General features: G+C 56.8%; 46 protein-coding genes and 1 pseudogene (2 of these 47 only partly in view). 28 read left to right on the forward strand and 19 right to left on the reverse strand.

The genetic code is table 11. The features are described from left to right. Positions 1 to 565 carry the 3' end of a CRTAC1 family protein gene (locus AC0V61_RS02135; RefSeq protein ID WP_486155620.1) on the forward strand. It extends 1130 nt beyond the left edge of the window, so only the last 565 of its 1695 coding nucleotides appear in the window; the start codon falls outside the window, past its left edge; it ends in the stop codon at positions 563 to 565. Here AC0V61_RS02135 and AC0V61_RS02140 read toward each other — a convergent pair. Then, the gene (locus AC0V61_RS02140; RefSeq protein WP_486155621.1) at positions 552 to 1925 is read right to left on the reverse strand and encodes an alpha-amylase family glycosyl hydrolase; all 1374 of its coding nucleotides are present in this window, start codon (positions 1923 to 1925) and stop codon (positions 552 to 554) included. The genes AC0V61_RS02135 and AC0V61_RS02140 overlap by 14 nt on opposite strands. Next, entirely contained in the window at positions 1922 to 3541 is a 1620-nt protein-coding gene (locus tag AC0V61_RS02145; protein WP_486155622.1) for an MFS transporter, read from the reverse strand. Before AC0V61_RS02145 ends, AC0V61_RS02140 begins: the two co-directional genes overlap by 4 nt. Positions 3542 to 3947: 406 nt before the next feature. On the opposite strand from AC0V61_RS02145, the gene AC0V61_RS02150 reads away from it, so the two are divergent. Genes AC0V61_RS02150 through AC0V61_RS02165 form a run of 4 tightly spaced genes read left to right on the forward strand, consistent with a single transcriptional unit; the run spans position 3948 to position 9941 of the window. After that, positions 3948 to 5738, forward strand: a complete 1791-nt coding sequence (locus AC0V61_RS02150; protein WP_486159429.1) for an alpha-amylase family glycosyl hydrolase — start codon at positions 3948 to 3950, stop codon at positions 5736 to 5738. Beyond that, positions 5739 to 7400 carry an alpha-glucosidase gene (locus tag AC0V61_RS02155; RefSeq protein WP_486155623.1) on the forward strand — a complete coding sequence of 554 codons (1662 nt, stop codon included), beginning with the start codon at positions 5739 to 5741 and terminating at the stop codon, positions 7398 to 7400. It begins immediately after the preceding gene. 5 nt (positions 7401 to 7405) lie between these two features. Then, the gene (locus tag AC0V61_RS02160) at positions 7406 to 8419 is read left to right on the forward strand and encodes a LacI family DNA-binding transcriptional regulator (protein ID WP_486155624.1); all 1014 of its coding nucleotides are present in this window, start codon (positions 7406 to 7408) and stop codon (positions 8417 to 8419) included. Between the two features lie 4 nt (positions 8420 to 8423). Further along, complete coding sequence (locus AC0V61_RS02165) at positions 8424 to 9941, forward strand: tryptophan halogenase family protein (RefSeq protein ID WP_486155625.1); 1518 nt, start codon at positions 8424 to 8426, stop codon at positions 9939 to 9941. A 114-nt stretch (positions 9942 to 10055) separates the two neighbouring features. Here AC0V61_RS02165 and AC0V61_RS02170 read toward each other — a convergent pair whose 3' ends face one another. Continuing rightward, positions 10056 to 12887 (reverse strand): TonB-dependent receptor, encoded by a 2832-nt coding sequence (locus AC0V61_RS02170; protein ID WP_486155627.1) that lies wholly within the window; start codon positions 12885 to 12887, stop codon positions 10056 to 10058. Between the two features lie 428 nt (positions 12888 to 13315). Here AC0V61_RS02170 and AC0V61_RS02175 point away from each other — a divergent pair, with 428 nt between their 5' ends. Together AC0V61_RS02175 and AC0V61_RS02180 are read left to right on the forward strand one after the other, a co-directional pair. Continuing rightward, the gene (locus tag AC0V61_RS02175; RefSeq protein ID WP_486155628.1) at positions 13316 to 13924 is read left to right on the forward strand and encodes a DUF6445 family protein; all 609 of its coding nucleotides are present in this window, start codon (positions 13316 to 13318) and stop codon (positions 13922 to 13924) included. Positions 13925 to 13940: 16 nt separating this feature from the next. Further along, on the forward strand, positions 13941 to 15455 hold the full coding sequence (locus AC0V61_RS02180; RefSeq protein ID WP_486155629.1) for a tryptophan halogenase family protein: 1515 nt from the start codon (positions 13941 to 13943) through the stop codon (positions 15453 to 15455). Positions 15456 to 15475: 20 nt separating this feature from the next. On the opposite strand, the gene AC0V61_RS02185 is transcribed toward AC0V61_RS02180, so the two are convergent. Genes AC0V61_RS02185 through AC0V61_RS02195 form a run of 3 tightly spaced genes read right to left on the reverse strand, consistent with a single transcriptional unit; the run spans position 15476 to position 19195 of the window. Continuing rightward, complete coding sequence (locus AC0V61_RS02185) at positions 15476 to 16468, reverse strand: HupE/UreJ family protein (RefSeq protein ID WP_486155631.1); 993 nt, start codon at positions 16466 to 16468, stop codon at positions 15476 to 15478. 5 nt (positions 16469 to 16473) lie between these two features. After that, positions 16474 to 17271, reverse strand: coding sequence for a peptidyl-prolyl cis-trans isomerase (locus AC0V61_RS02190; protein WP_486155632.1), 798 nt, complete (start codon positions 17269 to 17271; stop codon positions 16474 to 16476). Between the two features lies 1 nt (position 17272). Then, entirely contained in the window at positions 17273 to 19195 is a 1923-nt protein-coding gene (locus AC0V61_RS02195) for a DUF3604 domain-containing protein (RefSeq protein WP_486155633.1), read from the reverse strand. 295 nt (positions 19196 to 19490) lie between these two features. On the opposite strand from AC0V61_RS02195, the gene AC0V61_RS02200 reads away from it, so the two are divergent. Both AC0V61_RS02200 and AC0V61_RS02205 read left to right on the forward strand, forming a co-directional pair. Further along, positions 19491 to 19703, forward strand: a complete 213-nt coding sequence (locus AC0V61_RS02200) for a hypothetical protein (protein WP_486155634.1) — start codon at positions 19491 to 19493, stop codon at positions 19701 to 19703. Between the two features lie 155 nt (positions 19704 to 19858). Next, positions 19859 to 21919, forward strand: a complete 2061-nt coding sequence (locus tag AC0V61_RS02205; RefSeq protein ID WP_486155635.1) for an alpha/beta hydrolase family protein — start codon at positions 19859 to 19861, stop codon at positions 21917 to 21919. Positions 21920 to 22043: 124 nt separating this feature from the next. Here AC0V61_RS02205 and AC0V61_RS02210 read toward each other — a convergent pair whose 3' ends face one another. Both AC0V61_RS02210 and AC0V61_RS02215 read right to left on the reverse strand, forming a co-directional pair. Further along, positions 22044 to 23558, reverse strand: coding sequence for a S41 family peptidase (locus AC0V61_RS02210; RefSeq protein WP_486155636.1), 1515 nt, complete (start codon positions 23556 to 23558; stop codon positions 22044 to 22046). A 111-nt stretch (positions 23559 to 23669) separates the two neighbouring features. Continuing rightward, a complete protein-coding gene (locus AC0V61_RS02215; protein WP_486155637.1) occupies positions 23670 to 24758 on the reverse strand; it encodes a helix-turn-helix domain-containing protein in 1089 nt (362 codons plus the stop codon). A 533-nt stretch (positions 24759 to 25291) separates the two neighbouring features. Here AC0V61_RS02215 and AC0V61_RS02220 point away from each other — a divergent pair. From AC0V61_RS02220 to AC0V61_RS02230, 3 genes are all read left to right on the forward strand, one after another. Beyond that, a complete protein-coding gene (locus tag AC0V61_RS02220) occupies positions 25292 to 26506 on the forward strand; it encodes a CaiB/BaiF CoA transferase family protein (protein ID WP_486159431.1) in 1215 nt (404 codons plus the stop codon). A gap of 3 nt (positions 26507 to 26509) precedes the next feature. Beyond that, positions 26510 to 27745, forward strand: coding sequence for a methylaspartate ammonia-lyase (locus AC0V61_RS02225; protein ID WP_486155638.1), 1236 nt, complete (start codon positions 26510 to 26512; stop codon positions 27743 to 27745). A gap of 118 nt (positions 27746 to 27863) precedes the next feature. Then, positions 27864 to 28673: an IclR family transcriptional regulator domain-containing protein gene (locus AC0V61_RS02230; protein WP_486155639.1), complete on the forward strand. Its 810-nt coding sequence runs from the start codon at positions 27864 to 27866 to the stop codon at positions 28671 to 28673. Between the two features lie 22 nt (positions 28674 to 28695). On the opposite strand, the gene AC0V61_RS02235 is transcribed toward AC0V61_RS02230, so the two are convergent. Genes AC0V61_RS02235 through AC0V61_RS02245 form a run of 3 tightly spaced genes read right to left on the reverse strand, consistent with a single transcriptional unit; the run spans position 28696 to position 32076 of the window. After that, positions 28696 to 30099: an FAD-dependent oxidoreductase gene (locus AC0V61_RS02235; protein WP_486155640.1), complete on the reverse strand. Its 1404-nt coding sequence runs from the start codon at positions 30097 to 30099 to the stop codon at positions 28696 to 28698. A gap of 7 nt (positions 30100 to 30106) precedes the next feature. Next, the gene (locus tag AC0V61_RS02240; protein WP_486155641.1) at positions 30107 to 31201 is read right to left on the reverse strand and encodes an NAD(P)-dependent alcohol dehydrogenase; all 1095 of its coding nucleotides are present in this window, start codon (positions 31199 to 31201) and stop codon (positions 30107 to 30109) included. Continuing rightward, complete coding sequence (locus AC0V61_RS02245; RefSeq protein ID WP_486155642.1) at positions 31201 to 32076, reverse strand: isocitrate lyase/PEP mutase family protein; 876 nt, start codon at positions 32074 to 32076, stop codon at positions 31201 to 31203. The genes AC0V61_RS02240 and AC0V61_RS02245 overlap by 1 nt, the downstream gene beginning before the upstream one ends. 145 nt (positions 32077 to 32221) lie before the next feature. Between AC0V61_RS02245 and AC0V61_RS02250 the strand changes: the two genes are divergently transcribed. Together AC0V61_RS02250 and AC0V61_RS02255 are read left to right on the forward strand one after the other, a co-directional pair. Further along, positions 32222 to 32608, forward strand: a complete 387-nt coding sequence (locus tag AC0V61_RS02250; RefSeq protein WP_486155643.1) for a hypothetical protein — start codon at positions 32222 to 32224, stop codon at positions 32606 to 32608. A 4-nt stretch (positions 32609 to 32612) separates the two neighbouring features. Beyond that, positions 32613 to 33707: a class I SAM-dependent methyltransferase gene (locus AC0V61_RS02255; RefSeq protein ID WP_486155644.1), complete on the forward strand. Its 1095-nt coding sequence runs from the start codon at positions 32613 to 32615 to the stop codon at positions 33705 to 33707. Here the strand turns inward: AC0V61_RS02255 and AC0V61_RS02260 are convergent. Both AC0V61_RS02260 and AC0V61_RS02265 read right to left on the reverse strand, forming a co-directional pair. Further along, complete coding sequence (locus AC0V61_RS02260) at positions 33704 to 34876, reverse strand: FAD-dependent monooxygenase (protein WP_486155645.1); 1173 nt, start codon at positions 34874 to 34876, stop codon at positions 33704 to 33706. The genes AC0V61_RS02255 and AC0V61_RS02260 overlap by 4 nt on opposite strands. Continuing rightward, positions 34873 to 36540, reverse strand: coding sequence for an FAD-binding oxidoreductase (locus AC0V61_RS02265; protein WP_486155646.1), 1668 nt, complete (start codon positions 36538 to 36540; stop codon positions 34873 to 34875). The genes AC0V61_RS02260 and AC0V61_RS02265 overlap by 4 nt, the downstream gene beginning before the upstream one ends. Before the next feature lie 49 nt (positions 36541 to 36589). On the opposite strand from AC0V61_RS02265, the gene AC0V61_RS02270 reads away from it, so the two are divergent. The 7 genes and pseudogenes from AC0V61_RS02270 to AC0V61_RS02300 all read left to right on the forward strand — a co-directional run bounded on the left by AC0V61_RS02270 (position 36590) and on the right by AC0V61_RS02300 (position 42774). Then, positions 36590 to 37957, forward strand: coding sequence for an MFS transporter (locus AC0V61_RS02270; RefSeq protein WP_486155647.1), 1368 nt, complete (start codon positions 36590 to 36592; stop codon positions 37955 to 37957). A 3-nt stretch (positions 37958 to 37960) separates the two neighbouring features. Beyond that, complete coding sequence (locus AC0V61_RS02275; RefSeq protein ID WP_486155648.1) at positions 37961 to 39439, forward strand: aldehyde dehydrogenase family protein; 1479 nt, start codon at positions 37961 to 37963, stop codon at positions 39437 to 39439. A gap of 12 nt (positions 39440 to 39451) precedes the next feature. Then, entirely contained in the window at positions 39452 to 40279 is an 828-nt protein-coding gene (locus AC0V61_RS02280; protein WP_486155649.1) for an alpha/beta fold hydrolase, read from the forward strand. A gap of 9 nt (positions 40280 to 40288) precedes the next feature. Further along, positions 40289 to 40810 carry a cupin domain-containing protein gene (locus AC0V61_RS02285; RefSeq protein ID WP_486155650.1) on the forward strand — a complete coding sequence of 174 codons (522 nt, stop codon included), beginning with the start codon at positions 40289 to 40291 and terminating at the stop codon, positions 40808 to 40810. A 19-nt stretch (positions 40811 to 40829) separates the two neighbouring features. Further along, entirely contained in the window at positions 40830 to 41828 is a 999-nt protein-coding gene (locus AC0V61_RS02290; RefSeq protein ID WP_486155651.1) for an ornithine cyclodeaminase family protein, read from the forward strand. Next, positions 41825 to 42313, forward strand: a pseudogene (locus tag AC0V61_RS02295) (alpha/beta hydrolase); the annotation flags it as partial. The gene AC0V61_RS02290 and the pseudogene AC0V61_RS02295, both read left to right, overlap by 4 nt. 80 nt (positions 42314 to 42393) lie before the next feature. Continuing rightward, the gene (locus AC0V61_RS02300) at positions 42394 to 42774 is read left to right on the forward strand and encodes a hypothetical protein (protein WP_486159614.1); all 381 of its coding nucleotides are present in this window, start codon (positions 42394 to 42396) and stop codon (positions 42772 to 42774) included. Here AC0V61_RS02300 and AC0V61_RS02305 read toward each other — a convergent pair. Genes AC0V61_RS02305 through AC0V61_RS02315 form a run of 3 tightly spaced genes read right to left on the reverse strand, consistent with a single transcriptional unit; the run spans position 42771 to position 45197 of the window. After that, positions 42771 to 43460 (reverse strand): glutathione S-transferase N-terminal domain-containing protein, encoded by a 690-nt coding sequence (locus AC0V61_RS02305; protein WP_486155652.1) that lies wholly within the window; start codon positions 43458 to 43460, stop codon positions 42771 to 42773. The two genes, AC0V61_RS02300 and AC0V61_RS02305, sit on opposite strands and share 4 nt — an antisense overlap. After that, a complete protein-coding gene (locus AC0V61_RS02310; RefSeq protein WP_486155653.1) occupies positions 43457 to 44191 on the reverse strand; it encodes a glutathione S-transferase family protein in 735 nt (244 codons plus the stop codon). The genes AC0V61_RS02305 and AC0V61_RS02310 overlap by 4 nt, the downstream gene beginning before the upstream one ends. A 25-nt stretch (positions 44192 to 44216) precedes the next feature. Next, positions 44217 to 45197: a phytanoyl-CoA dioxygenase family protein gene (locus tag AC0V61_RS02315; RefSeq protein WP_486155654.1), complete on the reverse strand. Its 981-nt coding sequence runs from the start codon at positions 45195 to 45197 to the stop codon at positions 44217 to 44219. 189 nt (positions 45198 to 45386) lie between these two features. Between AC0V61_RS02315 and AC0V61_RS02320 the strand changes: the two genes are divergently transcribed. From AC0V61_RS02320 to AC0V61_RS02340, 5 genes are read left to right on the forward strand one after another with little or no spacing between them, the layout of a single operon-like run. Next, complete coding sequence (locus tag AC0V61_RS02320) at positions 45387 to 46592, forward strand: FAD-dependent oxidoreductase (protein ID WP_486155655.1); 1206 nt, start codon at positions 45387 to 45389, stop codon at positions 46590 to 46592. Further along, the gene (locus AC0V61_RS02325; RefSeq protein WP_486155656.1) at positions 46592 to 47362 is read left to right on the forward strand and encodes a maleate cis-trans isomerase family protein; all 771 of its coding nucleotides are present in this window, start codon (positions 46592 to 46594) and stop codon (positions 47360 to 47362) included. The genes AC0V61_RS02320 and AC0V61_RS02325 overlap by 1 nt, the downstream gene beginning before the upstream one ends. A gap of 14 nt (positions 47363 to 47376) precedes the next feature. Next, on the forward strand, positions 47377 to 48294 hold the full coding sequence (locus AC0V61_RS02330; RefSeq protein WP_486155657.1) for a polysaccharide deacetylase family protein: 918 nt from the start codon (positions 47377 to 47379) through the stop codon (positions 48292 to 48294). Between the two features lie 11 nt (positions 48295 to 48305). After that, entirely contained in the window at positions 48306 to 49133 is an 828-nt protein-coding gene (locus AC0V61_RS02335) for an alpha/beta fold hydrolase (RefSeq protein WP_486155658.1), read from the forward strand. Next, on the forward strand, positions 49130 to 49876 hold the full coding sequence (locus AC0V61_RS02340) for an SDR family NAD(P)-dependent oxidoreductase (protein ID WP_486155659.1): 747 nt from the start codon (positions 49130 to 49132) through the stop codon (positions 49874 to 49876). The genes AC0V61_RS02335 and AC0V61_RS02340 overlap by 4 nt, the downstream gene beginning before the upstream one ends. 42 nt (positions 49877 to 49918) lie before the next feature. Here the strand turns inward: AC0V61_RS02340 and AC0V61_RS02345 are convergent, their stop codons facing one another. Beyond that, positions 49919 to 51433, reverse strand: coding sequence for an aldehyde dehydrogenase family protein (locus tag AC0V61_RS02345; protein WP_486155660.1), 1515 nt, complete (start codon positions 51431 to 51433; stop codon positions 49919 to 49921). A 146-nt stretch (positions 51434 to 51579) separates the two neighbouring features. Here AC0V61_RS02345 and AC0V61_RS02350 point away from each other — a divergent pair, with 146 nt between their 5' ends. Further along, positions 51580 to 53451, forward strand: coding sequence for an AMP-binding protein (locus tag AC0V61_RS02350; RefSeq protein ID WP_486155661.1), 1872 nt, complete (start codon positions 51580 to 51582; stop codon positions 53449 to 53451). Here the strand turns inward: AC0V61_RS02350 and AC0V61_RS02355 are convergent. Both AC0V61_RS02355 and AC0V61_RS02360 read right to left on the reverse strand, forming a co-directional pair. Continuing rightward, positions 53448 to 54653, reverse strand: a complete 1206-nt coding sequence (locus tag AC0V61_RS02355) for a serine hydrolase domain-containing protein (protein ID WP_486155663.1) — start codon at positions 54651 to 54653, stop codon at positions 53448 to 53450. The genes AC0V61_RS02350 and AC0V61_RS02355 overlap by 4 nt on opposite strands. A gap of 83 nt (positions 54654 to 54736) precedes the next feature. After that, the gene (locus tag AC0V61_RS02360; RefSeq protein WP_486155664.1) at positions 54737 to 57187 is read right to left on the reverse strand and encodes a TonB-dependent receptor; all 2451 of its coding nucleotides are present in this window, start codon (positions 57185 to 57187) and stop codon (positions 54737 to 54739) included. Positions 57188 to 57506: 319 nt separating this feature from the next. Here AC0V61_RS02360 and AC0V61_RS02365 point away from each other — a divergent pair, with 319 nt between their 5' ends. After that, positions 57507 to 57671 carry the 5' end (the start) of an FAD-dependent oxidoreductase gene (locus AC0V61_RS02365; RefSeq protein ID WP_486155665.1) on the forward strand. Its footprint extends 1266 nt past the window's final position, so only the first 165 of its 1431 coding nucleotides appear in the window; it begins with the start codon at positions 57507 to 57509; its stop codon lies beyond the right edge, outside the window.

Consider the following 57671-nt stretch of genomic DNA (forward strand, 5'->3'; position numbering starts at 1 on the left):
CTGGGGATCGTGCTTCGCCGATTTCAATGCCGATGGCTGGCTCGACATTTATCAGACCAATGGCTGGGAAGCGGGCAAGGACCCTTCCGCCTCCAATTACGTCAATGACGTGACGCGGCTTTGGATGAATGCGGGCGATGGCACCTTCACCGAGGAGGCCGAGGCGTCTTCCATCGCTGAAACTGACCAAGGACGCGGCGTGATATGCGATGACTTTGACAATGATGGCGATGTGGATGTGCTTTTGCTCACCGCAGAGCCTAGCGGAGCCGCTTACTATTGGGAAAACCAGCTATCGGGTGCCAACACGGTCAAGGTGCGCCTGCGCGGGAAAGCGCCCAATACCTTCGCGGTGGGCGCGATCATTGAATTGACCGTTCAGGACACGAAGCAAACCCGCATGGTTGCGGTGAACAGCAACTTCACCTCACACAATTCCACCGATCAAATCTTTGGGCTTGGTCCAAATACAAGCGGCGGTATCCGGGTCATCTGGCCCGATGGGTCCGAAACAATTCAGCCCAATGTGAGCGCGGGGGCAGTCTTGGAGATCACTCAGCCGTAAAGATGCGGTAGCCCCACGGCTCGAGCGCAAGTGCGGTGTCGCCCCCCAATTCGCTCGTATCGCCTGACATCGCATCGGTGAAGTTGCCGTGATGGCGGGCTAGCTCGAATCTCACCTCGTGACTGCGCGGTGAGAGGTTGAACACGGCGAACACCCGGTCTGCACCCTCCCCTCGAACAAAGCTCAGAACATCCGTTGAAGCCGAATTGGGCACTTCGACCAAGGGGGCGCCGTGGCGACCATTGTGGAGCGCAGACTCAGCCGTTTTCAACGCGATCAAACGCTCCAAAAGCAGCGCATATTGGCCCTCTTTCCACTCGATCTCGTCCTTCTCAAAGAACGCAAGCTGGCGGTCGAGGTCTGCTTCTTGACCGTTATAGATGAGCGGAATTCCGGGACCGACAAAGCTCAAGGCAATAGCAGCCTCATAGGCCGGGCCATAGATTTCGGACGCCACACCGTCCCACGAATTCTGGTCGTGGTTGTCGGTATAGACCATGCGCAAAGCCGCGTGTGGCCAGGTTGTTTTTTGCGAAAGGTAATAGCCTCGCATCGCCCCTGCACCGCTGCCATCGGCGACAAGCTCTTGCATCGCCTCCTTCCAGCCCCAGCCATAGGTCGCATCAAACGCGCGGATGTGGAGATCGCGCTGCTCCCATTCGGCGAGCATAAACACAGGCTTGATCGCATCGAGCTCGCCGCGCGCCGTCTCCCAAAAGTCGAGCGGGACGAAGCCGGCGACGTCTGCACGGTAGCCGTCAATGTCGAACTCGCGGACCCAATAGGTCAGGCTGCCGGTCATATATTCGCGAAGATCGGCATTGGAGTAGTCGAAGTCGACCACGTCCGACCAATCGGTGCCCTCGGGCGGCATCATCTCGCCCTCTGGGGTTTTGGAGTACCATTCGGGATGCTCGCTCACGAGGGCGTTGTCCCATGCCGAATGGTTCGCCACCCAATCGAGGATGACCTTGAGGCCAAGCGAGTGCGCCTCATCGACAAAGGCGCGAAACTCTTCCTCGGTGCCCAAATCAGGATTGATCGCGCGGTAGTCTTTGACCGCATAGGGGCTGCCCATGGTGCCCTTGCGCTTCTCCTCGCCAATCGGGTGGATCGGCATGAGCCAGACAATATCGACGCCCATTTCGGCAAGGCGCGGCAATTGCGCTTGTGCTGCTTTGAAGGTGCCCTCGCCTGTGAACTGACGGGTGTTCATCTGATAGATGACGGCATCGGCCACCCAATCGGGCGACCGAACCTGCACCACATCGCTTGGCTCGTAGGATGTGGTGACGGCGGTGTCGCAGCTTGCCAGAGCTAACGCTGCAACAGCGCATGGGAGGCCTTTCATCATTCTCATGCCGTCACCGACGCGCCTTTGCGCTCTTCGATCGCGGCGCTTGTGCCATCTGTCACGAAGAAGGTGGCGATGGCTGCAAGAGCAAAGGAAGTCGCCGAAATTGCCATCGCGTAGATGGGCGCTCCGTCGAAGAAAGTGGTGAGCAGGAAGCCCAGCAAAGTCGCTGCGATGAGCTGTGGCACCACGATGAAGATGTTAAAGATGCCCATGTAAATGCCCATCTTCTTAGCTGGCACTGACCCCGCGAGAATAGCGTAAGGCAGCGACACAATCGACGCCCAGGCGATGCCAACTGCGACCATCGGAAGCCACAGTAAAGCGGGGTCGCGGATCATCAGCATACTCGCAAAACCTGCCGCTCCAATCGCGAGGTTGGCTGCGTGCAAATGGGTGCGGTTCATTTTGGCGGCTATGATGATGAAGCCGAGCGCGGCAGCGGCAGCAATGCCGTTGCGTACAGAACCCAAAAGGCTCCACCAATCGGCTGCGTCCTGATAGCCTTGGGTCGCCGGGTCAGGCGCCATAAAGTGGAATTCGGCCACCGCAGGCGTTCCGTAAATCCACATCGAGAACATCGCGAACCAGCTGAAGAACTGCACTACGGCCAGTTGGCGCATGGTTTTGGGCATGGCGAAAAGGTCGTTCACCACCTCCATAAATCCGTTATCGTCATTGCCGCCCGACCGCATCATGCCAGCCACCAGCTGGATCACACCGAAGGCTGCGATCAGCCCTGCGAGCACATAAAGCTCTTGCGCGATCTCCAGATCACCCAGCCATTCGGGCCTTGTGTCCCCGCGCCCCATGAAAACCAGCGCCGCAAAGGCGATGCCAGCAATCAGCCATATGATGCCGCCTTGGTTGAACTGTCCCGATGAGCGACGTGTGGTCTCGCCCGTATCACTTTCAATCCCGAGCGCCTCATTGCGGGCCGCTTCAAACCCGGCGATTTGCTCAGGCGAATATTCGCGCGTTCTGAACACTGTCCAGGCAACCGCCGCGAACAGCGCCGCCCCGCCGATATAAAACGCCCATTGCACGGTCTCCGGGATCTGGCCTTCGGGCGCGACGTTGGAGAGGCCCATCCAATTGGTCATCATCCACGGCAAAGCGCCCGCGATCACAGCGCCAACGCCGATAAAGAAGCTCTGCATCGCGTAGCCTTTAGTGCGCTGGCGGTCGGGCAGGTTGTCGCCGACGAAGGCGCGGAAAGGCTCCATCGTGATATTGAGCGCTGCGTCCATGATCCACAGCATCCCTGCCGCGACCCAGAGCGTGGGCGAATTAGGCATAAGGAATAAGGCAAAGGTCGCGATGATCGCGCCGATCAGGAAGTACGGACGGCGCCGCCCGAACTTCCCCCAAGTCTTGTCCGACATGTGGCCAATGATCGGTTGAACCAGCAGCCCCGTCATGGGCGCTGCAATCCACAGGATCGCAAGTTCATTGACCTCAGCGCCAAGCGTTTGGAATATCCGACTAACATTGCCGTTTTGCAAATCAAAGCCGATCTGGATGCCCAAAAAGCCGAAGCTCATGTTCCAGATTTGACCTGCATTCATCGCAGGCTTGCGACCCTGTATGGGCGCACTTGCGGGCGCATTCACGCTTGCCATTATCCCTCTCCCTTACAGCGGCGCGAGGCAGCATTGCTGTCTTGCTTCGGGCGCGCTGATGCCAATGCCATTACCATACTCGCAAGTAGCCGCGAGGAGGCATGGCACTGAGCTCTCACCACACAAAATGCCGGGGTTGCAAATTTTTGCAAGTTTCTTTGTAACTAATCCGTGAAAATCAAATGCCAGTCTGCACGAAAATTCACTAATTGTATTTGTTTTGCGATATTTATTTGGACCAGAAGCCTTTTCGAGAAAGCGGCACAAAGATTTGCAAATTTTTTCAGTTGATGGCAATTAGCGCTTGGGAGAGGACGATATGAAACGAATCTTGATCGCTGGATGTGTTGCGGCCTGCGCGCTTGGCGCTGCCACGCTTACTCCGATCTCTAGCATTGCTTCGGCTATGGAAGAACCACCAGCGCAAATCGAAGGCACTTTCCGCGATCGCCTGCCGGAAGATGAGGTGGTCTATTTCGTCCTACCTGACCGTTTCAACAATGGCGACAGCGCCAATGACACCGGCGGCATTGAAGGCGAAAAGCTCGACCACGGGTTCGACCCTACTCACAAGGGCTTTTACCACGGCGGGGACCTTGCCGGCCTCACTGCAAAGCTCGATTACCTTGAAGGCATGGGCGTCACCGCAATCTGGTTCGCGCCGATCTTCAAGAACAAGCCTGTCCAAGGCCCCGAGGGCGATGAATCGAGCGGCTATCACGGTTACTGGGTGACCGATTTCACCAGCATCGATCCGCATTTTGGCACCAATGAAGAATTCAAGGCCTTCGTCGATGCAGCGCATGGCCGCGGGATGAAGGTCTATATGGACATCATCACCAACCACACCGCCGACGTGATCCGTTACCGCGAGGGCGAGGACTTCGACTATGCCTATCGCAGTCTTGCTGACTACCCCTATTCGCGCCGCCCCGGGCCAGAAGGATCGACAGGCGAGGCGATCAATGAAGGCTTCATGGGCGATAGCGACCAATCGGCTGAAAACTTCGAAAAGCTGACCGCGTTCGACTATGCCTACACGCCTTACGTGCCCGAAGGCGAAGCCGACGTAAAAGTCCCCGCTTGGCTCAACAATCCGATTTATTACCACAACCGTGGCAGCACGACCTTCTCAGGCGAGAGCAGCCGCTATGGCGATTTTGCGGGGCTTGATGACCTTTACACCGAGCACCCCCGCGTCGTTGAAGGGATGATCGAGATTTATGCAAGCTGGATCACCCGCTTTGGCATTGACGGCTTCCGCATCGACACCGCCAAACACGTCAATCCGGAATTCTGGCAAAGATTTGTGCCCGCCATGCTCGCCACAGCTAAGTCCGAAGATATTCCGAATTTCCTCATCTTTGGCGAGGTTTACTCGTCCAGCCCTAATAGCGGGGTCCTGGCACAATTCACCCGGCGCGATGGATTCCCCGCCGTGCTCGATTTCGCCTTCCAATCCGCCATGCAAGAAGCGATCAGCAAGGGTACGCCGCCGTCCGTAATCGTCGATATGTTTGATGGCGATGTGAACTATGAGGGCGGCGAGGATGCGGCGCGCACCATGCCGACCTTCCTTGGCAACCACGATATGGGCCGCTTCTCAACGCTAGTGAAAGGCGACAATCCGCTGATTTCGCAAGATGAGCTGCTCGCGCGGGTGAAGCTTGGCCACGCCATGCTGATGACCCTGCGCGGCAATCCGGTGATCTATTATGGCGATGAACAAGGCTTTGTCGGCGATGGCAATGATCAGGCCGCGCGCGAGGATATGTTTGCAAGCGCGACGGCAAGCTACAATGACAACAATCTGATCGGTACAGATGCGACCACGGCGGGCGAGAATTTCGACACCGCTCATCCGCTCTACACGCTGATCAAAGAGCTTGCGGCAGTGCGTACTAAGCATGCGGCTCTTCGCCGGGGCAAACAGGTGGTGCGCAGCTACAATGATGAAGCTCCCGGCCTTGTCAGCTTCTCGCGCTTTGATCCGCAGAGCGGTGAGGAATATTTCCTTGCCTTCAATACGAGTGCATCCTCGCTTTCAGTGAAGTCGACCATTGGCTATGGCACCCGCGCCTTGGAGACGCTCCACGGCGCGTGTCCGGGCGAAGTCATCGCTCCCGGCAGTGTGCAGTTGGAATTGCCTGCGCATGGGTGGTGTGTTGCTAAAGCCGTTGAAGGTGAGGCCGAATAAGTGAACCGACAGGTCGATATTCTGGCCGCATCAGGCGGCCAAACAACGCGCGAATGGTGGCGCGGGGCGGTGATCTATCAGATCTATCCGCGCAGCTTTCGCGACAGCAATGATGATGGCATTGGCGACCTTCGCGGGATTGCCGACAATCTCGATTACGTCGCCTCGCTTGGCGTCGATGGCATCTGGATTTCGCCCTTCTTCACCTCACCGATGAAAGACTTTGGATACGACGTCGCGGATTACTGCGGCATCGATCCGACCTTCGGAACCTTTGAGGATTTTGACGCGATCATAGAGCGAGCGCACACGCTGGGTCTGAAAGTCATCATCGATCAGGTCTATTCGCACACCTCCGATGAACACGCATGGTTCAAGGAAAGCAGGGCGGACCGGACTAACGCGAAAGCCGATTGGTATGTCTGGGCGGACGCCAAGGAGGATGGCTCGCCGCCTTCCAATTGGCAGTCGGTCTTCGGTGGATCAGCTTGGCAGTGGGACGGTCCGCGCAAGCAGTATTACCTGCACAATTTTCTGACCTCACAGCCGGACTTAAACGTGCACAACCGCGATGTGCAGGACGCGCTTCTGGATGCGGCGCGCTTTTGGCTTGAGCGCGGCGTGGATGGGTTCCGCCTGGATGCATTAAACTTCTCGATGCACGACCCCGAGTTTCGCGATAACCCGCCGTCTGGTGCACCGATCGAAGAGGTCACGCGACCCTTCGATATGCAGGTGAAGCAATTCAATCAGAGCCACGCGGATATCCCGGCCTTTATTGAGCGTATCCGGGCGACAATCGACGAGTACCCTGACCGCTTCACCGTGGCAGAAGTTGGCGGGCCAACGCCTTTGGCCGAGATGAAGGCATTTACAGCCGATGGCAAACGCCTCGATTCCGCTTACAATTTCGACTTCCTTTATGCGCCCGAACTCACTGCTGAGCGGATCAAGGCCTCCCTCGCCAATTGGGATGGAACGCCAGACGAAGGCTGGCCATCATGGGCCTTTGCGAACCACGACGCGCCGCGTGCGACCACACGGTGGTCTCGCGGCGGCGCGAATTATGACCAGATTGCGCGGCTTTCGATGATGATCCTGCTGTCTTTGCGCGGCAATCCGATCATCTATCAGGGCGAGGAGCTTGCCCTGCCGCAAGGTGAGGTGGCCTTCGAAGACCTGCTTGACCCGGAAGCGATTGCCAATTGGCCGCACACTTTGGGCCGCGATGGTGCGCGAACACCCTTCCCCTGGGCCTTGCGCGAGCCACAAGCGGGCTTTTCAAACGCCAATCAGACATGGCTGAAGGTTGATGCAGCGCAGGCAGAACGCGCTGTTGACACGCAGGATGATAACCCTGCCTCTGCTCTCAATTACACGCGCGGATTGCTCTCGCTTCGAAATTCGCTCCCCGCCCTTCTCACCGGGTCGAGCGAGATATTGGACACGCCTCCTGAGATCATCGCCTTCCTCCGACGAGAGGGAGATGACGCTGTGCTGTGTGCCTACAACCTTGGCGACACAACGCTCGATTGGGCCCCGCCCCCAGAGTTTTGCGATGCAAAGCTTGTCGCAAGCGAGGCAATAGGTAAGAACCACGGCTCAGTATCGGGATTAATGGCACCCCATTCGGGATATTGGGCGGTCAAGAAGGGTGGTTAGGCAGGATGGGAGCGGGTAAAAACGCGAGATTAGAGGACATCGCCCGCCAAGCCGGGGTTTCGATCTCTACCGTCAGCCGCGCTCTTAACGACAGCCCCGCCGTAAACCGCCGCACCAAACAGGAAGTCTGGCGCATTGCCCGCGAGCATGACTACGACTTTCGCTCCACCATGCCCAATGGGCCGATCGGAGCGGACGCCACAATCGCAGTAATTGTGCCCGCCCCGCAAGCGCGCGAGACACGGGTGGCCGACCCGTTTTTCCTCGAGCTTCTGGCTGGCATTGCCGAGGCCGCGCGCGATCGCAAAGTCGATCTTGTGATCAGCCATATCTTCCCGCGTACCGTGGAAGACCTGGAATTCGCGATGACGACAAGCCGCGCCAAAGGCATGATTTTCATCGGCCAAAGCTCGCTTCACGATGGCTTTAACGAGCTCATCGACCGCGATGATCGGTTCGTTGTGTGGGGAGCAAATTTCGCAGATGCGCTTTATTGCACGGTTGGGTCGGACAATGTCGCAGGCGGCAGGCGCGCGACCTCTCATCTTGTCCGCTTGGGCCGCGAGCGAATACTGTTCCTTGGCGATACAGAAGCGCCTGAGGCGGAACAGCGCTATCGCGGCTATCGAACGGCCCTCGAACAAGCGGGACGCGATATTGATGAGGGGCTAATCCTGCCAGCGCATTTCGACGTGCAATCAGGCGAATCTATCACTCGCTCCGCCATTGAGCGCGGCATTAAGTTTGACGCCATTTTCGCCGCCAGCGACCTTATCGCAATTGGCGCGATGCGCGCGCTCAGCCTTTCTGGCAGGTCGGTGCCTGAAGATGTGGCGGTGGTGGGCTATGACAACATTCCTGCCGCGCGCCTCGTCACGCCGCGTCTCACCACCATCGACCAAGACACCAACCTTGCAGGTCGTATGCTCGTATCTAAACTGATCGATACCCAGGGCGGGCAAGCGATCTCAGAAAGGCTTGAAACAAGCCTTTTGATTAGAGAGAGCTGCGGAGCGTAAAGTTATGGATACCCCCAAACCGCTCCAGAAAATCGTGATCGTCGGCGGAGGCAGCGCAGGCTGGATGACGGCTGCGGCTTTGTCCGATGCGGTGGCGGGGTCGTGCGAGATTACTCTGATCGAATCCGAGGCAATCGGCACCGTCGGAGTGGGCGAGGCGACCATTCCGCCCATCCGTAATTTTAACCAGCGTATCGGGATCGATGAGGCGACCTTCGTCAAGGAAACTGCAGGCTCCTATAAGCTTGGCATTCAATTCGTCGATTGGTCGCGGTTGGGGCACTCCTACTTTCACCCCTTTGGCCAATATGGCGCAGAGTTCGATAAGGTCCCCTTCTACCATTATTGGATGCGCGAGAGCATTGCCGGGCGCATTGATGGCCCGATCGATGATTTCTCTATGTGCTGGGCCATGGCAAAGGCGGGCAAGTTTGCGCACCCAGAGGCCGACCGGCGCAAGATCCAATCGACCTTCGATTACGCGTACCACTTCGATGCCGGCCTCTATGCAGCCTTCCTACGTCGCCTGTCTGAAGCGCGCGGTGTCAAACGGATAGAGGGCCGCGTCACCGACGTAAGGCAGCGCGCCGAGGACGGCTTTATCGAGAGCGTAAGCCTAGACAATGGCGAGCGCATAAACGGCGAGCTTTTCATCGATTGCAGCGGATTTCGCGGGCTACTGATCGAGGGCACGTTAGAGGCCGGGTATGACAATTGGCAGCATTGGCTACCATGTGACCGCGCTGTGGCTGTGCCCTGTTCCAAGGCCAGCGAAATAGCGCCCTACACGCGCTCAACTGCAAAGGCGGCCGGTTGGCAATGGCGCATTCCGCTCCAACACCGCACCGGCAATGGCTATGTTCATTGCTCAGAGTTTATCAGCGAGGATGAGGCGACCTCCACGCTGATGGGATCGCTCGATGGCGAGCCGCAAGCAGACCCGCGCACGCTTCGTTTCGTCACGGGCAAGCGCCGCAAGTATTGGGACAAGAACTGCGTTGCGATTGGGCTGTCCGCCGGCTTTATGGAGCCGCTGGAATCCACCAGTCTCCACCTCATCCAATACGGCATCTTGCGCCTCCTCGCGCTCCTGCCAGACAGCGCCATGTCACCACTATTGGCTCAGGAATACAATCGCCAAACCACGGGCGAATATGAACGCATCCGCGATTTTCTGATCCTGCATTACAAGGCAACCACCCGCGATGATGCGGAGCTTTGGCGCTATTGCAGCGCGATGGATATTCCTGAGACGCTTGCATACAAAATCGACCACTTCCGGCAGCACGGCCAGCTTGTTTCAGATGAGCGCGAGCTCTTTGCAAACCCCAGCTGGATTGCGGTTTATCTGGGCCAGGATATCGTACCCCAGCGCGCGCCAGCAATCACGGATATGCGCCCTAATGTGCCGGTTGCAGAGCGCCTCGGCATGGTGTCACAAGCGATGGCAAGCGCAGTCGAAGAGATGCCGACACACGCGGACTTCCTCGCCAAGTTCTGCCCCTCCCCCATCGCGGCTTAAGGCGCAGCAAGAACAAAGCTGCGCGGCACAGCGCAGCGCAATACACCTGCATGGTAAATGCAAAAGGCCCGCTGTTGCCAGCGGGCCTTTCTTGATCGGTGCGACCCGAATTGGTTAGAAGTTTTTACGGATCGTCACGTTGAACGTGCGACCGTATACCTCATGACGGCTTGGGAATGTTCCGATGGTATCACCGCCTGGGCCAAACAGATCGTTCTGAGTCACAAACGGCTCATTGGTAAGGTTGAACACTTCGAACAGAATGCCGAGGTCTTTCAAAGCACCGCTATCGTTCTGGAAGGTATAACCAACCTGCGCATCGACAATCAGCTCGTTTTGAGCCTGCGCACCGCTTAGCGAGCCGTCGAAGTTCTGCACCTCAGAAAGGAAGCCGCTGCGATAACGCCCTGCAACTTTGGCCCTGAAGCCGTCCTTCTCGTAGAAGAGATCACCTGACCACGTGGTTTCCGAATAGCCCGGAATATCCAACGGGGTCATAGTCTGGTCTTCGATCTCAGCATCAGCATAAGTGTAGCTGAAGAAACCACCAAAGCCCTCCAAGGCCGGGGTGAAGTCGCCAAAATCAAGGCGGATGGTACCCTCAATACCGGTAATTGTCCCATCAGAGAAGTTCACAGGCCCGTTGAACACGCCTGTGGCGAGCTCTGGTGAGTTATTGAGGATGCTACCAAAACCAGCGTTGTTAATCGACTGCGTGAGGTCAACGGTTTCGCTGAAATCGATAATCCAGTCCGACAGGTCTTTATGGAACACCGCTACGATTACCGCTGAGCCCGGTGAGAAATATTTCTCAAACGAAACGTCGAATGAGAGCGAGTCGTAAGGCTGCAACAGCGGGTTACCGCCGCCAAGATTAAAGCAAACAAGCGACGGCGGATTGAATGCGATCGTTGTATCAGGGATCTGATCACCGTCGGTATCAGCACAGCTTTTTGGATTGGTGCCGATATTCTGGTTTGCAGCCAGTTGATCGAGCCGCGCACGCGTTACAGTCTTTGCTGCTGCCAAACGAATGAATGTGTCCGTCGCGACTTCAAAGCTAAGGTTCAAGCTTGGCAGCCAGTCATCATAGCTCGCCTCCACCGTGTTCACGAGGCCAGCGCCAATTGTACCGGTTGAGCTTTGCTCTGTGTCGGCATAGCGAAGGCCAATGTTACCGCGCACCGGTACACTGCCAAGATCGCCATCGATGTTGGCTTGGATATAGAAGTTATGGACCTGTTCATTCACCACCCATTCGGTGTCGAATGTCGCAGGCTCAACTACATAGGTGCCATCGGTGAGGAAGCTTGATGGGTCATAGGCCAGAATATTCTGACCCAAATTCCCAGTGTCAGTCGTGCCCACAATTGCGCCAGTTGGAACGGCTAGAGCACCGCCAACAAATGCAGGTGATGCACGCAGGAACGCTTCGTTTGAATCGAAGTCCTTCTCACGGTCAGTATAAAGCCAGCCAACCCGCACATCTGAGAACAGACCGCCATCAAACTCCCACTTGGCTTCGGTGCGCAATTGGTGGAGTTCATCATTGATGCGTGGACGCTTGATAAAGCCGACCTGGCCCCAGCCCCCCGGATCGGTAAGCAGGACGTTTGCTGGGTCGGTGTAATCAAGCAGGCCGTCGATCGAATATTCACCGTTTTCTGCGAAGGCGAAGTTCAGCGTGTCTTGCGCACCGGAACGTGCAGCACCGGTTCCAGCATAGCTCTCAAAGTCGATGTCATCGCGGTCGAGTGTAGAGAAACCATAATCGACCATCAGGCTCAGATTTTCAGTCAGGCCAAATTCTGTGTTCGCGCCAATTGCGAATATCTGTGCTTCGTTTCCTTCGGTATCGGTCCGCAGGATCGGAACAACAGCCGAGTAGCTAGCTGTGTCAGCGAACGGACCAGAACCGGTTGCGCCTTCGAATTGCGCACCACTCCATGACGCGATTGGCGTTTCCGTGCCGCGGAAAATACCGGAATCTTGCGTGTCAGTGAAAAACGCATCGATCATGAGCGAGAAGTCCTCGCTCGGATCAAATTGCAACGAGCCCGCGATAGAAGTCCGCTCAAAATCACGGCTCACCGCACCTTGGCGCGGGTTATCAGATGGGTAGATCAGGCCGTTCGCATCGCGCGAAACCTGAAACTGGTTCGTTTTCAACTCGCGTGAGATGAAGTGCGTTGGGTTCGACTGGTGCGTTGCGCCCAGTGACCAACCTACAGTGCCAGCATCGTTCTGATCGATGTATGACGCAAAGAAACGGTAGCCATCATCGGCGAAGTCCGGGTTGCGCGAGCCGCTGTCATTGTAAACATAGGTTCCCGAAACACTTAGCTGCGTGTCATCATAATCAAGCGGGCGAACGGTGCGAAGGTCAACCGCCCCTGCGATGCCAATCGCCGCCAAGCTCGCGTCACCGGTTTTGTAGACGATGCCTTGCGCGACCAGCTCTGATGGGAATTGGTCAAACTCAATCCCGCGATTGTTGCCCGCCGATACGACTTCGCGTCCATTGAGAAGTGCAAGCGAGAAATCAGGGCCAAGACCGCGGATAGAAATCTGTTGCGAACGGCCACGAACACGCTGCGCGGTTACGCCAGGAAGACGTGCCAGTGAGTCAGCGATAGAAAGGTCAGGTAACTGCCCCAAGTCTTCTGCTGAGATCACCTCAACGATCGATGTCGCATCACGTTTTGCTTGCAACGAGTTTTCGATGGCTCCGCGAAGGCCGGTCACGACGATAGTGTCACCGTCTGTTTCTGCGACATCTGCACCCTCGCCATCTTGTGCGGCAGCAGGCGCAGCCATTGCCACGAGCGCGAGCCCGGTTGCAGCCCCAGAAAGCAAGCGAGCATTAGCGGTGAAACGCTTCAATCCCATAATCATGTCCTCTCCCAATCGCGTTGCGATTTTTTGCATTTTTGCAGTTTTTTTCATAGCCTGGAAAGTGGCGTGAGTGGAAGAGGAAAATTGCGCAAATCCACCAAGGCGAATTTTCGAATTTTAAGCGTTTGCTTTCAGTAGTTTATTTCTAATCTCGCGCGGGGAGAATTGCCCCTCCCCTCCCTTAGGGCGCGCAGTGTGGCGGCATGGTCACACATATTGGGCGGCGCGCTGTCAAAAATTTGCACAAGCCCATCCGAATTGCTGAGCAGCGCTAACCGAATTGATGTTTTTTCTGTTATTTTTTAATGCACTAAGTCACAACCTTGGTGATTGGGGGTGAGTTTGATATCCTTCAGGACGACACACAAGTCGACTTGGGATAGCTTCAGCAAATGAATGATTGGCCAATTTCATTGGATAGCATGAGGCGCGGGAGCTTTTCTCAATCAAATCATACATATATTGAAGTTTCTGACTTCATGAAGACCCCCGAAATCGCGATCAAATTTGCATCTTTGCAAAAATTTGCAAAGATCACTCCGCAATATCCTGGGGTCCGCGCGCTAGTGCCTCAGTCTGTATCGATCGTGTGGCTTGAGCAGTTGTCGCCAGTTTTGGACAACAGCTTTGTGACTGCACCTAACGGGTGGGAAATCCAGGCTTGGTTTTCTCTTGTGACAGCGCGTCCCGAAGAGCTCATCGCGATGCAGCGTTTTCCTCATGTGGATGGCACCGATCCCAACCAGATCGCTATGATGCTCTATCTTCACAACACCGGCCACGGCGGCACGGGCTTTTTTAGGCATCGTTCAACGGGGCTGGAGGCGCTCACCGACGAGAATTTTCCCGCTTATCGCACGGCACTGCACAATGACGTTGCGCACTCAGGCCTGCCTGAGGCTGCATATGTTCAAGACGGCCTCCCGTATTTTGAAAGAATCTACAAAAGCGAGGGGGCTTTCAATCAGGCGATATTCTACAGAGGCAATTTACTGCATTCAGGCATGATTGCGACCGATGAGCCCTTATCCCCTGATCCCAGGCATGGGCGCCTTACCATAAATGCCTTTTTCCGCCCCATTTCATGACGCAAGAGTACAAGCTTTGAGCGATACAAATCCCCAAACACCACCCCAAAGATCAGGACCAAGTAGACTTGTTATTGTGGGCGGAGGCACAGCAGGTTGGATTTGTGCAGCTGCCTTCGCGCGGCTTATGGGCAAGGCAATCGATATCGAGTTAGTGGAATCAGACGCTATCGGCACAGTTGGTGTCGGCGAGGCCACTATCCCGCAGATTATCCGCTTGAACACGATCCTTGGCCTTGATGAGCAAGACTTTGTCAAAAGAACACAAGGGACGTTCAAGCTCGGCATTGAGTTTGTCGATTGGGGCGAGATCGGTTCAAGCTACCTCCACACCTTTGGCGATGCCGGTATCAACCTTGCGAGCGTCCCGTTCCACCAATATTGGGCGCGCGCCGCAGCCAAGGGGCACGATAAAGACCTGTGGCATTATTCGCTACACAAGGTCGCGGCAGATCAGGCGAAGTTCGGGAAGCTCGACCGGGTCGGCAACACGCCCATGACGGGTCTTGCCTACGCCTATCATTTCGATGCGAGCCTTTATGCAGCATACTTGCGCGAGTTTGCGGAAGACAAAGGCGTCAAGCGAACCGAAGGGATCGTAAGCGCGGTGTCACGCGATGGTGAAAGCGGCGACATCACCTCAATCACGCTGGACAGCGGGCACGAGGTTTCTGGCGACTTCTTTATCGACTGCACCGGTTTTCGCGCGCTTCTTTTGGGACAGGAATTGGGGGTTGGCTATCAGGATTGGTCGCATTGGCTCCCCTGCAATAGCGCGCAAGCGGTGCCGAGTGAACGATTGGAAACACTGGTGCCCTACACCCGCGCAACAGCGAAACAGGCAGGCTGGCAATGGCGCATCCCCTTGCAACACCGCACCGGCAATGGTCATGTCTATTCAAGCGAGTTTATCTCGGATGAGGAAGCGGGCGACGTGCTGCTTGCAGGGCTCGACACAAAGCCTCTCGCGGACCCCCGCCCAATCCGTTTCACCACGGGCAGGCGCCAGCAGTTTTGGTCGCACAATTGCGTCGGCATTGGCCTTGCGAGCGGATTTTTGGAGCCGTTGGAATCGACCAGTATCCATCTCATCCAATCACATGTGAGCCGCCTTCTCCAGCTCTTCCCGAGCAGTCAAAACGCCGCAAAAGAGCGCGAGGAATACAACCAGCGCTGCGGAAATGAGTTTGAGCAGATCCGCGACTTCCTGATCCTGCATTACCACCAAACGAAGCGCGAGGACACTGAGTTCTGGCGCTATTGCAAGAACATGTCGGTCCCGGACAGCCTCACGCACAAGATGGAACTCTTCGCCTCAAGCGGGCGTGTGGGCCGGGATGCCGATGACCTCTTCCGAGAAGCAAGCTGGGTACAGGTGATGCTGGGCCAGGGTATCACCCCGCGCGGTTATGACCCCATGGCAAACGGCATTACCGATGACCAATTGGACGAATTCCTAGGCAATGTACGCAAATTGATTGAGCGGGCAGTGGAGCCCCTCCCACCGCATGAGGCTTTTCTAGCGCAGTAAAACCTAGGGTCGTAAAATGCTCAGCCTATGATCCGCTCGATCAACCAGAAGCTCCCCACCGTACCAATCGCATAGGTGGTGGTGGTCAAGGCTCTGCTTTCGACCAAATCGGGCGCTCGTCTGAGGCCTGCAAGGATCACCATGGTGATCGCAACCACAAGCAGCTGCCCGGCCTCAACCCCAACGTTGAAGGCAAACAGCGCCGCTGCAAGCTGCGTTTGCGGAAGGCCAATGTCGGCAAGCGCCCCTGCAAAGCCAAAGCCGTGCACAAGGCCAAAGCCAAAGGCCACCGCCCATGGGAAACGCCGGGTCAAAGTCTGGCGCTCTGGGTCTCGCAATACAATCGCGACCTCGACGGCGAGGAACACAATGGAGAGCGCGATCAGCGCTTCTACTGGGCGTCCTGGCAGCCCTGAATAGCCGAGCACTGTGGCCACCAGAGTGAGCGAATGGGCAACAGTGAACGCGGTCGCCGCCTTGATCACAGGCCACGGACTGCGGATCAAAAGCACCAGTGCGATCACAAACAGGAGGTGGTCCCAGCCAAACACAATGTGTTCTGCGCCAATGATGAAATAATCCCACAAGACGCTCAACGGTGATGGCTCAGCAAGGATCGTGGTCGATGGCTCGTCAGCGGTCAGGCGGAAGCTTTGCGTTGGCGCATCTATTGGAATGTATCGCGCGATGGCGTCCGATTTGCCGAGCAGCTCGGATAGCCCAAATGCACCGCCTGCCGGGTCACCTTCGCACACGATGCTGGCACGTCCCATTAGGGCGGCCGATTGAATGCGCTGGACGGCGTCGCCCTCAATCGCGCAATTGTCAGGGATCACCGGCTCCAAGCGATCCGCAAGCAGGCCAGCACTGCCCACCGAAAGCGTCACCTTCCAATCGAGCGTATATTGCCCCTTTTCCACCTCACGCATTTCCACAACCGACGGGCGCAATTCATGCGCGCTGAGCGGTAGGGCGATAAGAAGTGTGAGGAGGCCGATCAGCCAGCGCAGCATGGGTCTCACCGGTCGACGTCGATGCGGTAGGCGCTGCTGAGCGTTTCAAAGGCTCGCTCTTTGCGCGCTTTAATCTCAGCATTGCGCCAGTCGTTTGCGATGGACACTCGCAAAGCATCAAAGTCGGGCTCAGGCACTTCGCGCGCAGTCAACCGAACCAAGTGCCAGCCAAAGCCTGAGCGGATGGGCCCTTGCCAACTGTCAAGCGGGTCTAGGGCGCGCAGGCCCGCCGCAAATTGCTTGCCAAAGCGGGCTTCGACATCGCGCATGGGCTCGGACATATTGGCAGGCAGGCTGGATGCATCGCCCTTTGGCGCGCTGCCGCCCAATGCCGCGTTCGCCTGCGCCTCGCTTGAAAACACCGCCTGATCAAAAGTCACAACCGCATTTGCCGAAGCTTCATCGGTGTAGAGTTCAGGATTGTCGGCAAGGAACTTGCGCAAGACCTCGTCCGAAGGCTCTGCAGTTTCGGCGGCTAAGCTTGCCGAGAGGTCCATTTTGGACACCAGCCGCCTGCGCACAATCGCATCGCTTTCGTCAAAACCAAGCCGCAATGCCTCGCGGTAAAGCACCTCTTCGCGAACGAAGGCATCAATCGCCAAGTCAAGCTCTGCATCGGTGGGCGCACGCCCCATGGTCAGCGTCCAGCTTTCGGCTATCTTCTCTGTCTCCGCGGCCCCCACGCTGATCACCCGGCTCGAGGGATCAGGCGGATTGCCGCCCCATGTCAGCGCAACGTAAAGCACAGCGCCAAGCGCAGTGAAATGAACGAGCGGCTCGCGCGTCCAAGCAGGTAAATTCATCTTACTTTGCCGCTTTCAACCAGATAGGCGAGGTGTAGGCCCGCTCCTGCGCCACAGCATCGGCCATGGCATCCTCGGAAAGCGTGATCCCAAAGCGCACCGCATCAAACAATGTCCAACGCGGCGTCGGGATCTCCAGAACGCGCACATAATAGAACGGACGTTGGCCCACTTGGTAATCAGGATCGGTCCAAGTGGTGCGCAGTTCCGCTGCGCCTATGTCGTTGGTGTAGGTCGCATCCTCGCGATTCACTGTGTCGCCCACAGAAGGCACTTTTCCGCCCGACTTGCGGCGTGCATCCATGTCGCTCCACACTACGTCGTAGACTTGCTCTTGCATTTCGCCAGAGCTGTCCAGCCAACCTTTGATGACCTGAACACGGTCAAGGTTAGCCCCGTCGGGGTCTTTCATCGCGCTGATGAGGAAGCTTGGCGCTTTGCCTTCGTCGGTCAGCTCGCCGCCCATGGGAACGCCTTCGGTATAACCTTTGCGCACCCAGTCGCCATCCCAATCATCCGCGGTAAAACCAAAGCCGCCGAACACCCGGACGCTCATGCGTGGACCGGTGGTGGCGTAGACTTCGCGGCGCGCAAACGCATCGAAGATTTCGGCGCGGGTGTTGCCCCGTGCCCAGGCCGCTGCGTAGCCGCCTGCAAGGTAATGCCAGCCAAAACGCCCCTCACGTGTGCCAAGGTTTTGCCCGACGATCGAACGGTCGGAGTAGCTTTGCTCATTTCCGGTGTGCTTGCCCCAGAAATTGTCTTCATCACCCGTTGCAAGCGAGGTGTGGCTGTCGGTCGAACCGATCATCCCAAAGGCGTAGGGGTTCACGCCAAGCTGCTGTTCAAGCGTAAGCCCGCGCAGCAATGCCGAGCGCGCATAGGAGCCGGCATACATCGAAGGCTCGGTCTTCTCGCTCAAAGACAGATTGCCAAAGTCCCAGCCTTGGACGCCGAAACCGGCCATCTCATCATTGGGAGAAAGGTAAGGGTGGGTCTCGCTGTCGCCCTTAATCTGGGTCGCCTCAATCACCGGTTCAGCCCACGCGCGAAGGGCAGCGTATTCCTCGGTCATGGGCGAACCATCTTCCATGGTCATTTGCCACATCATACCATTGGAAAGGTTGCCATTGTGCGGGATCGCCAGAACCCGGCCGCCCGTCTCTGCCTCATAATTGCGCATATATTCCCACAGCTGGGGCGCTTTGGTCTGAAGACCGGGAAAAGGCACAGTCTGGCGCGTCTTATCCGAGCCATCGCGGAACATGACCACCCGGTGCAAATTGTTGCCATTAGGCATGGCGGTCCACTCATAGCCGGCAAGCGCAGTGAACACGCCCGGCTCATTGTAACGATCAAGAACGGAAAGCTGTGTGTTCCAAATGTCCTTAGTCGCCTCGGCTGCTGCCTCTGGATCGGCCATTGCCTCTGGCACACGGTCTTCGGCGGCGGCTGAAATGAGCTCACCGATAGCCTTTGTCGATTGCTCTGGGCTTTCGTGCATCATGTCATACCAGCGAAGCACGGTCTCATCGCCAATGACCCAATTCACATACCAGCGCGGCGCATCATATAGGCGACGGGTTGCGCCAAGTGCGTCGGAGTGGTCAGCGATAACGAGGAAGTCGAGCGGACGGGCAAGCTGGGTGTCTGCACCGGTCGTGGCGGTGACGGTTTCCCCACGCGCGAACCTTAGCGCCGCCTCTGGGCCAAGCCGAGTACCAAAGCCAAACGCATCGACCGAGTTATCGGTGTGAAGGTGGGTGTCGCCCCAATAAGGGCGGTCTGGAAACTCTGCCAGTTCGATGGTGTCAGTGCCATCGCCCGATGCTTCCGGGCTTGCCTCAGGCCCATCACCCGAACACGCTGCCACACCAATTGCCAAAATGCTTGCCATTGCAAGCGAGCCAAAACTCCCGCGCATCAGCCCTCTCCCCGATCTGTTTTTTTCGGCGCGACCATTGCTCTCGAATGCCGCTGCGTCAAGCTTGACGCTTCTGACAGGGACCGACCAACCTCACGCATTTGGCGAGCGGGTTCTTGTATTTCCAATTGGTGTATTTGTACGCGCATCCCAAAATGAGAAAAAATAAAAATCGAGAAAATAAAAGTAATATCTCAGTTATAACAATATTCACAGATTCTCTACTTTCACAAGAATACCTTCATCAATATCCTTATAAATACTCGATGCAAATTATTGCTTCATCAAAACAAATTTGTCGTTCGAAGAACATATTGGATTGTGCGGCATCGCCACAGGTGAACTTGGCCCAGCCGCGATCGCTTTGGGTGCATCCATAGTGGGATCGGTCGTGGGCGGAGCAGCGGACTTCAAACTTAGCGGGTATGCATGGGAGACCAGAGACGCCGACAATTACACCGTTAGCGAAGACATGCTTGATTTCTTTGCAACCTCAGCGCTCGGATAAGGCGCTTTTTCACGGCGTGTTGCCCTGTGCGCATGCTTTACACAAATCAATTTGCCCAATGCGCCTAAGCCGTGTTAGCCCTGAAGGCATGCACGCTGTCGCTCAGGCACGATAGCGAGTGGACTGGAAGACATTTTGAAAATTAGGATCGCGAAATGAAACTGAGACCTGCCCTCTTTCTAAGCACGGCTGCTTGCATGATCAGCGCATTGGCCATCACAACGGTAACGAGCGTAGAAAGCGTATCGGCGCAAACAAGCGCATCACAAGTCAAGCCAACCGATGTGAGCCGCATCCCGGTTGCTGAATTCGTCAAGTTCCAAAACATGCGCAGCATTCGCATTTCACCCAATGGTAAGAAACTTGCTTATCTTGCCGGGGTCGGTGGCCAATCTGTTTTGGTGATGCTTGACCTTGAAACCTATAAAGAGAAGCGCATTCTTTCTTCCGAAGAAAGCCGCGAAGAAGGTGACCGCCAGTTGACCGGCTTTCGCTGGGTCGGTGAAGATCACCTCCTTCTTACCGTAATTCTGAATGAAGATATCGGCTTTGGCGCGGGCGATTGGCGCCGTTTGCTGGCCTATGACGTGAACACAGGCAAATTCATTCAACAAGCATGGGAAGATATGGGCGGCGACGGCGGTTCGATCTTGCACGTTGACCATGAGAAGGGCGAATTTCTTCTCGAGAAGGTCAACGTGGCAGACAACACCAGCCGCAAAGGCTATCCCGAAGTGGTCAAAGTCGACATTACGACTGGTGAGACCAAACGGGTTCAGCGCACCAACCCGGTTATCCGCGGTTGGGCCGCAGATAGCGAAGGCGTCATCCGTGCTGGCTTCAACAGAAATAGCAAAAACGGCAAAATCCGCATGCTCTTCAAGCCTGAAGGCGAGCGGAATTTAAAGACGGTCTATAATGAGGCGGATGCGACCTTCACTGAGACGCTCCCTGCGCCTTCCATGTTTATCCCGGGCACCAACTACGCCTACACCATCTCAAACCACGAGGGCGTCGATAAACTCTACAAGCTCGACATGACGACCATGCAAACCGTCGAGACTGTGTTTGAGACCGAAGGGTTTGATGTTCAGGGTCTGCGCACCGCAGACAACGGCGGGAAACTTCTTGGTGTCAGAACCTTCGACGGATCATATGACACCGCGTGGATCGATCCAGAGATGAAGGCCATCCAAAGCGATCTCGATTCCAATTTTGGTGAAGATCAAACCAGTATCATCGATTGGTCAGATGACCTTAATATGCTGGTTATCGGACTTGGTGGGATGACCAATAACCCAGGCTACTTCCTCTGGAATCGGACCACGGGCGACTTCCAACTCCTTAGCTGGGGGCGTGTCGGCCTTAAGGACGCACCGCTCAATCCGGTTAAGGCGGAATGGTACACAGCAAGCGACGGCATGAAGATGCAGGCGATTGTAACGTACCCGCGCCACCGGATGGGTGAGAAAAATCTTCCCGTCGTAGTGATGCCTCACGGCGGTCCTTTCGGTGCCATCTCAGCGACCAATGGCGGCGAGCCTTGGAACCAACCACTCGCTGAAATGGGCTATGTTGTGGTTCAACCAAACTACCGGGGCTCGGGCGGATACGGCAAAGAGTTCGTCGCTGTCGGGCGTGAACCAGGCGGTTACGGCAAGCGTATGCAAGACGATCTCAACGACGTGCTGACATACTTTGGAGCCCAAGGCATCATCGACCCAAGCCGCGCTTGCATTATGGGTTGGTCCTATGGCGGCTATGCAGCCGCACGCGGAGCCGAGCGTGATCCCAATGTCTGGAAGTGCGCTATCGCTGGCGCTGGCGTTTACGACATGCCTCTCATGAACAAATGGGATGAAAAGAACCTTGGCCGCTTTAGCCGCGGGTTCCAGGCAACGTCAGAAGACCCATCGGGTATCTCGCCTGCTCGCAACACGGATGGCGCGTGGTCTCCCATTTTGATCGTTGCCGCCGAGCGTGATGCGCGTATTCCAATGGAGCAAGCTGAAGTTCTGGTGCGCAATCTTAAGCGCTCAGGCAAAAAAGAAGGCAAAGACTTCAAATACATCGTTCAGGAACAAGGCACTCACAACCTGCCGTATGATGACGTCCACATCCAGTGGATTGAAGAGTCGTACAATTGGCTTGAGAAATACAACCCTGCCTATATCGAAAGTGATGAGAGCCAAGCTCCTGAAATGCTAAAGATGTAGGGCTAAGGCTGCGACATTTGTTTGACGCTTTGCCCTTGGGTTGGGCGTCAACACAACGCAAATACACCGCTCAAGCGATACCCTCGCTTGGGCGGTGTCATTTTTTGGGAAGCCGAACCTTCGGCTAATCCGATTGCGTAGTGGCCATTGAAAGAGCAAACTCAAGCGCTGGATCGCGTCCCGCTCTAAACGCCTCAACCGTCATATGGGCGTTAAAATCGGGGCTTATGCCAAGCCCTTTTTCAAACTCGCTCACATTGTTCATCATAAAGAAGAACGGGAGCCGCATGCGCACACCGCTTTCCGGCAGTGTGAGCGTGAATTGCAGGCCGGCCGTCACTCCTTCGGCGCTTCCCCCCGTCTTCTCTCCCACCAAAACTGCGCGGTCCAATTCCTTGAGCCAAGCGCTCATATTGGTGCTGCCCGAAGAGTTGGTGTCGCTCGTTAGTACGATCAGCTTGCCCCTAAACGCGTATCTAGCAGGGCTCACCGACTTCAAATCCGAGCTCACAAAGCGCCTGAGCGCATAAGTACCGTCGTCATTCTTCGAAAAGCCCAGCGGATTTGGGTCAAGCGCGCGGCTGTCCCACGTCCACAAATGCGGTCGAATACCGTCAAGGTCGAGCGTCTTTGCTCGCATCTCCTTCATAGGCCGGTACTTCGCCTCAAGCAGGTTAGCGAGCAGCTCATATTGGGCATCGCCTGATCCCCCGCCGTTCAACCTGAGATCCAGAATAAGGGTCTTAATCCCCTCTTGCCGAATTGCCTTAAACAGAGGCTGGAAAATGTCCTTGGGCTTCACCGGATCACGGTAGTTCACAAAAGTATCGACGCTGAGATAGCCCACTTGCTCAGCGAGTGTTTCGTAGGTCACCGCATCTTTGAAATTAGCCTCACTCTTGCGGCCAAGGCCCGACCACTTAGCAAAACTGACGCGAGGAATTGAGACATCGCGTTCCTCTCCGCTCTCGTTTTTCAGCGTAACTTTGGCCACTTCGGGAATTTCCCACAAAAGCGCGCCGAAATGATCGACGCCGCCACCCATGAATTCAAGCGATTGGCTGATGCCCGACCGCCGGGACCAATCGGTGTATCCATCAACGGGAATATACGCGGAAACCTCTTGGACGATCTCCCCTAGCGGCCTTCCATCAATCGCGATGATTTCCTCACCGCGGGTTGCGTTGACGCCGTCCCCTACGCTGTCGATGATACCGCGTCCCTCAATCCACTCCCAGCGCATAGGAAGATATAGCGGCTTACCTTTACGCGCCTGACGCATGGCACGGGGGAGCTCTGCTTTAGTGTGGTCGCAGCGGATCTGTGTGAGAACACGGTTTACAGCCAGATAAAAATCACCAAGCGGCATTCCGCCATTGTCTTGCGCGGTCTGGCGAACAGAAGCCCATGCATCTCGCATTTCAGCTTCGCTAGCATAGCGGGTATATCCAGGATGGACGCGCGAGAACGCCTCTTCTGCCAGAGCAAGATCAGTAGCCACCTGCTCCGGGGTCATAATCGCATCAGCGGCAACATGATCACGCTTTTGGGGCTGAACCTGTGCTTCGCTGCCCGAAAAAGCAGCAAACAAAAGCGTGGCACCAGCAGCGAGTGAGGCAACGGATAGAATGAGTTTCATCGGCAATCTCCTAGTCCCGCTTTACTGGCACGCACCAGCAAGTCTCATCGCCTCAAATCAGGCGACGGCCTCGAATTTTTATCATTTGCGTTGGACGCCATATGTGTCCACTTACTTGGACATAAGCTGTTTCCGATACTCGCTTGGACTGAGATTGGCATATTGCTTAAAGGCACGGTTAAAGCTCGCCTTTGAGCCGAAGCCAACCACCAGAGCAATCTGCGTCAAGGAGCGTTCGTCGCCCGCTTCGATCAGCTCTTTTGCATATTCCACCCTGAGCCGGTTGATAAAGCCGTTAAAATTGTATCCTAACCCCTCATTTATGGCACGCGAAAGATACACATGGTTCATCCCATAGCGGCGCGACAATGACTGCAGTGACAATTCAGGCTCAAGAAACCACTTTTTCTCAGACACTTGCGCTTTCAGCTTTTGCCCTTCAGCAGCCCAGTCCTTGATTGGCGGGGCAACAGGCGCCTCGCCCGCATCATCCTTGCTATCGCTCATTTTGGGATAGGGGCTGTTGATACCAATCAATGCTTCAAGCGCGATCACGAAGATCAAGAACAGCGCTGCAAAATCCCACGCATATGCATCAAAAAAGTCGAATTCGTACCAAGCCGAAACCACGGTCTTCGCGATCCAAAACAGCGAGGTGAAAATCATCAAAGCAACAAGGTGACCGAGCCAGCTTGCATCAAACTGTTCCCCATCGGCCTGATTGTCGCTGAGCCAGTTGAGATAACGACGCCGCAGCCGCCAGACATACCCCATGCAGGCGGCAATCATGATCCACGTCAGAATTGTCACGGCTGGAAATATGTAAGGTAAGTAAACAGCGCGGCCATAAGCCCATTTTTGCGATGCATCGCCAAGCATGGTGAAGGCCCAAAGTTGATAGAAAAGATGGATCACACCGGGCAATAAAAGCCACCAGAACCGCCCGTTGGGACCCGAAACCATCAAGAAACGGGCGTGAATTAGAATGAGCGGAGCAAGCAGCAAATAGGTTTCTGTGGGCAAAAACGTGAGACCGGGCCAGATATCATACGCCCCGGCAAAGCCGATCACGGTGGGTATGGCCGACACACAGGCAAGGATGACGAAAGCGGCAAAAGCGGCGCTGGCCCTGGGCTCGATCCGGCGGCGCATCAAAAAGATTGCCGCAAGGCTTGCGCACAGCATGATTGACCCGGTCAAGGTCGACCGCCAGTTTAGCGCTAACTGCTCAAATCCATCTGGCATTTTAGTGCAATCGTGTCTCGTAAAATGGGCTTTGGCAAAGTGCTAGCGATGGCCGATCAGTGGAGCGTCTCAAATCTAGAAAATCTGGAAGGTTTTGCCAGTTTTTATGATTTGCATCGCAATACTTTGGCACGCTGCTTTTGAGCCCCCTTTGCCCCAGCGCCCTCACCTCGCAGGTCCCATTGCATCTTGCGCCCTTAAAGGCACGTGCTTCTTCTACCCTTTAGGGCATACCAACGCGCAGGTTACCGGGGAAGCAAAGCAATGGCCTTGGGATCCTATTCGATAGTGGTCGCCTGCCAAAATTACCCCCGCTCGCGAGCCACAGTATCCGCCTATTGGAATTTTCCGAGGCCGTGGTTCGGCTTTTGCTGTTTTCAAGACTAAGCCGCAGCCATGCCAACAGCACTATTCAACAGTATCCGGTGTCAGCACCCACAACACAATTTCCTCATCATGTGTAGCACCTTGGGAGCAGTATCGTGAGTATGAAACTCCCCCTTTCCGGCTACCGCATCATCAGCGCTGAGCAATATGGTGCAGGTCCCTATGGCACGATGCATCTGGCACAATTGGGTGCAGAGGTAATAAAGATCGAGCCGCCGCGAAAGGAAGGGCCCAATAATACCCGCAGCGGTGGGGACACCGCGCGCGCGGTGGGACCTCATTTCCTGCGCGAGGCAGAAAGTGTCTATTTCCATGCGTTTAATCTCAACAAGAAATCCCTGACGCTTGATCTTCGAAGCGAAGAGGGCCGCACGATCTTTGAAAAGCTTGCGGCAAGCTCACATGTGGTCGCGAACAATCTGCGCGGTGATCTGCCGGAGAAATTGGGGCTTACCTACGATCACTTGAAGAAGCTCAATCCAGCCATCGTTTGCGCACACTTGTCTGCCTATGGCCGCGATAATGAGCGGGCGGCGCGGCCCGGTTATGATTTCCTGATGCAGGCCGAGGCCGGGTACTGTTCTGTCACAGGCGATCCGGGCGGTGATCCTGTGCGCATGGGGCTTTCCATGGTCGATTTTATGACGGGCACGATTTTCACGATTGGCTTGCTAGCGGCGCTTGTTGATGCCGAGCGTACGGGCGTTGGGCGCGATGTGGACACGGACCTGTTTGCAGCAGCCCTTCACCAAACAAGCTATCCCGCGCTATGGTACATGAACGCAGGCGATGAGACCGGCAAAACCCCGCGCGGTGCTCATGCAAACGCGACGCCTAGCCAGATGTTTAAAGCATCAGATGGGTGGATGTTTGTCGCATGCCAACTTCCTAAGTTCTGGGATTTGTTGGTGGAGCGGATGGAGCTGCAAGAGCTTGCAAGCGATCCCAAATTTGCCACCAATGCTGACCGATTGGCCAATCGTGAGGTTTTGACACAGGCACTGGATCGTGAGTTTTCCAAACAATCCATGGCCCATTGGTGTGAGCTTCTCGAAGGCTATGTGCCGGTGGCGCCCGTCTACACGCTGGCCGATGCGCTGGATAACCCTTGGGTCGACACGATTGGGATGCGCGACAGTGTCGAGCACCCGGACCGCGATGATCTTCAAGTGCTGGCAAGCCCGATCAAGCTTGATGGAAAGCGCCCGCCCAACCGCGCGGGGCCCCTGCTTGGCGCAGACAATGACGATATCTTAAGCGACCTTGGGTTCGGCTCAGCAGAAATTGAAGCCTTCAAAAGCAAAGGGGTGATCTGACCCATGCCCACTATCACTGACATCATCCTTGCGCCTGCCATGGGATCGTTCTTCTACGATGATCAAGCCGCTATCCGCGCTGGCGCAGTGCATGACGGTTTCGCCTATGTCGGCCGGCCGGCCACCGCCGGGTTTGAGACAATCCGTCAACCCTCGCGCGCTTTGAGCATTGGCCTTGTTCTGGACGGCGGAGCAACCGTTTGGGGCGATATGGTGAGCGTCCAATATTCAGGCGCGGCGGGCCGCGATCCGCTGTTTGATCCTGACAATATTGCTTCTCTCACAAACGAGCATTTGCGCCCAAAACTGATTGGCAGGGACGCGGCTGAGGCGCTGGAGACCAGTCAAATCGCGCTTGAAGGTGACGATGCGTCAAGCCTTCCGCTCGCAATCAAATACGGCGCCAGTCAGGCGATTATCGCTGCTGCCGCCTATGCGAAGAACTGCACTGCGACCCAGGTGCTATGCAAGATTTTCAAGCGCCCCTTGCCCAGCGCGCCCATACCGATTTTCGCGCAAAGCGGGGATGAGCGTTATCTCAACGTCGATAAGATGATCCTCAAGCGGGTTGATATCCTCCCCCATGGTTTGATTAACTCAGCGGAGAAATTCGGTGAGCAAGGTGCGACATTCCTCGAGTATATACGCTGGGTCGCAAAGCGTGCTGATCAGCTGGGCGGCTCCGAATACCGCCCTCGCCTGCACTTCGATCTCTACGGATGGATCGGACTTGGTTTTTCTAAAGAGCCAGCCAAGGTCGCCGAGTTCATCGCAAGGTGCGCAGACGCAGTGCCGGAGTTTGAGCTGTTGATCGAAAGTCCGGTCGACTACGGTGACAGAGGAGAACAGATCGGACGCTATGCTGAGATTGTCGAGCATATCACAGCACTCGGCACATCAGGCAAGATCGTAGCGGACGAACACTGCAACACTTTGAAAGACGTGCAGGATTTCTGCGATGCGAAGGCGGCACATTTTATCCAAGTAAAGACCCCAGATGTTGGCAGCCTGCTCGATAGCGCGCGAGCAATTGAATACGCGAAAGACTCAGGCGTGGGCGCCTATTGCGGGGGTACGAGCGCGGAAACAGATGTGTCCGCACGCGCCTGTGTTCACGTCGCGCTGGCCATGCAGGCAGATATGATGCTGGCAAAACCGGGTATGGGAGTGGACGAGGCGATTTGCATTGTCGGCAATGAGCAAAGTCGCACGCTTGCCCAGATCAATGCGCGCAGGTGACTTGCAATGAGCGTATGCAAATTCGCCATACTGTATACTGAATTTGACGAACTGCGTGTCCACCACCTTGTACAATTCGCCAAATTCTCGTAACCGACACGTGGTTAGCGAGGCGAATATGGAACGAGGCGTACCTGTCAGAGCAATCAGTCGCGGATTTGCCGTCTTGTCGGCAGTGAGCCGCGATGGCCCGATCACACTGATGGGCATCTCTCGCAGCGCCAATGTCCCCTACGCCACGGCCTGCCGGGTGGTGCAAACCTTAATGCATGAAGGGCTGATTGAACGCGAAACAGGGCGAAAGAAGTACCGCGTCACTGCGCTTGTCCAATCGCTTGCGACCGGCTTTCAGCAAGAAGACATGCTCGCCGCTGAAGCGCGCCCGCATATGACAGAGCTATGTAAGAAAGTGGGCTGGCCGATCTCGCTTGCGACGCGGGTGGGAACGCGCATGATGGTGCGCGAATCGACCCACCAGATGACATCGCTCACCTTCACCAATTACTATCCCGGCTTCACTCTGCCGATCTCTGAATGTGCGACGGGCAAAGCGTACCTTGCGCATTGCGATGAAGAAGAGCTCGGCATGATCGAAGACGCATTTCAGGCGACTGACAGTGAAGCGGCGCAGACCGGCCTGCTGCTTTTGTCGGATGGAGTGGCTTTGGCAAAAATCCGCGAGGCTGGGTACGCTATGCAGGCGCGCAATTTGCACAATTTTGAGCCGGGAAAGACATCCTCGCTCGCAGTGCCGATCATGAGTTCAAACGGCAAGCTGATTGGCACAATGGCGCTGATATACTTCGCATCGGCGATCAAGCCCAATGAAGCAGCACAAGAATTCCTCCCGATGATGCAAGAAACCGCCCGCGCGATCAGTGAGACAGTGGGTAGCGATTTTGGTGGGCAGGAAAGCCACGCGGCTTAGCGCACGCTCTTAGCGTAAGCGCCTAGCCTAAGGAGGCAGCGGCGTGCTCTCCAGCAAGGCGGCCTAAAGTGGTCGCTGTCATCAAACCATTGCCAGCAAGATAACCATCAGCGCCCGGCCCTGAGATACCGCGCGCGGCTCCTCCACCGGCGTAGAGGTTGGGAAACGGTGTGCGATCTTCGCGAAGGACGCGGGCATTTTCATCGACTTCGAGCCCGCCTTGGGTGTGGAACAACGCCCCTGTCACTTTCACCGCATAAAACGGTGCCGCAAGCTTGGTTTTCCCGGCGAAGCTTCGTCCAAACTCATCCCGCTCACCGCTGTCCACCAAGTCCCAAGTCTGCTTAACCGAAGCCTCAAGCCCGCCCCCATCAACGCCGATCTGACCGGCCAATTCGGACAAGCTATCGGCCTTCACAAGGCATCCGGCGGACTTTGCCTGTTGGTAATCGTCAAACTGCTCCATGATAGCGTTACGGGTCTCATCATAAATGCTCCACGCAACGTGACCCTCTTGGCGAAGCACTTCTACCGCCTGTTCGGAATAGCCTGACGCTTCATTGGAAAAGCGTTTGCCAGCGCGGTTCACTTGAATGCCGCCCTCAACGATCAGCGGCCAAAGGATGGGGATGCCGTACCCTGCCGCGAGCCCTGCATGCCCTTGGTAAGCGCTGAGATCAGCCAAAGCCGCGCCCAGTTCCTGACCCCATTTGATCGCATGGCCCTTATTGCCCGGATGGCCGTGAAAAGTCGCGTTTTCGAGTTCAGGGATCAGGTCAGAGACCATTTCCTGATTGCCCGCAAAGCCGCAGCAGGCGAGGATAAGCGCCTCGCAGCCCACAACGTCTTCAGAGCCGTCAGGCCGGGTGCAGCTTACTGCGATGACGCGATCTTCGCTGTTCACGTAAAGCGTGTTGACCGTGCTTTCAGTAAAGAAATCAACGCCCGCACTCTCGCAAGCAGAATACAGCGCCCCCATCAATTCACCGCCCGAGCGGCTGGGCATTCCGTGCATGCGGCGCACAGAATGGCCCGGGTATGTGAACCCATCAACAAGGCTGAGTTCGAGCCCGTGTGTCTCAGCCAGCCAATCGATAGTGCGCGGCGAATGGGCAACAACATTGCGCACCATATCGACATCAACCGCACCTTTGGTCTTGGCAACAATATCGTCCACAAAGGTTTCGGCGCTGTCCTCGACCCCGGCTGCCTTCTGAATAGCGCTGCCCGGTGCAGGGATAAGGCCCGTGGACATGGAAGTCGTGCCCAAAGGCTGGCGGTCGCGCTCCACCACCAATGCGTCCACGCCACCGTCGCGCACAGCCAGCGCTGCACAAAGCCCCGTGCCCCCGCCCCCAATGATGATGACAGGCACGTCCATGATCGTTTCAACGGCGTCAGTTCGGATGATGGCAATCGGGTCCATTGCGGGTCTACGCTCCAAAGGTGAGGACGGGTTTGATGGCGGTCTTGTCTTCCATTGCCCTGAAAGCATCCGCGATCCGCTCAAAAGGGAAGGTCTTGATCAGGCGATCGACCGGCAGCGCGCCCTTCTCAAACTGATCAAGCAGATAGGGCAGGAATTGGTGGGGGACCGCGTCGCCTTCGATAATTCCGATGATATTGGTCGTCATAAAGGAGAGGCCGCCGGGGTGAGGGATCGGGTCCTCGAACCCGCCGGGAAGGGTCAGAACGCCCAAGGAACCACCGGGGCGAAGGCTTTGCAGGCTCGCCTCAAACGTAGGCTGCGCGCCCGCGGTATCGAGCACGGCAGCAACGCCCTCGGGCATGACCTCGCGGATGGAGGCTGCAATATCACCTTCAAAACAATGTGTCGCACCCATCTCGCGGGCCAGATCACGCCGCTCTTCGACCAAATCAAAGGCGATGATGGGCGAGCAGCCCAAGATGCGCCCGGCCATGACCGCTGAAAGCCCCACCGCCCCGCAACCGATTACTGCGAGAGGATAGCCCGCTTTGAGCCCAAGTTGATTGAGCACCGCACCCACCCCCGTCTGCACGCCGCAACCAAAGGGAGCTGCATCGACGAAGCTCACGCTATCGGGGATCTTTACTGCATTGCGCATAGTGACCAGCGCATGGGTCGCAAAACAGCTTTGCTGGAAGAACGCACCTCCAACCGCATCGCCATTAGGATGCCAAAGGCTGGGCCGATTGCTCGCGCGCATCCCTTCGATGTTAAGAGCAATCCCATCGACACAATAGGCAGGCCGACCCGACGAACAGACAGAACATTCCCCGCAAAATCCAAAGGTTGCAAGCACACGGTCGCCCACTTCGAAGTCTGTGACCGCAGAGCCGGTTTCAACGACCACCCCTGCCCCCTCGTGCCCAAAGACACGCGGCTCAGTTGACCACTGCGAGATGCCTATATCGGTATGGCAGATGCCCGCAGCTTTTACTTCGATGACCATCTCATCGGGAGCGGGATCATCTAGGGTCAATGGCCCTATCTCAGGAAGTGCGCCGCCACCGGGCGAAATCGCGGCAAGGATTTCGCGTGGCATCAGGGCGCTCCATGGCGCGCTTGAAAAGCCACCACGTCGTCCATGCCCAGCATCTTAGACATCTCTGCAAAATCAAACATATCGGCATGCTCGCTATTCGCATTGCCGCTGGCAAGGCCTTCGTAGAATTTCTGGGCAGCGCGTGCGGCGCTTAGCGGTGCGCCTGCCGGGTAGATGACGAGCTTTGCGCCCAACTCCTCATAACGCTGAGGTGAGAGAATAGGCGTCACCCCGCCGTGTGCAGCATTGAGCAATAGCGGCCGGTCGAGCGCGGCGGCTGCGGTGGCAATCTCCTCCTCGCTTTGCGGGCCTTCCAGAAAAACAATATCGGCGCCCGCTTCGGTGTAAGCCTGCAAGCGTCCAATCGCGGCCTCCAACCCCTCGGTCCGGCGTGCATCAGTGCGCGCGATAATCAGCATTTCGCCATCCGCGCGCGCTTCGAGCGCCACCTTGACCCGGCGCACCATTTCATCGGCAGGCACAGACGCTGCTTTACCCACATGACCGCAAATCTTTGGAAAGCCTTGATCTTCCAATTGGATCGCCGCAATTCCGGCCCTCTGATAGGCCTTCACCGCTCGGTCGAGATTGGTGAGACTGCCAAAGCCTGTGTCCGCATCGGCAATGATCGGAGTGGTGGTTTTGGCGGCAAACCGCGCGAATATCTGAAGGAAGTCAGTGGCCCCGGCGATGCCGACATCCGGCTCCCCCAAGGCAGAGGCCGCGTTCCAATAGCCAGAGGCATAAAGCGCCTTGAACCCTGCGCGTTGAGCGAGTCCTAAGCTCATATGATCATAAACGCCCGGCGCCGTTATGATGCCGGGCTTTGCCAGCATTTCGCGCAAGGCCTTCGCCGGATTTACCGTGTTCGTCATGAGCCCGCCAATACGGCAAGGTCCCGGTCAATCGTGGGGCGTGTTGCATTGCTATCCGTCAGGTGGAGGAAACACGCTTGATGGATCGATTTGTTGCGCCCCTGGTTTCACTCTCGCATCCAAAGTAGTATCAGGAGCGCTCCCAGTGGAAGAGCAGATCATGGAAGAAAACAAGGCGGAAACCGCAATCCCAGCCGAGCTTGGCGATGAGATCAATGGACGCGGACGCGTCTATTTCGACAATGTGGTGTTCGACAATATCCTCGATGCGATGCTTGAATTATCAGCCAGCGTTTGGGCGAACCATGACCGGGTGTTGGTGCTTGAAAAAATCCTCGAGGAGAAAGGCATTTCGGTCTCCCAAGAGATCGAGGCGCATATGCCAGACCCAGCCGAAGTCGCCGCCCGCGCAGCAGAGCGCGACGCGTTTGTAGAGCAAGTTTTCGGCGCTTTCCTGCGCCGCCCCACCCACAATATTGGCCAAGCCGTGGATCAGTCAGCAGATCAGGCCGCCAATACCGGACAGGAGTGATCACATGGACCGCGGTACGATTGGAATTCTCCCTCGCCCAACAACTTTGGCCGATGAAAGCTATCTTGAATTTGTGACCTCTTTCCGCAAGTTCGCCATCCAGCGCGGCTTTCCCGTAATGGCCGCTAATGGCGAGGCGGAGCTAGAACGCGCAGTGGACGCAGGCGAAGTTGCCCGGCCTGACGATGGATCGGACATCCCTCTTGATGAGGTGAAGCAGGTCTTTGCCAAAGTGCCCTTCACCCCGACATGGCAGCGCTTTGTCCGCTCACAACAAGAAATGATGTGGCGCGGCACACGTAAAAGCTTGCTTCGTAAAGGCGATCAACTGCTTGAAGAAATGGAAGCAGCGGAGAAGTCGAACCCCGACAACATCCACTACGATCCCAATTTTGAGCCGCCCAAATACACACGCATGGAAATCCACTGTCAGCCCGGTGGCTACACCGATGATCCCATCGGCGGGCCGGTCTTCCACTATGGCACCAAGATTTTCTACGAAGGGTTCAACGATCAGGACGAGCTTCACATCGAGCTTGCCGAGAAAGCGACACCAACAACCGATGCTGCGCCCAAGAATATCCTCGATATCGGGTGTTCGATCGGTCAGGCGACCACAGTTCTAAAAGACCTTTACCCTGAAGCAGAGGTGTGGGGCCTTGATGTGGGTCTGCCGCTCATCAAATACGCCCACATGCGCGCAACGCAGCGCGGCAAGGATGTGCACTTTAAGCAAGCGCTCGCCGAAGACAGCGGCTTTGCCGATGGCCAGTTTGACATGGTCGTCTCCTACATCCTCTTCCACGAGGTGCCGGTTAAAAAGATGAAGGAAATCATCGCTGAGATGTTCCGCGTGCTTCGTCCTGGCGGGGTGTTCTCGATCTATGAGTTCCCCAACAACAATGACGCGGTAAAAGTTTCCGACGGCCACCGCTTTATGATCGACAATGACAGCCGCGACAATTGCGAACCCTATTCGCCGCAGTTCGTGGCGTCGGACTTTAAGGGCATTACTGAGGACGCTGGCTTTGTGGTCGAACCCGGCCCGCAGCTCGCCAACCCCTTCCTGCAATCGCTGGTAGCGCGCAAACCGGCTTAAGCGTCGGTTTTGAGCCCCAGCAATGGGGTCGTTGCTGGATCGTAGGCGAAGATGCCAAGTGCGTCTTCGTCCTTGATCGGCGTATCGCGGAACATGTCTGGCTTTATCGCTTGGAGGCGCTCACCACCCAGATTGCTCTCGCGTTGGAGGAGGCTGGCGCGCTCTATACGGGTGGCGACATAGCAATCGAGAGCATCGTCCACGTCCTCGCATTCGGCAAAAGCGCGGCCAATGATCACGCCGTCCTCAATCGCACAAGACGCACCCTGCCCCATATAGGGCAGCATCGGGTGGGCAGCATCGCCTAGCAAGACGGTGCGCCCATTTTGCCATTCTTCCAAAGGTTCTCGGATAAACAGGCCCCAGCAGAAGAGCTCTTCTTCCGGGATTTCAGCCAGCAACTCCTGCACGTAAGCCGGGAAACCTGCATATTTGGCGACCAGTTCGCTTTTGTCTGCCTTCACCGCCCAACCTTCTTCGACCCAGCCGTCAGCTTTTGAGAGCGCCACCACATTCACGATATCGGTCCCACGTATGGGATAGCTGACGACATTGCGCCCTTCGTTAAGGTGGTTGATGTTGAGCGCTTCGACGGCGCGCGGGGTGACTTTGTGCGCGGGGATAAGCCCGCGATAGGCAATGTGGCCGCTGAACTCGGGCTCGCCGGTCTCGAACAAAGCATCGCGCACAACCGAGCGCAGGCCATCAGCTGCAATGGCGACGTCTGCCTCGGCGGTGGAGCCGTCTGCAAAGGTGAGCGTAACGCCATCATCGCGCGATATAATCTCGGCGAGGTCGGCGCCCATGACGCAATTCTCCTCGCCAAACGCCTCAATGAGAGCGCCAAGCAAATCGGCGCGGTGGAGTTGCACATAAGGCGCGCCATAGCGCTCGCGGGTGCCCCGGCGGTCTATCGCCATAAGGAGCTCACCCGTTTCGCCATGGCAGAGCTGCTGTTCGAGGGGTTCATTGGCACAGCCGTCGAGGAAATCCGCAAAGCCAAGCGAACACAGCCCCAACACCGCATTGGGCGACATCGAAATCCCCGCCCCCACTTCGCCAAAGGCAGGTGCACGCTCATAGATCCGCACATTCTGTCCCGCTTTCTTCAGCGCAATGCCTGCCACAAGGCCGCCAATGCCGCCGCCGATTATTGCAATCTTGGTCATGAGCCCACTCCTAGACCAAGCGCTCCGGGATTGAGGATACCTTTGGGATCAAGCTCAGATTTGAGCGCCTTCACAAAAGCCAGCACCGGCTCCTCCTTGGTCTCAGCATAAGGGTACATGCGCCCGATCTGGAAATGGGTCCCGCCGTGCTTGCGCATCAGGGCGATGATATCAGCGATCATGGTGCGTGCGAGCTCGCGGCCAGTGAGATTTTCTGGATACTCAGGGAGCCCCGCCAAATAATCCGGTGTCATGCGCGCGTGGTATTCATAGCGTGTGTCGGGCCAGTAAAAGACCGGTTCATAGAGGAAACCAGCGCCCGAAATCCCTGCAAAGAACTCCGCGATTGTCATTCCGCAATCTGCCATTTGCTCAGCATATCGCTGTTTCAAGGCGAGATATTCTGCGTGGAAGCCGTCCATACCATCGGGCGAGAATATGCCGTGAACAGGCACCATTCGGCGGCCATCGGGGTGGGTCACGGGAAGGCTTGGGAACGGATCAGCCCGCATCATCAAAGGCACGGTGTTTACGATCTCGTGCCCGCCCTTGGCGTGAGACCGCAAAGCCTTCACCCGGCTCGCCACATCTTTTAAGTCGCGCCCTTCGATCACAAAGTGGGCGGTGTATTTCGCCTTATCCATAAAGCCGCGTCCGCCCAGCGCCACCCTCGCCATCCGGGCAAGCGCTGCCAGTGGATTGCCCGCCGATACACCCACTTTCCAAAGCGATTTGAGATCACTTACAAGGTTCGGTGGCCCTGCATTCTGGCGCGCGAAATCGGCGTCCATTGCGGTAAACTCACTCGCGAGCCGTCTTCGCGAAACCTCTCCAAAAAGCTTGGCCATCGCGGCAAAATCGTCAAAAGCGAAGGAGAGCCCGGTGACTTTGGCAGGACGCGGTTCGATCTCGAGCGTGACGGCGGTTTTAATCCCCAAAGCGCCCGCGTCATTGGCGAAAAGCCCCGTGAGATCTGGCCCAAAATGGCGGTTGAAAGCGCTTGTTCCGTGCGATCCATCGGAGCCCGTGTGCAGCACTTCGCCAGCGCCGGTGACAATCTCAAAGCTCTTCACCGCATTCGCAGACGCGCCCGCTTGGCCTGATCCGAAGGTGACAGACCCCTGGCTAAGCGATCCGCCCAAAGTCGCGGTCCCTCCAGACATAGGCCCCCAGAACCGCGCGCGCATTCCTACTTCGGCAAGCGCTGTATCGAGCGCTGCCCATGTGCATCCGGCACCTGCCGTTATGTAATCGCGACTAGCGCTGACCTCGCCAATCCAATCAAGGCCGGAGGTGTCGAGCAGGATCGAACGCTCTCCTTGAGGCTGAAACGCATCGGTGTAAGACATGCCGCCGCCGCGCGGATAAAGGCCGATGCCCTCATCTGCGCACAGCTTTACCAAAGCCACCACATCCTCGCGCTTGCTAGGCCTCACAACCGCAAGCGGCAGATCGCCTTCGAAGAACAAATCCTGCGAGAAAAAGCGGCGGTCTGCCTCATCTGTATTGATGCAAACAGGATCGATAACGCCTGCAAGACGTTCCAAAAACACGTCGTGCGAAAGGGTGGGAGGAGCAGATTGGGTCGCCATAATCTCGGTTGTATCAGAGAAAGCGCCTGCCAGCACGAGGGTGCGGCGCGCGCCTATCCGATAGATGGTCAATGCGTAGGGCCTGCATGTTCACAAGCAGCTCAAGGATTAGGTCAGGTTGATGGCAACACTTGCACCCACCACCTCTGATAGCACCAAACGCACGCCGCTAGGCGCGCGGCCGTGGTTTGTGGTTGCAGTGCTCTCGCTGGCTGCAATTGTTGCTTACATCGACCGCCAGATCATCACGCTTTTGGTGGAGCCGATCAAAGCAGACCTTGGCGCAAGCGATGTGCAGATGGGCCTTTTAATGGGCATATCCTTCGCACTCTTCTACGCCGTGCTCGCCATTCCCATCGCGTGGATTGCTGACCGCCAGAACCGCAAGGTGGTGATCCTGGTGGGGCTCGTGTGCTGGTCTGCGGCTACTTTTGCGAGCGGGCTTGCAGGTGTCTTCCTGCTCCTCTTCATCGCGCGCATGTTTATTGGCGTGGGCGAGGCAACGCTCTCGCCCGCCGGCTTTTCCATCATCAGCGACTATTTTTCCAAGGAGAAGCTCCCCGGCCCGATCAGCGTGTTTACAGGCTCCGGCTTTGTGGGGTCTGGCATCGCGCTCATCCTTGGCGGATATCTCTATGCGACGCTTGCCGAGATGGGGCCGACAACGCTGCCGTTTGGGACGTTCGAGCCATGGCAACTCACCTTTATGTGCGTGGCGATGCTCAGCGTGCCTTTGTTCTTGCTTATGCTCTGTATCAAAGAGCCCTCTCGCAAAGAAAATGGGCGCAAAGACTCAAGGCAGGCCACCGCCACTGACGACGCGCCGCCAGCCTTTGAAGTCGCAGGCTTTGTTGGCCGCAATGCAGGCGTATTTATACCACTCTTCCTCGGCTTTTCCTGCCTTGCCGCTGCGCAATATGGCCTTGGCGCTTGGGCCCCCAGCTACTTTATCCGCGTGCATGGGTGGACGCAGCTTGAGGTGGGCCAGATGTTTGGCCCCGTTCTGATGGTGGCAGGTCCGTTGGGCGTTATCTCTGGCGGCTTTCTCGCAGAACGCCTCCTCGCCCGCGGGATGCATGATGCGACTTTGCGCTTGCCGATGATCGCGGCCCTCGCTGCCCTCCCCGCAGCGATTGCTTTCCCATTGGTAAGCTCGCCCATGTTGGCGCTCACCCTTCTCGGCGTCGTGACGCTGCTCGGCACAATCCCCTTTGGCGCGGGCGTTTCGACCTTCCCGCTGATCACCCCCAACCGTATGCGCGCGCAGGTGATGGCAGTGTACCTCTTGATTGCCAATCTCTTGAGCTACTCTGCAGGCCCGCTGCTCATCGGTTGGCTCACCGACAGTGTCTTCGGTGATGAGAAAGCCATCAACCTCTCCCTCGCCTTTGCGCCCCCTGCGACCATCGCAGCAGGCGCGCTCCTCATCCTTCTCGCCATTCGCCCTTACCGCGCAATGGTGGCTACCCAATCCAATGGAGAAATGTGAACCATGCCCCTGATTGACCTCATCCCAGAGACAACCTCTTTCATGTCCAAATCCAAGGGCATTTTGGTGGGCGGCCAGTGGTCCGATGCGACCGGTGACGGCGTGATCAATGTCGTGAACCCTTCCGATGGCGCGACCCTGAGCGCGATTGCCGATGCGAGCGCTGAAGACGTAAATCGCGCCGTGGCAGCGGCTCGCAAGGCATTTGACGAAGGGCCATGGCCAAGCATGAAGCCGGGTGAGCGCGCGGCAATGATCCATGCCTTTGCCGATAAGATCGCGGCTAATCACGAAGAGCTAGCGCAGCTTGAGACGCTCGACACAGGTAAGCCGATCAATTCCTCTCGCGGAGAAGTCTTCGCCGCCATCGGCGCGATCCGTTATTACGCAGGCTGGGCCGACAAGATCACTGGCACCACCCACAACATCAATATGCCAGGCGATTATCACGTCTACACGCTGAAAGAGGCGGTGGGTGTCGCGGCGCTTGTGGTGCCGTGGAACTACCCGATTGTGATGGCGGCAATGAAGCTTGGGCCGTGTTTGGCAGCGGGCTGTACCGCAGTCCTAAAACCTGCTGAGGACACCTCGCTCACTGCGCTTCGTCTTGGCGAACTGTCTCTCGAAGCTGGCCTCCCAGAGGGCGTTCTCAACGTCGTCACGGGCTACGGCGCAACCGCTGGCAATGCCCTCATTCACCACAAGGGCATCGATAAAATCGCCTTCACTGGCTCCACCGTCACAGGCAAAGTGATTGCTCACGCGGCGGCGGAAAACCTCAAAAAGGTCAGCCTTGAGCTGGGCGGTAAATCGCCCAACATCATCATGCCTGATGCGGATCTTGAGACCGCTATCCCCGCAAGCGCGATGAGCATTTTCTGGAACACCGGCCAAACCTGCACGGCAGCTTCGCGCCTCTATGTCCATGAAGACATCAAGGACGAAGTGATCAAGGGCGTTGCCGAGGTTGGCAAATCTCTAAAACTGGGCGCTGGGCTTGATGAAGAGACACAGATCGGCCCCATCGTATCGGAAAAACAATTCGATAAGGTCCAGGACTACATCGAACTCGGCGCAAGCGAAGGTGCAGAAATCGCGTCTGGCGGCGGGCGTCACGGCAACAGCGGCTTCTTTATCGAGCCAACCGTCATCGCTAACACTACTAATGATATGCGCGTCGTGCGAGAGGAAATCTTTGGCCCTGTACTGGTGACCCAGACCTTTAAGACCGAAGACGAAGCCATCGCGCTTGCCAATGACAGCGATTATGGGCTCGCCGGTTCTGTCTGGACCAAGGATGTCTCCACCGCGCACCGCATGGCGCGCCGGATCAAGGCGGGCATTATCGGTGTCAATAATGCGTCTGGCGCGGATTGGGATGTGCCTCTTGGTGGGTACAAGCAATCGGGCATTGGGCGCGAAAACGGGCGTGATGGGCTTGAGCTTTATCTCCAAACCAAATCGGTGTTCACGACTTTGTGAGTGGGAGGGACTATGAACGATGTGCATTACCCAACTGAAGTGAACCGCGTCGATATTGGCGATGCGGAACTCCATGTCGAAGTGACCGGCAGCGGGCCTGACCTGCTGCTTGTCGCTGGATTAGGCGGGCGCGGCGCGTTTTGGAGCAATCAGGTCCAAGCCTTTGCGAAGCATTTCCGCGTCATCACCTTCGACCACAGAGGTTGTGGCAATTCGACGCCTGACAAGGTCGTGTTTGGCGCAGAGCATATGGCCGCAGATGTGCTTGCCATGATGGATGCGATGGGCATTGAAAAGGCGCGCTTTGTTGGCCACTCCACCGGGGGGGCGATCGGGCAATACATCGCTTTGGAAAACCCAGAGCGCCTTGAACGCATGGTGCTTTCCTGCAGTTGGGCCGGGCCTGACGCCTATTTGACGCAACTGTTCCGCACACGGCGCGAGATCCTCATCAGCTGCGGCCCGCAAGCGTACCTCACCACCGGCACCTATCTCGCTATGCCGCCCAGCGTGCTTCAGCCGCAAATGGCGGATGCTGAGACGAGCGCCCGCAAATTTATGGAAGAGCGCCTTGCCGCTTTCCCCGGACTTGAGGTGGAACTCTCGCGCATCAATGCGGTCTACACCCATGATCTGCGCAGTCGCCTCCATGAAATCACTGTGCCCACTTTCTGCATCGGCGCGATGGACGATTCCATAACGCCGCCCGGCTTTACCCAGGAAATGGGCGAGCTGATCGAAGGGGCCGAGGTTCACCTGCTCGAGCGCGGCGGGCACTTCGCCCCGATTGCAGCCACGGTCGATTACAACCCGCGCGTGCTCGAATTTTTGACGGCTTAAGGAGCGCTTATGTCTAAGGAAAGCCCCTACCCACCCGTGGGCCACGTCACAAAAGGCCATTCGGTCATCGTTGGCCCGGATGAAGGCCGCTCACTATGGCAGCCCATGCCCAGCCGGGGCTATGTCAATGTGAACCTTACCGCTGACAATATGCCTTATGACACGTGGTCGAGCGGCATTCAGGTCATGCCCCCCGGCTGCATGGTGCGTGAACATGGGCATAAACAGAACCACGAGCTGGTCTTCGTTTATGAAGGCACGGGCGTTGTCGATATTGATGGGGAGGAGACCGAGTTTGGCCCCGGCACCACCATCCTGTTTGCGCGCAATTGCACCCATTGGATCAGGAATACGGGCGAGACGGACATGAAGATGTTCTGGGTCTTCTTTCCGCCGGGCCTCGAAGACTGGTTCTACGCCATTGGCAAAGACCGGACACCCGGTGACCCGATGCCAGAGCCTTTTGACCGGCCTGACAATGTGCAGGAAGTCATGACCAAAATGCGCTTTCTGCCGCCCCGAACCACCTGATCACACCGCTGGATAGACAATGCGAATAATTCCCCAATCCGTGGTAGAGCGGCTGCTCCCCGTCAGCGCCTGTGTCGATGTCATGCGCGAGGCTATGATTGCTGTCTCAAAGGGCGATGTGACCCTGCCCATCCGCCAATTTATGCCAGTGCCGGGAGCGGCGGGCAAAATGGCGATTATGCCGGGTTCACTTGGCACCGCGGGCGAGGCGCAAGACGCCAGTTTCGGGATTAAGCTCGTGTGCAAATATGAGCGGCCTCAGGACGATCCGCTCGGCACTCACGTTGGCATGGTGCTCCTGTTTGACAGTGTGAAAGGTGTGCCACTGGGGATGGTTGAGGGATCGTCCCTCACCGCAATCCGCACCTCAGCGGCAAGCGCGCTTGCGACCGATCTGATGGCGCGAAAGGATGCCAAAAGCCTCGCAATCATTGGCAATGGCGAGCAAGCCGCGCGCCATGTTGATGCGATGATGGCGGTGCGGCCGATCTCTGAAATCACCGTTTGGGGCCGTGATTTGGCGCGTGCGGAGGTTTTTGCCAAGGCCACTGCCGAGCGTGTTGGACTTCCCATGCGCGTGGTGAGTACAGCGGCGGAAGCGGTGGCAGACGCGGACATTGTCTGCACCACTACCTCTGCCAAAGAACCGGTGCTGGGAGGCGCAGACCTTAAGCCGGGCCAACACATCAATTTGGTCGGAGCCGCAATTCCAACCAGCGCCGAAGTCGACAGCGAAGCCGTCGCGCGCAGCCGCTTTGTGGTCGACTACCGCGCCGCTGCTATGGCCGCCGCCGGGGAATTGTTGAACGCAATCGAAGACGGAACCGTCACCGGAGACCACATCGCTGGCGAGATCGGTGAAATCGCAGCAGGTAGCGTCGCTGGCCGCATATCTGACGATGAAATCACCATGTACAAATCGCTTGGCGTGTCAGCGCAGGACTTAGCCGCTGCCCATGCTGTGTGGTCAGCTGCAGAGGCCGAAGACGCGGGTGAAACGGTGGACTTGCTGGGATGAGAGCTGCGCGCACAGTGCTGTTCGGCGCAGCCTTACTGGCACTGTCAGCCTGCGCATCTTCACCTACGCCAAGCAACACTCGGCCCGCACCCGTGCTGTGCAGCGACAAACTAGCGGGTTCTTACAGCAGTTTCGAACTCACCGTCTTTTTGGGCGAGCGCGAGGTTCCCCTGACCGTATTTCACCCGGATAAGCCCGGCACCTATCCTCTGATCGCTTTCTCCCACGGCGCCTTTGCTGCGCCGGGTCGATACGAAGCGATGCTGGGGCCATTGGCTGGCGCTGGCAATGTCGTCATCGCGCCCATGCATGTCGATAGCGAGGAGATGGAGCGCGCGGAGCCTGCCTCAGCGCAAGAGCAATGGATCACCCGCAATGAAGATTTGGCGTTCGCGCTGACGCCCAATGGAGAAATCCGCGCAGCGCTCGGTGCAAGAGGGCTTTTCGTTGAAACCAATCGAGCGGTCGCCATGGGGCACAGTTTTGGTGCGCTGATGGCGCAGTTTGCGGGGGCGCAAAGCCGGCTGAAGGCAGCCCCGGAGGCACGGACTGGGCAGTCTGGAATGTGGGCGCGGTCGTCGCCTTTTCCCCTCCCGGTCCAATCCCATCGCGGCTTACCGCTGAGACCTGGGAAGGTTTCACAGTCCCCTCCCTCACAATCACAGGGGACGCGGACATACTGCCCGGTTTTATCGATGATTGGACGCTCCATAAGGCGAGTTTTGACAACGCCCCCCATGGCCTTGCTGAATTATGGACCGGAGCAGGCGTCGATCATTATTTCGGCGGAGTGTTCGGGCGGGTAAAGCCAGCCGACGAAACCGCTCGCGCGATGTTTGACCGCGCTATGGCTCAGACCCTTGGCTTTATTGAGCGCAACACCAGCAATCCTGCACCTTGCGATCCGGGTGAGGCCATTCCCGGCGAGAGTTACGAGCGCAACTAGGTCCGGTTGAAGAACGCCCTCTTGGTCTCTTCGCTTGGGTTGCCGACTTTCATATCGCTTTTGAGAACCGCCATGCCGCGCTGAACCGCAGGTCTTGCCTCGACCTTTTCGATCCACGAGGCAACATTGGGAAATTTCGCAATATCAACGCCGTGCAATTGTTGCTGGCGCGCATCCATCCATGGGTAGGTCGCCATATCGGCAACACCGTAATCACAGGTTGGCGTCATCCATTCGTTCTCGCCAAGGTGCCGGTCGACAAGGCCGTAGAGCCGCTGGACCTCCCCCGAATAGCGATTGATCGCATAGGGGACTTGCTCATCGGCATAGCCGCGAAAGTGCCCGCATTGGCCGAACATTGGCCCGATATTGGCGCATTGGAAGAACACCCATTGGCGGATGAGGGACTGCTGCACCGGGTCCTCTGACCAGAATTTCCCGGTCTTTTCGCACAGGTAAAGGAGGATTGCCCCGCTCTCGAACACCTCATGCACCACGCCGCCCGGCCCGTTGTGATCGACGATAGCGGGGACGCGGTTGTTGGGGCTGATCGCGATAAAGTCGCTCGCGTGCTGCTCGCCTTTGAGGATGTTGATCGGCTTGACCGAATAATCGAGGCCGAACTCTTCCAAAGCGATGGAGATTTTGTGCCCATTGGGCGTAGGCCAGAAGTAGAAGTTGATCATTCGCCATTTGCCTTTTGCGCGGCGAGCACCTCCTGGATGGCATCTTGCAAACGCCTGGCCGAAGTGTCGCCCGTGAAGTCTACGTTATAGTGTGAACGGACCGAGGGCCGGGTCAGCGCCTCATCATACCAATCGGACAAAGCAGGCCGACCCTCTCTCCAATTGAAATTGGGGTAGATCGGGTCCTTCGCCTCATAAAACTCAGCGCGGAAACCCAGATAGCTAATCGCATGGAGCATCGCGGCATGGCCGATATCAAAGCGGTCCCAGCCCTTGGCGGCTTCTGCATCCATCCAATCGAGCGAGCGGATAAACTTGGGCCACATGCGCTCAAACACATACATGTTCCATTGCTCAGGCTCCTGCCATTGCTCGGCGACCATTTGCACGGTGCCCTCAAAAATCGTGTCCGCCATGGCAAGCCGCGTGATCGCATCCCAGCGCGCTTCGCCGGGTTCGGGATACATCTTTGCCGCTTTGGAATGGGCATCGAGGAATTCGCAAACCGCTTGGCTGCCGAAGATCACTTGGCCCGTATCGGTCGCCAAGGTCGGTACTTTGCTCAAGGGATTGATCGCAGCGATGGAGTAAGCCTCGCCCTGATCTTCACCTTCGAGGTTTTTGAAGGGGAAAGTCGCGATGAAATCAATATCGTCCCACAACCCGCATTCATGGGCTGTGACCAGCACTTTGTGAATGAAGGTATGGAACGGAGAATAAAACAGCTTCATTGGGGTACCTCCGCTCCAGCTCAAATCAATGCGCGCCGACTTTCTGGTGGTCGGGGGAGACGTCCTTCGTAGAAAGCTCGCCCGCGTCCTCTTTTTCCTTCATTTTTTTGAAGGTGTCGTACTCATTGACCCCGCCCATATCGCGCTTGGGCCAGCGGGTGGCGAAGCCGGTGGGGTAGCGGCTGTCATCATCCTTGCGGCCATCTTGCGACCACACCAGCGGGAAGAGATCCCCTTCAGGCTTTTCGCCATCCAGCATCTCATCAAAGCTCACCCCTGCGATGTTGAGGCAATCGGGGCGCGGCGCCCAGCGGATGTCGTCGCCAAAAACGCGCTCTGAAATGGCGACACGCCAATCATCGGTCGGATTTCCGGCCGAATAATGCAGCACCCATGGATGCACGATTAGCATATCACCCGGATCCATTTCCCATTTGAGGAAGCGCAGGCCCTCTTCACCGCGGCGGCTCTCAATCTCAGGATGAGGCACGCGGTCGTCAGGCTTGATCATCTTGCGGGCATTGGGACTGAACAGCCAATAGGGCACATCGTCATTTTGCGTGCCAGCCAGCACTTCAAGACAGTTCTCTTCCACAATCGGCGTCAGTGGTATCCAAAGCGAAGGCACCATCTTGCCTTCGACCGGAAACGCCATGCGGTCACAGTGCCACAAGGTCGCGGCATCGGATTGCGGAGGCTTGGCGAAGAACTCATCAAAGAAGAAGCGGATTTCCTTGGACTGGAGCACTTTGCCCGCCGCCTCTGCCACGGGTCCCTCGAACATCAGCTTGCGATATTCAGGGATGCAGCGCGCCATGTAGCGGCCAGGGATTGTGGGGAGGAGGCCCACATCCTTTTTCTCGACAATGACCTCGCGCGCTTCTTTCAAGAGCGCATTGACCCAATCCTGGCTCAGCACCTTGCGAATGCATACCGCACCGTCGCGGTTGTAAGTGTCGATATCCTCTTGCGTGATATCTACGAGGGGCGAAGTGTTGAGAGGCATTGTCTTTGGCTCCTTTGATATCGCTGAAGTAAGCTATCGCGCTTTGGCTTTAAGGGCAGCGCCCAATTCTAACCGATGATCGGATAAGTCAAAGCGCGCTTACCGCACAGCGGAGACGCGGGCCAATTTCGCGCCTCTTCGAAATATGCACACCTATTGAGGGTTCCGGGATACAATTCGGAGCACTCGATGAAAGAGTATAACACCAAAGTTGTTGTCGCAGGGGCCGGGCCAGTTGGCACCGTTGCTGCCTATCTGCTGGCTCAGCAAGGGATTGAGGTTGTCTTGGTAGAGGCGCAGGAAGATTGCGCGCTCGACCTACGTGCATCGACGTTTCACCCGCCTACCCTGGAGATGCTCGACCAGTTTGGGATTACTGAGAAGCTGATTGAGATGGGCCTGAAAGCGCCGATCTATCACTTCCGTGAGCGGCAATCGGGCGAAGTTATCGACTTTGACCTGAGCGAGCTTTCCGACCTCACCCGCTTCCCTTTCCGGGTGCAATGCGAACAATACCACCTCTCGCGCATGTTGTCAGAAGCCGTGCGCGGTGCGTCGGGCGCTGAAGTGCTCTTCAACCACCGCGTCGTGGGCTACGAACAGGATGCGCAAGGAGTTAGCGCCTATGTCGAAAGCCCGACGGAAATCGTGAAGATCAACGCCGAATATCTGATCGGTGCCGACGGCTCCAACTCAATGGTCCGCAAATGGATGGGCACAGGCTTTGACGGCTTCACCTATCCAGAGCGCTTTCTTTGCTACACCTCGAAAGTGCCGCTGGAAGAGCATCTGCCTAACCTTTCTTATGTGAACTACGTCTCTGATCCGGAAGAGTGGATGGTGCTTTTGCGCGTGCCGTCGCTTTGGCGCATTTTGGTGCCCGCGAAAGATGAGATGTCAGATGATGAGCTGCGCGCCGATGCCAAGAAGAACGAAGTGTTCGACCGGCTGCTTGGCGATGGTGAGGCGGTGGAGACCGTTCACCGAACGATTTACCGGGTGCACCAACGCGTCGCCAAAAACTTCGTGGATGGGCGCGTTGCGATCATCGGCGATGCGGCGCACCTCAACAATCCGATCGGCGGGTTTGGCATGAACAGCGGCATCCATGACGCGTTCAACCTGTGCGAAAAGCTGGACGGGATTTTCAACCACGGGATGGACGCAAGCGAGCGGCTTGGCCTGTTCGACCGTCAGCGCCGCACCACCACACATGATTTTATCCAGGCCCAAACGATCAAGAATATGGAGTATCTCTCCGATGGTCAGGGCAAGCTTCATGAAAAGCGAAAAAGCGATCTGCTTGCGAAGAAGGAAGACCCGGATCAGCGCCGTGAATTCCTGATCCGTCAGGCGATGATCCAGTGCCTCGAGGATGAAAAGGCGATCGCTTAATGTCTGTTTGGGAACGTCCAAATCCTGATGTTCAGGGGCACCGAAAGCTCTTCGGCGTCCTTGGCCCTTCGACCAATACCATTGTGCAACCCGACTTTGACGATCTGCGCGTCCCCGGTGTCACCAATCACTACAGCCGCATTGTCGTCGATGATGCACAGGCGATTTCTGACGAGACCTTTATGGCGGGCACGCTGGAGATCAGCCGCAATACGCTCGATGCGGTGCGAGGTGTCCTTACATGCAACCCCGATTACCTTGTGATGGGCATGTCGGCGGTCACATTTTACGGCGGGGCAAAGGGCGCGGAGGAATGGCGCTCCAACATCGAAGAGGCGAGCGGACTTAAGCTGTGCACCGGCTCCCAGTCCCTGATCGAAGCCTTCAATGCCTATGGCGGGAACATCAAAAAGATTGCGGTCGTCTCGCCCTATTACCCTTCTGCCAATGCTCAAGTGGCACACTTTATGTCCGACCACGGGATTGAGGTCGTGCGCGACACCTGTCTTAAATGCCCGAGTTGGACTTCGATCGCGCAAGTGCCGACTGCGACTTTGCGCGATGAATTGCACAAGCTCGACGGCGATGATGTCGATGCATTGGTGCAGGTTGGCACAAACCTGTCGATGACCCGCCTCGCAGCAGCAGCTGAGCTCTATCTGGGTAAACCAGTGATCGCGATCAATACCGCGACCTATTGGAACGCGCTGCGGCAAAACGGCATTACAGATAAGGTGTACGGCTTTGGGCGATTGCTTGAAGAGTTTTAGAGGACCCTCTACCCATGTTTGAATACGACTACGTTCCGATTTCCAAGCGCGCCCCATTGAAATGGCCGGGCGGCGCGAAGGTCGCGCTGATGATGACCATCAATTTGGAGACATGGGACCTCGTTAAAGACACAGATCAGCCCTACTATGCTGGCGGCCCTGCTCTCCTCCCCAATGCATTGGCTGGCCGCATTCCCGACTATCCCAATTACTCCTGGCGCGAATATGGTCAGCGCGTGGGCGTTTGGCGCATGTTCGATATGTTTGATGAAATGGGCGTAAAGCCTGCCTGCACCGTCAACGCGGTGACGTTCGAGCGGCGCAAGGAAATGGCCGATGCCTGCCTAGAGCGCGGCGGCGAACTGATCGCGCATAATTATGAGCAAGGCGAGCTGCTCACCGATTTCCACGACGATATCGACACCGAACGCTCCATCATTCAGCGCTCGGTTGCAATGTATGAGGAACACACGGGTCGCAAACCCAAGGTGTGGCTATCCTCGTCGCTGCGCGGCACTTTGAACACGCCGACCATCCTCGTGGAGGAAGGGTTCAAGGCGTACTGCGACATTATGAATGATGACCAGCCTTACATGATCCGCACCGATGCGGGCCCGATTGTGGGGACGCCTTATTCCAACGTCATCAATGACTTCACTATCCTCACCCGCAATGCTCGCACGACTGACGAATACCGCGATCTTTTGATCGAGGAGCTGTCAGTGCTCCACAAAGAGGGCGCGACTTCGGGGCGGATCATGAATGTGGGGCTTCACCCGCATGTCTCAGGGCGCGCATACACCATCCGGGCTTTGCGCGAGTTTATCGAATATGCGCAAACGCTTGATGGCATTTGGTGGACCACGCGTGAGGAAATCGCGGATTGGTATGCCGAAAACCACGAGGCGCATTTTCCGGGGCAATTGGGCTAGGCTGCATTCGCATGGGCAAGATTGAGAAGGCCTATGCGAGCATAAGCGAGGGGCAACTTCATTTGCGACGGCGCGATAGCGCTGCGGGCGTTTTGCCTCTTGTGGCGCTTCACGCCTCGCCCGCTTCTTCTGCTTCGCTCATCGGATTGATCGAAGCGGTCGATGGCCGAACCGTCATCGCCTTCGACAACCCATGCAACGGCCAATCCTGCGCGCCTCAGGTAGACGCGCCGCAAGTCGCCGACTTCGCCGATATGCTTGACCGGGGTTCCGATGCTTTGGGCGCGGAGAAAATTGCGCTTTATGGCACGCACACAGGCGCGCATATCGCGATTGCTTGGGCCTTGGCGCACCCTCAGCGCGTCAAAGCTCTGATCCTCGATGGGGTCGCTTTGCTCGATGACGATCTGCGAGCCGAGATGCTTGAGCACTACGCCCACCCGCGCAAACCCGATGAAACCGGCAGCCAATTTCATTGGGCTTGGCAATATATCCGCGATCAGATGATCTTCTTCCCGCATTATAAGAAAGACGCTGAACACATGCGCCCAGGCGGTAGCTTTGATCCTGAGCTGCTGCACACGCTGACGATGGATATCCTCACCAATTTGGAGAGCTATCACCTCCCTTATCACGCGGTTTTCCGCCACGATGTGCGCGCCGATTTGGTGAAGCTCAAGGTGCCGACCCTCCTGATTGGAGATGGGGGCAACCCGCTCGATACAGGCTTTGCGGAACTTCAATCGCTCGTACCCGATGCAAAAGTGGCCTTGTGTGATGAAAGCCCGGCCAGCAAAGCGGCGGCCATCGACACTTTCCTCGAAAAGGAATTCCCATGACGAAACCCGTCTATCTGGTCGCAGGTGCAAGCCAAGGTATGGGCCGCGCCACCGCGATCCACCTTGCAACCAAAGGCGCGCATGTGGTGGTGGCCTCGCGTCGGACAGAGGCATGCGAAGAAGTTGTCGCCACAATTCAAGAACAAAGCGGAGAAGCGACCCCCTTTGCCTTTGACGGAACTGATGCTGAGAGCTGTGCAGCCCTCATCGCTTCAATCAAGGACACATTTGGCCGCCTTGATGGCGCCTTCAACAACCTTGGTGACACAATCGGCGATGGTCCTTTGCACGAGATGCCATTGGAGCGTTGGCGCGCCAGCCTTACGGTCAATCTCGACGCAGTCTTTTACCTGATGCGCGCCGAAATCCCGCTCATGATCGCAAGCGGCGGCGGGGCGATTGTGAACAACAGCTCCACCGGAGGGCTTCGCGGCACACGCGGGATGGCCGATTATTCCGCTGGCAAATGGGGGCTCATCGGCCTCACCAAATCAGCGGCGATTGAATACGCCTCGCAAGGCCTCAGGATCAACGCCATCGCGCCAGGGATCACGGAGACTGAGAAGTTCACCGAGATCGAAAAGAACATCCCCGAAGTCTTCGAAAACTTGCGCAAAGAGACCCCGATTGGCCGCTTTGGCTCGATGGAAGAGATCGCGCAGACCGTGGCTTGGCTTCTAGGCGAAGCGCCCGGCTATTTGAACGGCACCGTCATCCCCATCGACGGTGCCAGAACCGCCTAAAACGCACAGCCTGAGGCTGCTCTCGCGGCCTAGCCTACCTGCTTAGTAGATCGCGCAAACTGTCTTGAGCTCAAGATAATTCTCAAGCGCCGCCTGCCCGCTGTCCCGGCCCCAGCCTGACTGCTTCATCCCGCCGATGGGGAGCGAGGCATCATACATCGCGTGGCCATTGATCCACACCGTGCCCGCCTTAATCCGGTTGGTGAGGCGCAATGCATTGGACATGCTTTCACTCCACACGCCAGCCGCAAGGCCATAAGCGCTGTCATTGGCCAGAGCGACCACTTCGTCGAGGTCATCAAACTTGCTGGCAACAAGCACAGGGCCAAAGACTTCCTCCCGCACAATCTCCATATCGGCGGACACATCGGTGAGGACGGTGGGCGTCACGAATGACGCGTTGGGCCCCGCCACCTCGCCGCCGCATAGCACGCTTGCGCCAGCCTTTTTGCCGCTTTCGATAAAGTCGCCAACCTTGGCCGTGTGCTCTTTCGAGACCAGCGGCCCCATTTGGGTGGCTTGATTGAGGCCGTGGCCCATTTGGATCGAACTGGCGATTTCAGCGATGCCTGCGGTCACGCGGTCGAACAAAGAGCTGTGGCAATAGAGCCGCGAGCCCGCGATGCAGACCTGCCCACCATTGAAAAAGATCGCATTGGCAGCGCCCTGGATCGCGGCATCCACATCCGCGTCATCCATGATGATCACCGGTGATTTGCCGCCCAGCTCAAGGGTCACTTTCTTGAGGTTGCCTTTGGCCGCATCAAGGATGCGCCTGCCTGTCGCGGTCGATCCGGTGAAGGCGACTTTATCGACGCTAGGGTGCTCGGCCAGCGCTTGCCCCGCTTCACCTCCATAGCCGCACACGAGGTTGATGACGCCATCAGGAAGCCCTGCCTCGGCCATCAATTCCACCAACCGAACTGCGGTAAGCGAGGTGTTCTCCGCCGGTTTCAACACAACCGTGCATCCGGCCGCCAAAGCCGGTGCAAGCTTCATCGCGGTCAGCACCAAGGGTGAGTTCCACGGCACAATCGCCCCGACCACTCCGATAGGCTCTTTCTGCGTGTAGGCAAAAACCTCTTTACCCTCAGGTTGATAATTGATCGAGGTCGGGATCGTCGACCCCTCAATCTTGGTCGCAAGGCCGGAGAAATAGCGGAACTGATACACCGCCCCCGGAATTTCAGCCCAGCGCCCAACGTAAAGAGCTTTGCCCTGATCGAGCGTTTCCAGCTCAGCGAGCTCGTCGATGTTCTCCTCGATCAGATCGGCGATCTTCCACAGCGCCTTGCTACGATCCATTGGGGTTAGGCCCGACCAGCGCCCGTCATCGAACGCGCGCCGTGCTGCTGCCACGGCCGCATCCACATCCGCTGCGCCAGAGCGGGCGATATTGCCTAGCGCCTCACCTGTCGCTGGATCAAGCGTTGCAAACTCGCCTCCCCCGTGGGCCGGCACCCACTTGCCATCGATAAAGTTGAGAAACGGACCGCGCGCCAGAAAGGCTTGTGTCGCCTCACCATGGCCGGGATTGATTACGGAAATCTCAGTCATATGCGCGCCTTTGCGAAAAGCTGTCGTTATGCTCGTATTACGCAGGCGCCGTGATCCCCGAACAACGCCAACGCAAACTCACCGAAGGGTGGACAATAGCCATCCCCTCTTGGCGATTGGAACGCCACATCGCATAGCTCACATCCATGAGCTATCAAACAACCTATAACGCCAGCATAGATGATCCCGACGCCTTCTGGTTGGAGGCTTCCAAGGCGCTTGATTGGAGCCAAGCCCCATCAAAGGCATTGGAGCATGAGGATGCGGCGTGGTTTGCCGATGGGAACCTCAACCTTTGCCACAATGCAGTGGACCGCCATGTCGAAGCGGGGCGCGGGGATGACACGGCTCTGATCTATGAAAGCCCAGTCACCGGTACGAGCGCGACCTACACTTTCACCGAACTGCAATCAGAGGTCGCGCAGACCGCCGGGATGCTCAAAGCTATGGGCACTAAGGCCGGCGACCGGGTCATCATCTATATGCCAATGATCCCGCAAGCCATCTTTGCAATGCTGGCCTGCGCGCGGATTGGCGCGGTGCATTCGGTGGTGTTCGGAGGCTTTTCCGCTGCAGAACTCGCCAAACGCATTGACGATTGCGAGCCGGTGGTCGCTCTTACCGCAGCGTGCGGGATCGAGGGTACTCGCGTCATACCCTATATGCCGATTGTCGAAGAGGCTCTGTCCCTTTCAGACGCGCCTCGCCCAAAGGTCGCTTTGTGGGAACGCGAGCAGTGCGAGGCCACGCTGAGTGATGAGCGCGATGTCTATTGGCAGGCGGCGCTTGCCGCTGCTCAGCCTGCAGCTTGCGTGGATGTGCCCTCAGATCATCCGCTCTATATCCTCTACACCTCTGGCACGACTGGAAAGCCAAAGGGCGTTGTGCGCGAAACGGGTAGTTATGGCGTTGCCCTTAACTGGTCGATGGGCAACATTTACGGCGTGCAGCCGGGCGAGACCTATTGGGCGGCGAGTGATATCGGCTGGGTCGTGGGACACAGCTATATCGTCTATGGCCCGCTCCTCAACGGCAATGCGACGGTGCTGTTCGAAGGCAAACCCGTGGGGACACCGGACGCGGGCATTTTCTGGGATGTCGTGGTAAAACACGATGTGCGCGTGCTCTTTACTGCGCCCACTGCGATCCGCGCTATCCGAGCCGCTGATCCCGACGGTGAGCTTCTCAAGAATGCCAATCCAGAGCGCTTGCGCGCATTGTTCCTCGCAGGCGAGCGCGCGGACCCTGACACTGTTGAATGGATTGGTGCGCAGCTGGATCGTCCGGTGGTGGACCATTGGTGGCAAACCGAGCTTGGCTGGCCCGCGCTTGCGAGCTGTGTGGGTCTTGGCACTGAGCCTGCACCGGTGGGGTCTGCAGGCTATCCAGTACCCGGCTTTGCCTTTGAGGTGCTGGATGAAAACGGCGCGGGAGTTCCGGTGGGGACCACCGGCAATCTCATCATCAGAAAGCCTCTTCCTCCCGGCAGTTTCCGAACGCTTTGGCAAAACCAACACGGCTTCGACGGCTACTTCAGCGCGTTCGCCGGCGTTTATGCGACTGGCGATGCAGGGGTATGCGATCCCGATGGTTCTTACCGGGTCATGGGGCGCACCGATGATATCATCAATGTCGCGGGCCACAGGCTCTCCACCGGGCAGATCGAGGAGGTCGTTGCAGGCTGTGATTGTGTTGTCGAATGCGCGGTGATCGGGGCAAGCGATGAGCTTAAAGGCGAAGTGCCCGTGGTCTACTTCGTGGCGGCATCTGGCGGCACGAACCAACCGGAAAAAGCCATTAGCGAGGCCGTGCGCAAGCAGATCAGCCCTATTGCTGCGCCGCGCGATATCATCGCCGTGAAGACCCTGCCCAAAACCCGTTCAGGCAAAATCTTGCGCAATCTGCTGCGCGCAATCACCAATGGGACCGAGTACATCGTGCCGCAAACAATCGAAGACCCGGCGGTTATTGCGCAGATTGAAGAAAGCTACTGCGAGATCAAGTCGAACCTCGCTTAGCTTCCCTCGATCGCGCCCAAGACTGCGTTGACGATCACTGCATCATCATAGCCTAGGTTCACCTCACCGCTGCGCACGATGGTCAGACCCGCTGAGGGCACAACATAAACACGCTGTCCGCCAAAGCCGTCGAAGAAGAGGACATCCTGCGCCAGATAAGGGGCGCTGTGCGGCACGAAGATTGGATTGTCGGGGTTGTACTCGCGCGTGCCATCTTCAGGAGCACCAAGCCAGACGTGAAGGCCATAATTGGGATTGGTCGGGGCAGGCTTTCCCATGGCAGAAATCCAGTCGCCGGGGACTACCTGTGTGTCACCATTTGCGCCGCCGTTGCGGATCAACTCACCAATACGCGCCCAGCTGGCCAGGTCTGTAAAGATGCCTGAGTAATAGCGAACGCTGCCCTCTTCGCTGTCGAACCACAGCGCCGCCTCACCATTGCCTGCGCGGCACCACAGATTGTTCTCAAAGAACTCCGCATATCTGCCACGGCCAGCATTCTGGAGCGCGCGGTCAAGTGCAATACCCAAAACCTGACTATTGGCGTTGTTGTACGCAAAACCTGCGCCAGGGTCTTCGGCGAGCGGCTTATCAAGGAAGATCGCATTGATATCGTTTCCAAGAAGCTGGCGGATACCCGTGAAGGTGGTGGGCCCCGTTATCTCAAGACCGCTTTCCATGTTGAGCAATTGACGCAGCGTTATTGCACCGCGCTGATCATCGGCCCACTCAGGAATATAGGTCGACACCGGTTCATCAATCGAGCCAACCGCTCCCCTCTCAATCGCAATCCCCAGCGTCAGCGCGACGAGCGATTTTTGCATCGAGAAGCTGCGCACCCATTGGTCTGGCCCGCCACCATCGGTGTATTGCTCGTGCAGGACCTCACCATCACGCATGATGATAAGGCCAACGCCCTGCATCTCATCTGAGTAGCCTTGCGCTTCTTCAATCGCCGCTGCCAGTTTAGGGGAAAGTGCGTTCTGGGACTTCGCCAGTGGAACAGCTTCGCACTGTTCCCCTACAACAACCTGCGGCGTGAACAGCTGAGTTTGGGTTATCGTCGCTGTCTCAAGCTTGGGCGCAAGCCGCGCGATCCTGATCACATCCTGTCCGATGGGGGTCAGTGCAAAGATGCCAAGTCCCACCAGAATTGCAGCGATGATAGCGAGCGGAATTTTGATCCAACGCGATTTTAGCAAGGTTTCTCAAACTCCCAAAAATGAGAATGGCGGGGTAGGATATTGAAACCCTCCCCGCCACTCAAAGCAATTCGATCAGCGATCTAGAAATCAACCGATGCGGTCACGCCATAAGTCCGGCGTTCACCGAAGAACTGACCATAGGTGTTGCCGAAGGGAAGCAGCACAACGAAAGCGTTCGAGGTGTACTTCTCGTCAAGCAGGTTGCGCGCCCAGATACGGATCGAATAGTTCTCGTTGATGGTGAAACCCGCGCTTGCGTTCACAAGGAAACGACTTGGGATGATGCCAACGTTGGCGCTATCCGCGAAGAAATCGCTCTGCCAGCTTCCATCCAGACGGACAAAGTAGCTGTCATCATCGCCAATGAACGAGTCCCACTGCGCACCAAAAGATGCCTGCGTCGGGGCCTGGCGTTCGACTTCATTGCCGCCGATATTGCCGTTTGAGTTACAGACAATGTCATCGCATGGAACCGAGACGCCCGGTGTACCACGGCTAAGGCGGCTGTCGACGGTGTCGTCCGAATAGGTCGCCTCAGCATGGCTGAAGGTCGCATCAAAGCTTAGCTCATCAGTCGCCTGCCAACGTGTCGCCATTTCAAAGCCATACACTTCGGCATTACCAAGGTTTAGCGTGATGGATGGGACGTTGGGGTCCGCTGGGTTGGCAGGATCTTCATCGGCCGCGTTGACCTGAATGTCGGTCCAATCGGTATAGAAGACCGAGGCGTTGAACACGAGATCACCGTTGAGCAAAGTGCTCTTCAGGCCAAGCTCATAGGTCCAGTTATACTCTGGATCGAACACAGAATCTTCAACACTGCGCGCCGTGACGTTGAAGCCACCAGCCTTTGCGCCGCGTGCGACTGAGCCGAACACAAGGACGTCTGGGTTTACCTCGTAATCGACGGTGAAGCGCGGTGTGAACTCTTTGAACGTGTCGTTCAAAGTCGCGCCGCGCCTGTTGTCAGTCGCGGTGATCTCTGTCTCTGAATACCGACCTTCTGCGCCAAGCGTCAGTCGGCCATCGCCTGATGTCCAGAAGACCTCGCCAAAGAGGGACTGTACTTCTGTGCGTGTCTCCTCGCTGGCCAAGAGGATGTTGAAGAACGGTCCAAACACGCTGCCGGTCACCGTGTTTGGCGGTGATCCCACATCGGTGCCGAGGAGAGGCTCAAAAGTATCGGCGTCGGTGATCGGCGCAAGGTTGATCGAGGCAAAACGGTTGGTGTCAGTACCATCCGAGATAAAGCCGCCGACCGATGCACGGATCTGGCCATTGTCGAACGTCAGACGAGCTTCATGGGTATCGTAATTGATCCCACCAACCGGCGTCTGCTGGAAGTTGCACAGCGGCACAACGATGTTGACCAATGTGCCGCAATTGATCGGATCAGGCTCACCGCTGGTGCCAATATTAACGTCGCCATCTACGTTGCCAAAGACGTAGTTGAATGTGAGATCATCTGTCACCTCTGCGTTCACTTCAGCGCGGAAAATTCCCGTATCCGACTGATTTGCAAAGCTTCGTGGATCAACCAGAGCTACATCCGCAGGATCAGGCAGTTCGCCAACGACGAGCGGCGAGAACGCTCCAAAGCGCAAAGCACCGCCATTTGTGATCGGGGTCAAAGCGAGGCTTTGTTCTGGGTCCAGAATACCACCTGAACTGTCGCCAAAGTAACGCGAAGCGCGCGCTTCATTTTCTACATCAAAATGATTGTAGGACGCATTGATTGTTATGCCCGGCGACACTTCCGCAATCGCCGAGACAGAGATTGCCTCATTGTCCCAGCCTCCCAGGTTACCGGTCGTGCTTGGTCCATTAACATTGAGAGTGTCTGCAAATGGGTGCGCATTCTCCCACGACCCGTCGAACTCAGAACGATCATAACTGGCAGCAAAAGCAAAGTTTTCCGTCAGTGAGAAGTTCAAAAATGCGCCAAAATCATAACGCTCATCGCTACCAAGGGTTGCATCAACGGTTCCTGAGATTTCACCCGTCATTTCTGCCTTGCGAGGCACATAATTGATCGCACCGGAGAAAGCATTGCGGCCATAACGTGCGCTTTGCGGACCCTTGACAATCTCAACCCGTTGGAGGTTTGCCGTGCCGATATCTACAGCCCAGGAACGCGGAATATAAATGCCATCAAAGAAGGTCGACACGTTCGATTCAAGCGCGGTTACGCGGGTTGTTGCCTGGCCACGAATGGTCGGCTGGGCGAAGCCACCGGAGAAATCTTCAAAACTGAAACCAGGAGTAAAGCGCGCCACATCATCCAGTTCTTGGATCCCGCGGCGTTCAATGTCTGTTTCGTCAAACGCTGTGATAGCGATCGGAACATCTTGAATGTTCTCTGCCCGGCTACGAGCGGTCACAATGATGACGTTTTGCGTCTCGTCACCTTCTTCCGCCGTTTCGCCGTCTTGTGCGTAAGCCGTGCTAGCAGCGCCGCCAGCAAGGGCAAAAGCAATCCCGGTTGAAGCCATCAGCCGCGTTGCTTTGTTAAAACCAAACTTGCGCTGCATCACAAAATACCTCCGTTGTTTCTCTCGACTACGTATTGCTGCGATAGGCGTCAAAACTTCCTCCATAGGATTGGATGAGTTTATCCGTTCGGCGGTTAGACGGCTCGGTTGAGCCTTTGATTTTGTCAAAAGTCTCCATTGTGCAGTGAGTTTTTTGCAAAGCAGGTTGAGCTAATTTGTGCGATCTGACTTCCCATTTGGTACCGCGATGAAGGTTTCGGATACTGCTGGATTGGAATAAAGCTGTGTATCTATCCGTTTGTCGGAGATATTGTTGCGCGCAATGCCGATTGCAGCACCAATCAGGCATCGCATAGCTATGACTAACAAATCAGTCTTTATCGCTGGCGGAGGGCCAAGTGGGCTAGCCGCTGCCTTGCTATTTCAGCAACTGGGATGGGACGAGATCGTGCTGGCCGAGCGACGCGCATCGCCTGCCGATTTTGAGAAGAACAAGTCGTTTAATTACCAGTTGGACGGTCGC

This window comes from Erythrobacter sp. JB1-4, from assembly GCF_057365025.1.

Coding starts and splice junctions, on each gene's coding strand:
- AC0V61_RS02205 (WP_486155635.1), top strand. CDS start 19,859: ATGAAACTGAGACCTGCCCTCTTTCTAAGCACGGCTGCTTGCATGATC.
- AC0V61_RS02290 (WP_486155651.1), top strand. CDS start 40,830: ATGCGAATAATTCCCCAATCCGTGGTAGAGCGGCTGCTCCCCGTCAGC.
- AC0V61_RS02190 (WP_486155632.1), bottom strand. CDS start 17,271: ATGAATTTACCTGCTTGGACGCGCGAGCCGCTCGTTCATTTCACTGCG.
- AC0V61_RS02150 (WP_486159429.1), top strand. CDS start 3,948: ATGGAAGAACCACCAGCGCAAATCGAAGGCACTTTCCGCGATCGCCTG.
- AC0V61_RS02220 (WP_486159431.1), top strand. CDS start 25,292: ATGAAACTCCCCCTTTCCGGCTACCGCATCATCAGCGCTGAGCAATAT.
- AC0V61_RS02325 (WP_486155656.1), top strand. CDS start 46,592: ATGTCTGTTTGGGAACGTCCAAATCCTGATGTTCAGGGGCACCGAAAG.
- AC0V61_RS02330 (WP_486155657.1), top strand. CDS start 47,377: ATGTTTGAATACGACTACGTTCCGATTTCCAAGCGCGCCCCATTGAAA.
- AC0V61_RS02140 (WP_486155621.1), bottom strand. CDS start 1,925: ATGAGAATGATGAAAGGCCTCCCATGCGCTGTTGCAGCGTTAGCTCTG.
- AC0V61_RS02245 (WP_486155642.1), bottom strand. CDS start 32,076: ATGACGAACACGGTAAATCCGGCGAAGGCCTTGCGCGAAATGCTGGCA.
- AC0V61_RS02360 (WP_486155664.1), bottom strand. CDS start 57,187: ATGCAGCGCAAGTTTGGTTTTAACAAAGCAACGCGGCTGATGGCTTCA.
- AC0V61_RS02270 (WP_486155647.1), top strand. CDS start 36,590: ATGGCAACACTTGCACCCACCACCTCTGATAGCACCAAACGCACGCCG.
- AC0V61_RS02315 (WP_486155654.1), bottom strand. CDS start 45,197: ATGCCTCTCAACACTTCGCCCCTCGTAGATATCACGCAAGAGGATATC.
- AC0V61_RS02225 (WP_486155638.1), top strand. CDS start 26,510: ATGCCCACTATCACTGACATCATCCTTGCGCCTGCCATGGGATCGTTC.
- AC0V61_RS02310 (WP_486155653.1), bottom strand. CDS start 44,191: ATGAAGCTGTTTTATTCTCCGTTCCATACCTTCATTCACAAAGTGCTG.
- AC0V61_RS02335 (WP_486155658.1), top strand. CDS start 48,306: ATGGGCAAGATTGAGAAGGCCTATGCGAGCATAAGCGAGGGGCAACTT.
- AC0V61_RS02275 (WP_486155648.1), top strand. CDS start 37,961: ATGCCCCTGATTGACCTCATCCCAGAGACAACCTCTTTCATGTCCAAA.
- AC0V61_RS02160 (WP_486155624.1), top strand. CDS start 7,406: ATGGGAGCGGGTAAAAACGCGAGATTAGAGGACATCGCCCGCCAAGCC.
- AC0V61_RS02255 (WP_486155644.1), top strand. CDS start 32,613: ATGGACCGCGGTACGATTGGAATTCTCCCTCGCCCAACAACTTTGGCC.
- AC0V61_RS02185 (WP_486155631.1), bottom strand. CDS start 16,468: ATGCTGCGCTGGCTGATCGGCCTCCTCACACTTCTTATCGCCCTACCG.
- AC0V61_RS02240 (WP_486155641.1), bottom strand. CDS start 31,201: ATGCCACGCGAAATCCTTGCCGCGATTTCGCCCGGTGGCGGCGCACTT.
- AC0V61_RS02305 (WP_486155652.1), bottom strand. CDS start 43,460: ATGATCAACTTCTACTTCTGGCCTACGCCCAATGGGCACAAAATCTCC.
- AC0V61_RS02345 (WP_486155660.1), bottom strand. CDS start 51,433: ATGACTGAGATTTCCGTAATCAATCCCGGCCATGGTGAGGCGACACAA.
- AC0V61_RS02320 (WP_486155655.1), top strand. CDS start 45,387: ATGAAAGAGTATAACACCAAAGTTGTTGTCGCAGGGGCCGGGCCAGTT.
- AC0V61_RS02235 (WP_486155640.1), bottom strand. CDS start 30,099: ATGGACCCGATTGCCATCATCCGAACTGACGCCGTTGAAACGATCATG.
- AC0V61_RS02210 (WP_486155636.1), bottom strand. CDS start 23,558: ATGAAACTCATTCTATCCGTTGCCTCACTCGCTGCTGGTGCCACGCTT.
- AC0V61_RS02195 (WP_486155633.1), bottom strand. CDS start 19,195: ATGCGCGGGAGTTTTGGCTCGCTTGCAATGGCAAGCATTTTGGCAATT.
- AC0V61_RS02175 (WP_486155628.1), top strand. CDS start 13,316: ATGAAGACCCCCGAAATCGCGATCAAATTTGCATCTTTGCAAAAATTT.
- AC0V61_RS02145 (WP_486155622.1), bottom strand. CDS start 3,541: ATGGCAAGCGTGAATGCGCCCGCAAGTGCGCCCATACAGGGTCGCAAG.
- AC0V61_RS02280 (WP_486155649.1), top strand. CDS start 39,452: ATGAACGATGTGCATTACCCAACTGAAGTGAACCGCGTCGATATTGGC.
- AC0V61_RS02165 (WP_486155625.1), top strand. CDS start 8,424: ATGGATACCCCCAAACCGCTCCAGAAAATCGTGATCGTCGGCGGAGGC.
- AC0V61_RS02170 (WP_486155627.1), bottom strand. CDS start 12,887: ATGAAAAAAACTGCAAAAATGCAAAAAATCGCAACGCGATTGGGAGAG.
- AC0V61_RS02340 (WP_486155659.1), top strand. CDS start 49,130: ATGACGAAACCCGTCTATCTGGTCGCAGGTGCAAGCCAAGGTATGGGC.
- AC0V61_RS02285 (WP_486155650.1), top strand. CDS start 40,289: ATGTCTAAGGAAAGCCCCTACCCACCCGTGGGCCACGTCACAAAAGGC.
- AC0V61_RS02260 (WP_486155645.1), bottom strand. CDS start 34,876: ATGACCAAGATTGCAATAATCGGCGGCGGCATTGGCGGCCTTGTGGCA.
- AC0V61_RS02230 (WP_486155639.1), top strand. CDS start 27,864: ATGGAACGAGGCGTACCTGTCAGAGCAATCAGTCGCGGATTTGCCGTC.
- AC0V61_RS02350 (WP_486155661.1), top strand. CDS start 51,580: ATGAGCTATCAAACAACCTATAACGCCAGCATAGATGATCCCGACGCC.